Here is a 45,373-nt window from a genome sequence, read left to right as displayed (position 1 = left end):
CTCGAAGAAAGACATCATCCGCTGCCTCAAACGACTCATCGCCCGCGAGATCTACTACGTCCTCACCCGGGAGCGCATCGAGCCCGGACACCTCGCTACCGCCGCTTGACATCCATAGGAGCATCCTGACGGTAGGTTCGGGGGGTGCTCGCCATCCCCCTCGCCCTCGCGTCGGCCGTGCTCTACGGCGTCTCCGACTTCCTGTCCGGGGTGCAGTCGCGACGCCGGCACTTCCTGATCGTGGGCGCGGTGGCGCAGACCTTCTCCGCCGCCGGGCTCACCCTGGTCGCCCTCGCCCAGCGCCAACCGCTCACGCACGACGCCCTCCTCTGGGGCGCCGTCGCCGCCACCGGGCACTGCTCCGGCACCCTCATGCTGACGCGCGGCCTGGCCTCCGGGTCGATGCACGTCGCGGGTCCGCTGTCGGCCGTGTGCGCGGCCGGGCTCCCGGTCGTCCTCGGCGTCGCCCTCGGCGAGCGACCCAGCCTGCTGGCCGGCATCGGGATCCTGCTCGCCCTGCCCGCCGTGTGGGCGGTCGCCGCCGGCGAGAGCGATCCGGGCTCGGCTCCCGGCGAGACCCACCTCGTCGAGCCGGACCGGCCGGACCAGGGCCGTACGCCGACCGCGCCGGCCACCGCCGGACGGGCCGGGGTGCGCGACGGGCTGCTGGCCGGGGTGGGCTTCGCGGTGTTCTTCATCGCGCTGGCGCAGGCCGGGCCGGGATCCGGGTCCTGGCCCGTCGCCGTCTGCCAGCTGGCCTCGCTGGTGGCGATGTGGGCGATCGTGGCGCGGAAGCGCCCGGCAGGGTCGGTGCGGGAGGCGCTGCCCGCGTGGGTCGTCGGGGTGACGGGGTGCCTCGGGTCGCTCACCTACTTCCTGGCCGGCAACGCCGGCGGCGGGCAGCTGACGGTCGTCCCCGTGGTCGCGTCCCTCTACCCGGCGTTCACGGTGCTCCTCGCGATGGGGCTGCTCGGCGAGCGTGCCTCGCGCGACCAGGTCGCGGGCCTGGTCGCCTGCGCGGTGGCGGTGGCCCTGATCGCGGCGGGGTGATGCGGACGCGGTGAGGATCCGGCCGTTGGTGGCCCGCAGGGCGTCATACGCGCCAGGATGGGGACCATGTCGATCCGTGAATGGTTGATCACCCGGTCCGAGCGCGCCAACCCGCGGACCACGATCGACGACCGGCACCCCGGTGACCAGGCCTGGAGCGACGGCAACGTGGCGACGCCGTTGATCCACGGGCGGACCTACTTCGCGGACCTCTACCCACGGATCGAGGCGACCGGGCCCGGGGACCTGCTGTGGTTCACCGACTGGCGCGGCGACCCCGACGAACGCCTCGTCGCCGACGACCCCAACTCCGCGATCGTCGCGGTGCTGGCGCGTGCGGCCCGACGCGGGGTGGACGTACGGGGACTCGTGTGGCGCTCGCACTGGGACAGGCTCGCGTTCTCCGGCGCCGAGAACAGACGGTTCGGCGAGCAGCTGCAGAGCGCCGGGGCCGAGGTGTTGCTCGACATGCGGGTGCGCACCGGCGGCAGCCACCACCAGAAGTTCATCGTCATCCGGCACCGCGACGACCCTGGCCGCGACGTCGCCTATGTCGGCGGCATCGACCTGTGCCACTCGCGGCGCGACGACGACGACCACCACGGGGACCCCCAGGCGCAGGACATGGCCGATGAGTTCGGTGACAGCCCGCCCTGGCACGACGTGCAGGTGCGTCTGGAGGGACCCGCGGTCCACGACGTCGAGACGGTCTTTCGCGAGCGGTGGAACGACCCGACCCCGTTGTCCCGCAGCCCGATCCGCAAGCTGGCCGACAAGCTGCGCGGCGACGACACCGACCCGGACCCGCTGCCGGACCAGACGCCCCCGCCGCCCGCGATCCCCGGCGCGACCCACCACGTGCAGCTGTTGCGGACCTATCCCAACCTGCGGCACGGCAGGGACTACCCGTACGCCCGCGGCGGCGAGCGGAGCGTGGCGCGGGGCTACTCCAAGGCGCTGGAGCGCGCGGAGCACCTGATCTACATCGAGGACCAGTACCTCTGGTCCAAGGACGTCGCCGAGCAGTTCATCGAGACGCTGCAGACGAGCCCCGACCTGCACGTCATCGCGGTCCTGCCGCAGGTGCCCGACCAGAGCAGCCCACTGTCCCGGACGCCGCAGCTCTACGGCCGCGACCAGGCGGTGCGGCTGATCGAGGAGGCCGGCGGCGACCGGTTCGCGCTCTATGGGATCGAGAACCTCGCCGGCACACCGGTGTACGTCCACGCCAAGGTCTGCGTGATGGACGACCGTTGGGCCACGATCGGGTCCGACAACTTCAACCGGCGCTCATGGACCCACGACTCCGAGCTGTCGGCGGTGGTCTGGGACGACGAGGGGGAGGACCACAACGCCTATGCCCGCCGACTGCGGCTGCGGCTCGCGGCGGAGCACCTGGGCCGGGAGCTGCCGCCGGGTGCCACGGACGCCGAGATCGCCCGCGTGATGGCGGACTGCCTCACCGCCGAGGGGATGTTCGCCGCGTATGCCGACTGCGCCCGCCGCCTCGACGACTGGCACGACGGCGGGCGCGTCGGAGAGCGGCCTCCCGGACGGCTGCGCAGCATCCCCCCGGTGGAGCAGTCGCGGCTCACCCAGGCGTGGGCGCGCGTGGTCTACGAGGTGCTGCACGACCCGGACGGCCGGCCCAAGCCGCTGCGCCGGGCCGCCCGCTTCTAGCCCTACCGGGGGTAAGGGCATCGACCGGGCTTCGTTCGCCAAGTCGATGATCCCGCCGGGGGTAAGGGCATCGACCGGGCTTCGTTCGCCAGGTCGATGATCCCGCCGGGGGTAGGGGCATCGACCGGGCTTCGTTCGCCAGGCCGATGATCCGGCCCCCGGTAGGTCCGGCAGGGGGCTCCCAGGCTGGGCCGGGCACAATGGCTGGCGGAACGCCAGGCGGGGGACGAGAGGACACACATGGAGCACGACGACGCGCAGCCGCGCGACGCTGGCGGCGGAGCCGCAGCCGACCGCGGGCCACGGCCCGGCCGCGCCACCGTCGGGGGCAGTCGGCTGAGGGGAGCGGTGGGCTCCGTCACGCGCACCGTCCGGGCGCGGCTGGACGCGCCGCCCCCTTCGCAGTGGGGGAGCACCATGTCGTCCCCGCAGACCACACCGGTGCCCACGACCGTGCACGTCACCATGCCCGAGCCCACCCGGCCCGAGTCCGACCCGGTCCCTCGCGGGGTGCGGGTGGCGGCGGCCTGGAGCTGGCGCCTGCTGCTCATCGTGGCCGCCGTCTACCTCGTGGCCCAGGCGTTGGCGGCCGTCCCCATCGTCACGATCCCGTTCGTCGTCGCGCTGCTGCTCACGGCGGTGCTCGGCCCCGTCCAGCGGCGGCTGCACCGCGGGGGCCACGTGCCGCACTCCCTGGCGGCGTTCCTCGCGCTGCTGCTCGGCATCGCGGTGATCGGGGCGATCGGCACCTTCGTCGCCCTGCAGATCTCGGCCAACGCGCCTCGTATGTCGGAGCAGTTCACGCACTTCCTCGACGACGCGAGCCGCTGGCTGCGAGAGGGTCCGTTGCACCTGAGCGACTCCCAGGTCGCGAAGTACTTCCAGGAGCTCTCGGACACCATCTCCAAGAACCAGGGCACCCTCGTCACCGGCGCGATCACCACGCTCTCGACCCTGTCGCATGTCATCGCGGGCGGTCTGCTGCTCCTGCTCAGCACCTTCTTTCTCCTCCGCGACGGCGAGGTCATCTGGCGCTGGGTGCTCGGGCTGCTGCCGATGGGTTCGCGCCGCCGCATCGACCAGGTGGGCCGGGTCGGCTGGCACACCCTCGGCGGCTACATGCGGGGCGTGACCATCATCGCGACGCTGCACGCGACCACGATCTACGTCGTCCTGCACGTCCTCGACGTGCCGTTGGCCCTGGCCCTGTCGGTCCTGATCTTCGTCGGGTCGTTCATCCCGCTGATCGGCATGACGGTGACCGGGATCTTCTGCATCATGGTCAGCCTCATCGAGCACGGCCCTGCGGCAGCCCTGGTCGTCGCCATCACGATCGTCGTCCTCGTGCAGCTGGAGGCCCACCTCTTGCAGCCGCTGATCATGAGCCGCAACGTCGAGGTGCACCCGCTCGGGGTGGCCCTGGCCGTGCTGGCCGGCACGTCGGTGGCGGGCGTGGCCGGGGCCTTGTTCGCCGTGCCGATCGTGGCCTTCGCCAATGCGACTTTGCGGGCGGTGCACCTGCCCCTGCCGCCCACCGAGGAGGAACGCGAGGAGCAGGCCCGGGCCGCCGCGGGCCAGCTGCCGCTCGAGGGCTACCCCGAGTAGCCGAGCCGGCCCGAGACCACCCGCCGCCGCGCGGCGGACCTCAGGCGAGCGCCTCGATGCGCGCGGCGATCGCCTCGAGCGCCCGGTCCAGGCCGGCGTCGATGGTGGCGGGGTCGCCGTGCTCGGTGCTGAGGCTGATCTCGACCGTCGACTCCGTGGCGCGCTCGACGTCGCCCCCGACGTCGCCCCCGACGGTCAGCGACCCACGGTAGCTGTGCCGCTCCGACCCCCAGCGCATCGCCCGCGCCTCCTGGTCGACCTCGAGCCAGGCGGTGCCCTGCACCTCCAGCTCGCGCGTGCCGTCGGGGGTCACGACGGCGGTGACCGTCACGGTGCCGTCGTCGTGCGGCTCCACGCGACGCATCCGCGGCATGAAGTCCGGCAGGTGCCGCGGGTCCCGCAGGTACCCGAAGGTCACGTCGGCGGGCGCGTGGACGGTGACGGTGCGGCGGTGCTCGGACATGGCGGCTCCTCCTGAGGCTGGTGCCTCCAGTCCTACCACCCAGCCGCTCCGCGCCGACCACCGGCCCCGGGTCAGCCGCGCAGGGTCTGCAGCAGCGTCACGGCGGCGACGACCACGAGGAGTATGCCGAACGCCAGCTGCAGCCGGGGTGGGGGCACGTGGCGACCGACCCGAGCGCCGATCAGGCCGCCCACGACCATCGAGACCGTCAGCGCGGTGGTCAGCGGCCAGTCCAGCCGCGCCAGGGTGGGCCACCGCCACACCAGCGACGTGAGGCAGTTGCCGGCGATGACGAGCAGGGACGTGCCCACCGCCACGCGCATCGGCACGCGCAGCAGCGTCAGCGCCGGCACGATCGCGAACCCCCCTCCGACGCCGAAGAACCCGGTCAGCAGGCTCACCCCGGTCGCGGCGCCCACGAGCGGGCCCCACCGGGTGCGGTGAGCCACCCGGTGCGACCCGGCCGCGCCGCCGGCCAGACCGTCGACCGGCACGTCGGGCTGCCCCCGGTGCACCGGAACCCCTGGGTCGGAGGCGCCCGCGTCCCGCCCCCGCCGCACCATCAGCACGGCGATGACGAGCAGCAGCCCGCCGAACATCGCGAGCAGCAGTTCCTCGTCGACCAGGTGGGACAGCCGGGTCCCGAGGGCCGAGCCGAGCACGCCGCACAGGACGAAGGCCCCCGCCATACGGGCATCGACGAGCCCCCGGCGACCGGAGGACCAGGCCGACACGAGCGAGGCGAGACCCACGACGACCAGGCACATCGTGGTGGCCGGGACCGCGTCGATCCCGAGGCCGAGGACGAGGGCGGGCACGAGCAGCACCGCGCCGCCGCCCCCGAGGGCGCCCATGACGACACCGATCAGCAACCCGGCCAGCGCCCCGACGAGCAGGGCCGCCGGGATCGCGGTCAGCACGGCCGCTAGACCTGCTTCCAGCCCTTGAGGCGGCGCTTGGCGACCTTGCCGACCGCCTTGCGGTAGTCCTTGGACGCGAGCTCGCCCTGCAGCGCCTCCTCGATGCCCTGCAGGCGGCCGTACGTGAAGGCGTTCTCGCCGTGACGCTGGGCGCGCAGGCCGAGGTCGCGCAGCGCCTCCTGGGTGATCGCGCTGTCCTGGTGCTCGCCGAGCACCTCGGCGAGGTTCTCGCTGGACTTGCCGAGCTGCTTGCCGCGCAGCCCGAGCACGACGGTGCTCGACTCCGCGGCGTAGCGCAGCCGCTTGGCGGCCTTGCGCACCTCGTGCAGCGCGGTCTCGGCGCGGGCCGGATCGTCGATCGCCGAGGCCTGACGGACGGCGCGTCGCATCCGGCGCCAGTCGCGACCGAGCAGCCGGGGCACGACCAGGCGGGCCGGGTCGTCGGCGAGGGGCGTGGTCGGGGGCGTCATGACGAGCCTGTCCAGGGCGTCGAGCAGGGCGTAGTAGCGCTCGTGCTCCAGCCCTCGCCGCAGCCGGGTCATGGCCCGGTCGTAGTCCTTGCCGAGCTCGGTGTCGATACGGTCGGCGACCGGGCCGAGCACCGCCTGGGACGGCTGCTTCTCGACGAGGGCGAGCAGCCGTTCGCGCAGCACCTCGGCGTCGCGGGCGCCGCCGAGGGTGTCGGCCAGCACCTTGAGCTCGGTGCGCAGGTGGGTGGTCAGCTCGTCGTCGAGCAGGGGGCCGTATGTCGACAGCAGCGTGCGCAGCCGCCTGGTCGCGACCCGCATCTGGTGGACGGCGTCAGGCGCGCCGGTGCGGGCACCAGCGTCCTCGGCCTTGAGCCGCTCGACGGTGGTCTGCAGGGCCGCCATCATGACCTGGCCGGCGGTGGGCTTCTTGGGGACGGTGTGCACGGCCGGCGGCGGCGGGGCGAGGGGGCCGAGGGCGCGGGCCAGCTTGGAGGGGCCTGCGGCGGGTCGGGCGCCGGCGGCCAGCAGGACGCGCTCCACCGCGTCGAGCAGCGGCACGGGCCCGTCGACGAGCTCGACCTCCCACTCGCTCCAGGCGGACGGGTCGACGCCGGGGCGCAGGGGCGTGGCGGTGACGGTGTCGGAGCACACCTCGGCCAGGAGGGTCCGCGCCTCGTCCCCGGCATACAGCTCGGTGGTCACCCGCTGGTTGGTGAGCCGCACGACCGGGGTGAGGGCTCGTCCCCGGGTGTGGGCCAGGACGTGGGGGAGCAGCTCGGCGGGGACCTCGAGGAGGGACAGGTCCGTCTCGCCGAGCGGGGCGTGCAGCTCGCGGCGCACGTCCTTGCGCGCCGGCAGCTTGAGGTGCCAGCCCTCGTCGCCGCCCCCGGTGCGGCGGCGCAGCGTGATGCGGGCCCGCGCTAGCGCCAGGTCGTCGGTGTCGAGATAGATCGCGTCGAGCTCGACCGGTGGCCGCAGCTCGACCTGGTCCACGCCCGGCAGGGTGACGAGCGAGGGCAGCGCTGCCCCCGCCTCGACGTCGTACTTGCGCTCGATCTCACGATGCTCCGTCGCACTCACGCGCCCATCATCCCCGACCCGGACCCCTGGTGCGCCACCCGCCTCCACGTGGAACGATGCCCCTTGGTCCCCTGCTCGACCGTCCGCCACCCGGAGTTCACGTGCCAGCCATCCCCCGCGCCCACCACGACCTGCCCGAGTGGCTCGACCTGAGCCCCCTCGAGCAACAGATCTACGACGTGCGCCTGGAGGCGTTGTGGGCGGATGTGCGCCGACCCGTCGCCGAGCTGTACGGCGAGGACGGCCACGGGCACGACCTCGGCCAGGTGCTCGAGCGGCTCGTGACCGTGGCCGCCCGCGCCTACGCCACGCGCTCGCAGGAGCTGCGCGTGCTCGACGAGCGCCGCCTGTCCCAGCCCGACTGGTTCCAGCGCTCCGAGCTCGTCGGCTACGTCTGCTACACCGACCGGTTCAGCGGGTCCTTCGCGACCCTGCCCGGCCGGCTGGACTACCTCGCCGAGCTCGGGGTCGGCTACCTGCACCTGATGCCGGTGCTCGAGCCCCGGGAGGGTGCCAACGACGGGGGGTATGCCGTCCGCGACTACCGCGCGACCGACCCCCGTCTCGGCTCGATGGACGAGCTCCGTGCGCTCGCCACCACCCTGCGGGGGCGCGGCGTCTCGCTCGTCGTGGACCTGGTCTGCAACCACACCGCGCGCGAGCACGAGTGGGCGCGGCGCGCCGTGACCGGCACGACGCCCGAGGACCTGGCCTACCGCGACTACTACCTCTTCTACCCCGACCGCGAGCAGCCGGACCGGTGGGAGGCCTCGCTGCCCGAGGTCTTCCCCGACTTCGCGCCCGGCAACTTCACCTGGGTCCCCGAGATCCGGCAGTGGGTCTGGACGACCTTCAACGACTACCAGTGGGACCTGAACTACGCGAACCCCCGCGTGCTCGAGGAGATGCTCGACGTCATCTGCTACCTCGGCAACGCGGGCGTCGAGGTCGTCCGCCTGGACGCGGTGGCGTTCCTGTGGAAGCGGCTCGGCACGACCTGCCAGAACCAGCCCGAGGCGCACCTGATCCTGCAGGCCTTCCGAGCGCTCACGCGGCTCGCCATGCCCGGCGTCATCCTCCTCGCCGAGGCCATCGTGTCGCCGGAGGACCTCGTCCCGTACCTCGGCCAGGGCGCCGCCACGGCCAAGGAGTGCGAGCTCGCCTACCACAACGTCTACATGGTCGCCCTGTGGTCGGCCCTCGCCGAGGGCGACGCCCGGCTGCTCACGCACACGCTGCGGGCCATGCCCCAGATCCCGCCGAGCGTGGCCTGGCTGACCTACGCCCGCCTGCACGACGACATCGGGTGGGCGGTCACCGACGACAACGCCGCCGCCGTGGGTCTCGACGGCTTCTGGCACCGGTCCTTCCTGTCCGACTTCTACTCCGGCGCGCACCCCGGCTCGTGGGCGGTGGGCGAGGTCTTTCAGGAGAACCCGGTCACCCGCGACCGCCGGATCTCGGGCACGCTCGCGTCGTTGTGCGGGCTGGAGCGAGCCCAGGCGGAGGGCGACGAGACGGCGGTCGATCTCGCCATACGACGCATCCTGCTGATGCAGGGGCTCGTGCTGGTCCTCGGCGGCGTCCCCCTGATCTACATGGGCGACGAGATCGGGCTGCTCAACGACCACTCCTACCTCGCGGATCCCGCTCTCGCCGAGGACAACCGGTGGATCCATCGGCCGCCGATGGACTGGGTCGCGGCCGAGCGGCGGCACGACCCGGCGACCGTGGAGGGGCGGGTCTTCGGCGGGCTGCAGCGGCTCGTCCGGGCGCGCCAGGCGCTGCCGCAGCTGCACGCCCAGACCTCGACCGAGCCGCTCTCGCTCGGCAACGACGCGGTGTTCGCGCTGCTGCGGACCGGCCCGCGGGGGCACGTGCTGGCGCTCGCCAACCTCACGGCGGCCCCCCAGCACCTGTCGCTGCACGGCTTCGACCGGTTCGGGCCGCTGTCGGGGCTGCGCGACGCGATCACCGGCGACGACCTGTGGTGGGAGTTCACGCTCGAGCCCTACCAGCAGCGCTGGGTGGTGCCGACGCCCTGACCCGCGCGCTCGGTGCGTCGAGCCCGCACTTTTGTCACGTGGCGGGGCCCTGGGCGTGGCGGACGTGCCTCGAGCCCGCACTTTTGTCACGTGGCGGGGTCCTGGGTGTGGCGAACGTGCGTCGAGCCCGCACCTTTGTCACGTGGTGGGGTCCGGGGCGCGGGAACCACGTGGCCGGGATCGCGGGGGTCCGCGTCCTGGGAGGGGATGGCGAGGGCGACCGTCTGCGCGCGGTGTCGGAGCGGTTCGCCCGAGGCTCGACGCTGCGGCTGGACCCCTTGCTCGAAGGGCTCACGACGAGCAGCAGGTGACCGTGCGCGCCTACGGGGTGGGCGTCGCCGAGCTCTGCGGGGTGGTCGCCCTGACGTCCTGCAGCGTGACGGGGGCGTCGGCCCGGCATACGCGCCCTGGCGAGGGGAGAGGTGACTGGATCGCGCGGCCGTTGATCGCGCGCACGTCGTCATAGACCGGCCGGCCCTCGAGCAGGTCGCGGTAGCTGTAGCGCGTCAGCGTCTGCAGGCGGCAGTCCCCGCCGAAGCTCAGCACGTCGAAGGCATAGGGCTGACCCGCCAGCTCACCCCCGTCGCCGCCCTCGACGTAGTGCGACACGACGCCGCCGCCGGTGAAGGTCCCGATCTGGACCCGGTTGCCCTGCAAGGCGGTCGAGTGCATGTGGCCGTGCAGCCGGATCCCGGCGTCGCCCGAGGCCTCCGCCGCCGCGGGCTCGTGGGTGACGAGGACGTCCAGACCCCGCTCGGCATCGGCGGCAGCCGCCGCAGACGCCGAGGGGGCCACCGCCTCGGCCGACGGGACCGACGCGGCGCTGCCGGCGGCGACCGAGGTCGTCGGCACCGGCGTGCCCCCGCTCGGGGATGCTGTCGCTCCTCGCGTCGAGGACTCCTGGGCGGTGGTCGCCCGCCCCGCGCGCAGCTCGCGCATCGCCTCGGCGAAGGCCTCGGCCGCGGGCACCTGCGTCGCTGGCCCGCCACCGGTGTCGCCGAACCATCGCGGGTCGTTGAAGCCGCCGATCCGCAGCCCGCCGACGGTCGCGAGGGTGTAGGTGTGGCGGCGCGGCTCGAGCACGACGACGCCCGGGACCTGCGTCATCCGCTCGACCAGCGCGTCGTCGGTGGGGGAGCTCGCGTCGTGGTTGCCCCTCACAAAGAGGTAGGGCACACCGAGCGACGCGATGCCGGTGAACAGCCCGGCCGCCTCGGCCTCCTGCACGCGCCCGAAGTTGATCAGGTCGCCGGTGTCGACGACGGCGGTGATGCCCTCGGTCTCGACGATCTGCTTCATCAGGCGATAGGCGTTGGCGCCGTGGATGTCGGAGACGAGGAGGAGCTTCACCGAGGCGGGGGTGGCCAGCTCCGCGGGCACGAACTTGTCCTGCAGCGCGGCCGAGAGCGCCAGCATGTTCTTGACATAGGGCTGGGCCTGCGCCGACCGCGCCTCGACGCCGGCGAGGATCGCGGTGTTGGAACGCACGTAGCCGAGCAGCCCGTCGGCACCGACGGACTCCAGCCGGTCCGGGCGGAAGGTCGACCAGGCGGCACCGGCGGTGCCGGTCAGTGCGAGCAGGAGGGACAGGGCCGGTATGGCGACCGCCCGCCGCCACGGCCGCAACGGATCGTCCCGCGAGCGCCAGTGCCGCATGGCGAACGCCACGAGGAGGCAGGTGAGCAGCGCGCCGCCGGCGAACTTGCCGCCCACCTGGGTGATGGTGGTGCTGACGGCGTCGTCGATCTCGGCGGGCGTGGGCTTGAGCGCGGACACCGACAGGTCACGGGTGGCGAGGACGGAGGTGATGCGGTCCTGGACCCGGGCCACCGCGCTGACGCCGGGAGCCGGCAGCACGCCGTCGAAGCGCAGGTCCAGGTCGCCGAAGAGGGTCGGCGCGTGCAGGGTCGACAGCTGGTCGGGCTCCGCAGAGAGGCGGACCGTGGCGGCATACGACTGCGTGCCGACCTGGGTCGGCCAGACGCTGGTGACCGCGATCCCGACGAGGCCCGACGCGAGGGTCAGGGCGAGGAGACCCACCAAGGTGACCACGCTCCGGCATGCCACCGTGACCCAGCGTGGCCAGGGCCGCCGACTCAGGCGGGCAAAGCGGACACCTCGGGACGACTCTGGGGACTCGGTCCTCGTCGCGGGGCTCACCGGGCCAGACTAGAGGCGTCGAAAGGGGAATTCATGAAGACCGAGGCTGACGTCCTCGTCGTCGGTGGGGGCATCGTGGGGCTCGCGACGGCCCGTGCCCTGCAGCTGCGCAAGCCCGGTGCCCACGTGGTGGTCATCGACAAGGAAGACGACATCGCGCGGCACCAGACCGGCAACAACTCCGGCGTGATCCACGCGGGGGTCTACTACACGCCGGGGTCCTACAAGGCGCGGCTGTGCTTCGACGGGCGCGTGCGCCTGGTGGAGTACCTGCAGGACAAGGGGATCCCGCACCGGATCGACGGTAAGCTCGTCGTGGCGACCAACGCCGACGAGGTGGACAAGATGAAGGAGATCCAGCGGCGTTGCCAGGCCAACAACGTGCCGACGCAGTGGATGAGCCGCGAGGAGTTCCGCGAGGTCGAGCCGCACGCCGAGGGCGTCGCCGCGCTGCAGGTCAAGGTCACCGGCGTCGTCGACTACAAGGTCGTCTGCCAGAGCTACGCCGACGACATCCGCGCCGCCGGCGGCGAGATCCGCACCGGCACCGCGCTCGTGTCGGGGCGGCCGGGCCTGAACGACGTCACCGTCGAGACCACCCAGGGCCCGATCGTCGCCAAGCAGGTCGTGACCTGCGGCGGCCTCAACGCGGACCTCGTCGCCAAGGCCATGGGCGCCCGTCCCGAGACCCGCATCGTCGGCTTCCGCGGTGAGTACTACGAGCTCACGCCCGAGAAGTCCTACCTGTGCAACGCGCTGATCTACCCGGTGCCCGACCCGCGCTTCCCCTTCCTCGGGGTGCACGCCACCAAGGGCATCGACGGGCACGTCCACCTCGGCCCCAACGCCGTCATCGCGCTGGCCCGCGAGGGTTACTCGTGGACCCAGATCAACCCGCGCGACATGGTGCAGCTCGCGGCCTTCCCGGGGATCTGGCGGCTCGCGCAGAAGTACTGGAAGTACTCCATCGGCGAGGTCCAGCGGTCCTTCTCCAAGGAGGCCTTCGTCAAGGCGACGCAGAAGATGATGCCGGAGGTGCAGGTCGAGGACGTCGTCCGCGCCGGCGCCGGGGTCCGCGCCCAGGCGATGCGCCCGGACGGCACGCTGGTGGAGGACTTCGACTTCCTGCACGAGCACCCGCGCGTCCTGCACGTGCTCAACGCGCCCTCGCCCGCGGCCACCGCGTCGCTGGCGATCGCCGAGGTCATCGCCGACAAGCTCGCCGAGGCGGAGCGCGTCGCGATCTGAGCCGTATGACGTCACCTGTCGTCGCTACGCTGCCGCCGGGCCGGGCCTACCATCCGGCCTCGCAAGCTCGGCCTCCCGCCAGGCCCGCCACGGCCCGGCCCGGCGGCAGCCTCCGCTCCTTCCGCGTCGTCCTCGCGTCACCCGGCGCGAGCGGGACGACGGTCTGGCGGTGGGTCGCCATACTGGCCGCATGACGACCCACGCCCACATCGAGTCCTGGCTCACCGACATGGACGGGGTGCTGGTCCACGAGGAGCACGCGATCCCCGGCGCCGCCGAGTTCCTCGGCGCGCTGCAGGAGCGCGGGCTGCGCTTCCAGGTGCTGACCAACAACTCGATCTACACGCCCCGCGACCTGCGGGCGCGGCTGCTGGCCAGCGGCATCGACGTCCCCGAGGAGTGCATCTGGACGTCGGCCCTGGCGACCGCGAGCTTCCTGGCCGAGCAGCGGCCGGGCGGCTCGGCCTACGTCATCGGGGAGGCGGGGCTGACGACCGCGCTCTACGAGGCGGGCTACACGATGACCCAGCGGGACCCCGACTACGTGGTGCTGGGGGAGACGCGGACCTACTCCTTCGAGGCGATCACGCGGGCGATCCGGCTGGTGGAGAGCGGCGCGCGCTTCATCGCGACGAACCCCGACGTGAGCGGCCCGTCGGTGGAGGGCACGCTGCCCGCCACGGGGTCGGTGGCCGCGCTGATCACGGCTGCAACCGGGCGCAAGCCGTACTACGTCGGCAAGCCCAACCCGCTGATGATGCGCACCGCCCTCAACCGGATCGAGGCGCACTCCGAGCACACCGTGATGATCGGCGACCGCATGGACACCGACGTCGTGTCCGGGCTCGAGGCGGGGCTGCGCACGATCCTCGTGCAGACCGGGTCTACCCGCCCGCACCAGGTCGAGCTGTTCCCCTACCGCCCGACGCGGGTCGTCGACTCGATCGCCGACGTGGTGCCGCTGGTCGCCGAGCGCGCGCCCCGCGTCGGTCGCGACGAGGGCTCGGCCTCGGCGATGAGCCGGGTCGAGGACGGCACTGGCTGACCCTGGGCCTTGGCTCGCTCGGCCATCCAGCGGGCTGCGTCGCGCTGGGTGCGCGTCACTGCGATGTACTCCGTCATGGCGCCTCCTCCACTCATCAGGGTAGTCCCCGCCGCCGAGGTCGTCACGGGGTGCCGGGGTGGTCAGTCTGCGGGGCCTGCGGGGTCGAGCCCTCTTGCGGAGGTCGCAGCACCACGACGACTCCCTCGCCCCGTTCCTCGGCGTCCTCGACCTTGGACGTCGTGTCGCGCACGATCGCCGCCATCGCGGCCGTGATGAAGGACTTCTCGGTGTCCGTGAGCAGGGACGAGTCCCAGAGCGCCACCAGCTCCTGGTAGCCCAGCTGGGCCTTGCGCTCGTCGTCCGAGACCGCCAGCTCCGCCGCCCACTTGAGGTGCCGCATCGACTCCTCCCGCCGTGACCGCCGCTCGAGCTCCACGTCGGGAGGGGCCAGGGCTGACGGCATACTGGCCGCATGAGCCACTCGTTCGACCCCGAGGTCGAGGCCCGCGGTCTGTGCCAGTTCGTCGACTCGTCCCCGTCCTCCTTCCACGCGGTGCAGTCGGCCGGCGCCCTGCTCGACGCCGCCGGGTTCATCGAGCTGACCGAGGGCGACGCCTGGCCGCAGCAGGCCGGGCGCTTCTACACCATCCGTGCCGGGTCCCTGGCCGCCTGGTCCACCGAGCACGCCGACGGGGCGACCACGCCGTTCCGCGTCGTGGGGGCGCACACCGACTCGCCCAACCTGCGCATCCGCCCCAACCCCGACCTGCACCGACACGGCTGGGACCAGCTCGTCTGCGAGGTGTATGGCGGCCCCCTGCTCAACTCCTGGCTCGATCGCGACCTGGGGCTGTCCGGCCGGGTGTCCGTGCGCGGACGGGCGGGCGTCGAGACGCACCTGGTGCTCGTCGACACCCCCACCCTGCGCATCCCGCAGCTCGCGGTGCACCTCGACCGCGGGGTCAACGACGGGCTCACCCTCAACCCGCAGACCCACCTCGTCCCCGTCTGGGGGTATGGCGGAAGCGCCCCCTCCATGCGCGAGTTCCTGTCCCGCGAGGTCGGCTGCAACGTGGACGACGTCCTCGCCTGGGACCTGATGACGCACGACCTCACCCCCTCGACCCTGCTCGGGCACGACGGCTCGCTGCTCGCGGCCCCGCGCCTGGACAACCTCGGCACGAGCTACTGCGGCACGCGGGCGTTCGTCGACGCGGTGGACGGCGACGGGCCCTCGACCCCGTTCGTGCAGGTGCTGGTGCTCTTCGACCACGAGGAGATCGGGTCGATGACCGACCGCGGCGGCTTCTCCTCGATGCTGCCGCAGATCATGGAGCGCATCACCCGGTCGCTCGGCGGTGACCGCGACGACTACCAGCGGGCGCTCGCCTCGACGGTCGTCGCGTCTGGCGACATGGCCCACGCCACGCACCCCAACTATCCCGAGAAGCACGAGCCCAACCACCAGGTCGCCCTCAACGGCGGACCGGTGCTCAAGGTCAACGTCAAGGGCCGTTACGCCACGGACGCCGTGTCAGCCGGGTGGTTCCGGCTGGCGTGCGACCAGGCGGGGGTGCCGATGCAGGAGTTCGGGGCGCGGGGGGACATGCCGTGCGGCTCGACCATCGGGCCCATGACCTCGGCCCAGCTCGGCGTCTCCACCATCGACTTCGGGGCGCCGATGCTGTCGATGCACTCGGCGCGCGAGCTGATGGGCGCCGAGGATCCGGCGATGTATGCCGGCGCCCTGTCGGCCTTCCTCTCCCCCCAGCTCTGACCTACCGGGGGTAAGGGCATCGACCGGCCTTCGTTCGCCAGGTCGATGATCCTGCCGGGGGTAAGGGCATCGACCGGCCTTCGTTCGCCAGGTCGATGACTCGGCCCCCGGTAAAGGCATCGACCGGGCTTCGTTCGCCAGGTCGATGATCCCGCCCCCGGTAGGGGCATTAGCCGGGCTTCGTCCGGCCGCACCGCCGTCGCCTCGCGCCGTTGGGCGTGGCGGCGGCGGAGCGGCATACGGCCGTATGCCGTCCGGCGACGATCTCGGCGACGGAGTATGCCGACCCGCCGCCAGCATCAGATCGTCAGGAGCACCTTGCCGATGTGAGTGCCACGGTCGAGCTCCTCGTGGGCACGCGCCACCTCGCGGGCCGGGAAGCGACCGTGGATCACGGGCGCCAGCTCGCCGGCCTCGACCAACGGCCACACGTGCTCGCGGACCTCGGCCACGATGGCGGCCTTCTCGGCGCGGGGCCGGGCGCGCAGGGAGGTGGCGACGACGGTGCCGCGCTTGCGCAGCAGGGTCGCGATGTCGAGCTCGCCCTTGACGCCGCCCTGCATGCCGATGATGACGAGGCGGCCGCCGGTGGCCAGGGCGGCGACGTTGCGGGGGAGGTACTTCGCGCCCATGTTGTCGAGGATCACGTCGGCGCCGTGCCCGTCGGTGCCTGCGCGCAGCTCCTTCACGAAGTCCTGCTCCTTGTAGTCGATCAGGATCGAGGCGCCGAGCTCGCGGCAGCGCTCGAGCTTGGCGGCCGAGCCGGCGGTGACGGCGACGCGCACGCCGAGGCGGTGGGCGATCTGGATCGCCGTCGTGCCGATGCCGCTGGAGCCGCCGTGCACGAGCAGGGTGTCGCCGCGCTGCAGCCCGGCGGTCATGACGAGGTTGGACCAGACCGTGCAGGTCACCTCAGGGAGCGCGGCTGCGTCGACGAGGCTGATGCCGTCGGGCACGGGGAGCAGCTGGCCCGCGGGGACGGCGACGTGCTCGGCATACCCGCCTCCGGCGAGGAGGGCGCAGACCTCGTCACCCTCGCTCCACCCCTCGACCCGGCTGCCGACCTGCACGACGATGCCGCTGACCTCGAGCCCGGGGATCTCGGACTCGCCGGGCGGCGGCGCATAGTTGCCCTGGCGCTGCAGCAGGTCGGCGCGGTTGACGCCGGCGGCGACGACGCGGACGAGGACCTCGTCGGCGTTGATCCCCGGGGTGGGGATCTCGGAGACGGTCAGGACCTCGGGGCCGCCGAACGACGGCAGGGTGATGGCCTTCATGCCTCCACCGTATGACGGTGCGGGGTCGCCGTCAGCCGAGGTGGATGACGCGGGCCTCGAACAGGTCGACGGGGGTGTCGACGTCCAGCAGCGCTCGCGGGGAGGGGGTGGGGATGCCCTCCATGCGCAGGCTCGCGGCGGTGCGGTGCACGGACACGTCGCGGGTGCCGGGGGGGAAGGTCTGGTGCAGCGGACCGGTGAGGTAGGCGGCGAGCAAGGGCTGCAGCGATCCGGACTCGTCCACCACCGCCACGGCCTGGACGCCCGCCCGGGCGGCGGTGAGGGCCTCCACGACGTGGGGGGCGGCATCCCCGGCGAACGGCTGGTCGCCGGCCAGGACCACGGTCACGGGGGACTGCGACAGGGCCGCGCCGGTGGCGATGCCGGCGGCGGGGCCACCGAGCGGCGGGTCCTCGCGCGTCCAGGTGACGGGGCGCGTGGTCGGGCGCTCGGTGCCGACGCAGATGATGGCCCAGTCGTCGGGGAGGTCGTCCAGGATCCGGCCGAGGACGGTCGTCTCCCCGAGCTGCTCGGACGTCTTGTCGCGACCGCCCATCCGCACGGACGTGCCTCCGCACAGGATGACGGCGGTCACGTCGGGGGTGGGGTGGAGGCTGGTCATGGATGCTCCTTGCGATGTCCGCCGAGGCGGCGGGTGAGCTCCTGCGCAGCTCGTCGTGCGGCGTCCGCGAGGGGCTGGACGGATGCCTCCACGTGTCGTGGATAGGTGATCGCGACGGATGCTACCGGGTGCCCGCCGTGGTCCACCACTGCCGCCGCCACGCTGGCGAGGCCCTCGGTGACGGTGCCGTCCTCGAGCGCGAAGCCTCGCGTCCGCACGGCGGCGAGCTCCGAGCGCAGGGCCGTCAGCGACCTCGGCCCGGTGCCCCGTCGCGTCACGAACGCATCCCGGTCGGGGAAGAGCGCGCGCACCTGGGCGGCGGGCAGGGCGGCGAGCATGGCGAGGCCGCTCGCGGTGAGCTGGGAGGGGAGGCGCACCCCGACGTCGGTGACCAGCATGGGACGGCCGGGTGCGCGCTCCTCGAGGACGTAGAGCACGTCGCGGCCGTGCAGCACCGCCAGGTGCACGTTGTGGGTCGTCTCGTCCACGAGCCGCGCGAGCACCGGGCGGGACACCCGCGCCAGCCCGGCCTGCCGGGGGTAGGCGCTGCCCAGCTCGAACACCCCGACCCCGAGCCCGTAGCGACGCTCCTCGGGGAGGTGTGTCACCAGTCCCTCGTCGGCCAGGAGGGACAACAGCTTGTATGCCGTGGAGCGCGGCAGCCCGAGGTCGCGCGCCACGGCGGCGGCGGGCACGGGCTCGGGGTGCCGCGAGAGGTGGCGCAGGATCGCGACCGCCTGGCTCACGGCGGGGGAGGCGCTGCGGGGCATGCCCCCATCCTGACGCGTGTCGCCGAGGTCGTGGCGCGGACCGTCCACAGCTCCTAGACGGACCGCGGCAGGACGAGGTTGTCGATGAGGCGGGTCCGGCCGAGGCGGGCGGCCAACGACAGGAGCGCGCCGCGTGCGGGGTCGACGTCGTCCAGCTCGGCCAGGGTGTCCGGGTCGGCGACGCTGACGTACTCCACCTGCGCGGTCGGCTCGGTGGCCAGGACGGCGTGGGCGGCGCTGAGCAGCTCCGAGGCGAGGCGGTGGCCGGCGGCATACGACTCCTCGGCGGCGACGAGGGCGCGGTGCAGGACGGGGGCGACGGCGCGCTCGGCCGGGCTGAGGTAGGTGTTGCGCGAGCTCATGGCCAGGCCGTCGGGCTCGCGGCGGATCGGCTCGACGCAGACCTCCAGCCCGAGCGCGAGGTCGCGGACGAGGCGGCGGATGACGACGGTCTGCTGGGCGTCCTTCTGCCCGAAGTAGGCCCGCGTCGGCCGCACCGCGCCGAACAGGATGGTGCACACGGTCGCGACCCCGTCGAAGTGCCCTGGGCGGCGGGCGCCTTCGAGGACGTCGGTGACGCCGCCGACGCTGACACGCGTGGACGAGCCTGCGGGATAGACGTCCTCGACAGCGGGCGTCCAGACGAGGTCGACGCCCTCGGCCTCGAGCAGCGCGAGGTCGCGGTCGAGGTCGCGCGGATAGTTGTCGAGGTCCTCGCCCGGCCCGAACTGCGTGGGGTTGACGAAGATCGAGACCACCACGGAGTCGTTGGCGCTCGTGGCTGCTCGCACGAGCGACAGGTGGCCGTCGTGCAGGTAGCCCATGGTCGGGACGAACCCGACGGTCCCGAGCTCGGCACGAGCAGCGGTGAGCTCGTCGCGGGTGGTGACGACGCGCATCGGATCTCCTTGTCCTGTGGTGGTCGTGGGACCGGTCGTACGCCGGGCGCCCGCCGTCAGGCGAGATCGCCCGCCCGGCGCAGGGCCTCGGCGAGGACGTCGTCGGGCATCGTGGACGACTGTGCGGCCGTTGGGAACTCGCGAGACCGCACGTCGGTCGCGAGCCGCTCGAGCGCCTCGGCCGCCGTGTCCGCGAGTGTCGCGTAGCGCCGCGTGTGGCGTGGCACGTGCTCGTCGTACAGCCCGAGCACGTCGTGCCACACCTGCACCTCGCCGTCGCATCCCGGCCCGGCCCCGATCCCGATCGTGGGGATGTCGAGCCGCTCGGTGATCGCGGCGGCCAGCGGTGCGGGGACGAGCTCGAGGACGACCGCCCAGGCGCCGGCGTCCTGCAGCGCCAGCGCATCTCGCACGAGCTCGGCGGCCCGCGCCGCGTCCTTGCCCTGCACCCGCAGCCCGAGCTGGTGCACCGACTGCGGCGTCAGGCCGAGGTGGCCCATGACCGGGATCCCGGTCTCGACGAGCCGGCGCACGACCGGCGCCACGGCCCGGCCGCCCTCGAGCTTGACGCTGCCGCAACCGCCTTCGGCCATGAGACGTCCGGCGGAGTGGAGGGCGGTCGCGTCGTCGGCATACGTCAGGAAGGGCAGGTCGCTCACCACCAACGGACGGTCACACCCGCGGACCACCATCTGCGTGTGCCGCACCATGTCGTCCAGCATCACCGGCAGGGTGGAGTCGTGGCCGTGCACGACCATGCCGAGCGAGTCGCCGACGAGCACCATGGGGATCGACGTGCGGTCCACGATCCGCGCCGACGTGTAGTCGTAGCAGGTCACCATCGGCAGGCGCTCCCCGGCAGCGTGCTGCCGCAGCAGGTCCTGGACGGTGAGGCGTCGCTCGCCGCGGTGGACGGACATCAGCCCTGGTGCTCGGCGTCGAGGTCGACCTGCAGGCTGGCGCCCCGCAGAGCCTGGGGGTCGTCGCGCTCAGTGATGACCCGGGCGATCGAGTTGTCGGTGGGGTCGACGAGCACCACCTTGGGGTGCCAGTCGGCGGGCACGGGGACGCTGACCTGCACGTAGGCCATGACGATGACCAGGTCGCCTGGCTGCACGAGTCGCGCGGCGGCGCCGTTGAGCTGGATCTCGCCGGAGCCACGGGCGCCGGGGATCGTGTAGGTCTCGAGCCGGGCGCCGTTGTCGATGTCGACGACCTGCACGCGCTCGTAGGCATCGATGCCGGCGGCGTCCAGCAGGTCCTCGTCGATGGTGATGCTGCCGACGTAGTGGAGGTCGGCGGCGGTCACGCGAGCGCGGTGGATCTTGCCGCTGACCATGGTCTTGAGCTGCACGGGACTGTCCTCGGGGTGGGCGGGTGGAGCCCACCAAGGCTAGGCGACGAGGCTGTTGATCTGCTCCGCCCGAGCACGGACAGTGGTCACCGTCACGTGCCCGGCGGCCCGTCCAGCGCCCCCGCCAGCGCCGCGGTGACCTCCGGAGCCAGGCCGCGCTCCGCGAGCAGGGGTATGACGGCCCGCCCGCTCGCGGCGTAGAGGTCTCGCGCAGGCGGTTGCTCGGCGAGGGCCGCCGCATGCCGCCGGACGGTGCCGAGGTCGCCGCGCACGAGCGGACCCGTGAGCCCCTGGGCCGGCCCGACCTCCGCGACCCCGGCGAGCGACCCGGCGACCAGCCGGGCGAGGGCGGGCACGGTCGGGGCGTCGCCGAGGCCGCAGCGCGACAGCAGCGCCTGCGCCTGCGCGATCCCGGCGACCGCGCTGGTCACGGCCAGGGTGGCGGCCGCGTGATAGACCGCCCGGTGGTCGTCGGCGAGGGGGTGGGCCTGACCGCCCAGCCTCGCCGTCAGCGCGGTCACCGTGCGGGTGAGGGCGGGGTCGGCGGTGACGGTCCACAGGCTGCCGGGGTCGATGCGGGACCGGCGGGTCGCAAAGGCCTGCAGCGGGTGCCAGCACCCCGTCGCCCATCCCACGGCGGCCAGCGGCGTGAGCGCGTCCCGGCCCGTGGCGCCCGACACGTGGACGGCCGCGCCGCCTGCCCGGACTGGCGCGCCCGCGCCAGCGAGCCGTGCCGCCACGGCGGGGATAGCGTCGTCGCTGACCGCGAGGACCACGAGATCGGCCCCGGCGGTCGCCACCGCCAACGGGAGCGCCGACGTCCGGCAGGCCGCCGCCAGGTCATGGGCGGCGGCCTCGTCCCGACCCGCGACGCCGATCAGCTCTACGTCGAGATCCTCTGCCGCGCACGGCTGCCCACGCAGACCGGCGATCCCGTGCGCGAGGGCGGTCGCGACCCGTCCGGTGCCGACGACGGCGACCCGCAGTGGCATCGGCTCAGGCGAGCGGGGCATAGAAGTAGGTGGTGCGGAACGCGATCCGGTCCCCGTCGAGGCGGAAGAAGTCGGCGAACCGCAGCTCCAGGGCACGTCCGTCGCGCGCCGTGCCCTCGAACCGCCCCTGCACCGCCACGTCGTCGCCGTCGACGACCGCGTGCGTGAGGGTGTGCGCCCCGGACTCGATGATCCGCTCACCGGAGTAGAACGCCGTGAGCCCCGCGTGCCCGCGCATCGGCTCGTAGCCGGGCCGCTCATAGGTCGCGTCCTCGGTGAAGAGAGCGACCAGGCCCTCGACGTCGCCGGCGTCGACGAGCTGGTAGTAGCGCGTGACCGGCGCGGGGGCGGTGGTGGTCATGGCGTCGGGCCTTTCGTCATACGGCAGGGTCTGTCTGCTCCGACCGTATGCCGAACCGCCCGCCCCGGCGAGGCTGCCCCGTCGCGCCCCCGTCGGCATGTCTCGGATCCGGGACATAACTGGGGCGCCGAGGGGTGCCGGCCCACGCGCGGGGGCTCGCACAATGAGCGGCATGACTGCTGAGCGCACCCCTGTCCAGGTCGGCCGCGGGCCGCTGTCCTTCGACGACGTCGTCGCCGTGGCGCGGCACGACGCGCCGGTCGCCCTGACGCAGGACTCGGTCGACGAGATCGCCCGCAGCCGAACGGTGGTCGAGGGGTTGGCGGGCGACACCATCCCGCACTACGGCGTCTCGACGGGCTTCGGAGCGCTCGCCACCCGCCACATCCCCACCGAGCTGCGCGCCCAGCTGCAGCGCTCGCTCGTGCGCTCGCACGCCGCCGGTTCCGGCCCGGAGGTGGAGCGCGAGGTCGTGCGGGCCCTGATGCTGCTGCGCCTGTCCACCCTCGCCACCGGCCGCACCGGCGTGAAGGTCTCGACCGCCCAGGCGTATGTCGACCTCCTCAACGCGGGCATCACTCCGGTGGTGCACGAGTACGGATCCCTCGGGTGCTCAGGCGATCTCGCGCCGCTCGCCCACTGCGCACTGGCGCTGATGGGGGAGGGCCCGGTGCGGCTGCCGTCCGGCGACCTGGCCGACGCGGGCGACGCCCTCCGCGAGGCCGGCCTCACGCCGATCACGTTGGAGGAGAAGGAAGGCCTGGCCCTGATCAACGGCACGGACGGGATGCTCGGCATGCTCGTCCTCGCCATCACCGACCTGCGGGCCCTGCTGACGGTCGCGGACATCAGCGCCGCCATGAGCGTCGAGGGCCTGCTGGGCACGGACAACGTCTTCGCCGCCGACCTGCACGAGCTGAGGCCCCACCCGGGACAGGGGGATTCGGCCTACAACCTGCGAACCGTCCTGGCGGACAGCCCGATCCGTGAGAGCCACCGCACCGAGGCGTGCACCCGGGTGCAGGACGCCTACTCCCTGCGGTGCGCTCCGCAGGTCGCCGGCGGGGCGCGGGACACCGTCGCGCACGCCACCCTCGTCGCCACGCGCGAGCTCGCCGCCGCCGTCGACAACCCCGTCGTCACGCTCGACGGTCGGGTGGAGTCCAACGGCAACTTCCACGGCGCGCCCGTGGCCTATGTCCTGGACTTCCTCGCGATCGTGGCCGCCGACGTGGCCTCGATGAGCGAGCGCCGGACGGACCGCTTCCTCGACAAGGCGCGGTCGCACGGGCTCAACCCCTTCCTCGCCGACGACCCCGGCGTGGACAGCGGCCACATGATCGCGCAGTACACCCAGGCCGCCATCGTCTCGGAGATGAAGCGCCTCGCCGTCCCTGCCTCCGTCGACTCGATCCCGTCCAGCGCGATGCAGGAGGACCACGTCTCGATGGGGTGGTCGGCCGCCCGCAAGCTGCGCCGCTCCGTCGACGCCCTCACGCGGGTGCTGGCCATCGAGGTGCTGACGGCAGCCCGCGGGATCGAGCTGCGCTCGCCGCTCGAGCCAGCCCCGGCGACGGGGGCCGCCATCCAGGTGCTCCGCGACGCCGGGTGGGAGGGCCCGGGGAGGGACCGGTTCCTCGCGCCCGACATCGCGCTCGCCCACGACGCGGTCGCGTCCGGTCGCCTGCTGGCCGCGGTCGAGCAGGTGACCGGCCCGCTGCGCTGACGGCGGGAGATGACCAGTCGCCGCCAGGGGTTCGTCGGGGCGTCATACGGCGTTCAACGGGTGAGCGAGCGGCCTGCCTAGCGTCAGCAGGGTGATCACCCGAGGCGTCGTCGGCGCACTCCTGGTCCTCGTCGGGGGCTTCGTCATCACGCCGCTGCCGGCATCGGTCGGCGCGACCCTCGCCGCCCCGCTGACCCAGTGGGGCGCCACGATGCCAGGCCACGGTGTCGGTCTCGTGCTGGCCGTCCTCGGTCTGGCCCTGGTGTCCTGGGCCTGGCTCTCGCTGCTGCGCGCCTGCGTCCCCCGGCCTCCGGGCGCCCTGGCCCTCGTGCGCCGCGCCACCTGGTCGTGGACGCTGCCGCTGCTGATCGCGCCGCCGTTGTTCAGCCGGGATGGCTTCAGCTATGTCGCTCAGGGTGAGCTGACGAGGCGGCTGCTGTCGCCATACAGCTATGCCCCGGTGACCCTCTCGGGGCCCTGGAGCGAGCGTGTGGACCCCCGGTGGATGGACACGCCCACGCCCTATGGGCCCGTGCCTCTGGTGTGGGGCGCGACGGCCACCACCCTGACGCGCGACCCTTGGCTGGCCATCGTCCTCGAGCGCTGCGCTGCCCTGCTCGGGCTGGCGCTGCTGCTCTGGGCCCTGCCGGAGCTCGCCCGGTGGTGCCGCCGAGACGCTGCGACCGTCACGGCGCTGGTCACCGCGAGCCCGCTCATGGTCGCGCACGGCGTCGGCGGGCTGCACAACGACGTGCTGCTGGCCGGGCTGGGGGCCGCGGCCCTCGTCGTGGCCGGGCGCGGCAGCTGGGGCTGGGCGGGCGTCCTCGGAGGTCTCGCCGCGGGCGTCAAGGTGCCGGGCGGCCTGGTCTGCGTCGGCGTGGTCCTGGTCAGCCTCGGCGTGGGGGCGACGGTGCCGCGTCGGGTCGAGCGGGCGCTGGCGGTCGGTGGGTTGGGCGTGATCACGCTGCTGGTCTGCGGACTGCCCTACCGCCTCGGCGTCGGCTGGGTCGGCGCGCTCGCCGTGCCCGGCGAGGTGCTCACGCCGTTCTCGCTGTCGACGACGGCCGGGCGCGCGGTCGGCTGGGTGGTCAACCACGCCGGCCACCCCGAGCTCTGGGCCCCGGCCCTGACCACGGCCCGCACCCTCGGTATGGCGGCGGCCGTGCTCGTCGGCGTGGTCTGCGCGTTGCGGGCCCGCAGCGGTGATCGCCCCGCGGCGCTGCGGTCGGTCGCCGTCACGATGCTGGCGGTGCTCCTGCTGGGGCCGGTGGTGCATGCGTGGTATGCCCTGTGGGTGGTGCCCTTCGTCGCCGCCCTGCCCCTCGGGGTCCGGCAGCTGCGGGTCCTGCTGGCGATCAGCGTGGTCGGCGGGGTGAGCGCCCCGCTCGACTCCTCGCTCGAGGGGCGTCCCGTCGCCATCGTGCTGACGGGGGCGATGGTGCTGGCGGTGGCGGTGCCGCTGCTCCTGCGGACGCGTGGGGTGCCGGATGCGTCGGAGCGTGACTCCGCCCCGGCGCCCGGCCCCGCCGTCCTCACCGGCACCCGTCGTTGAGAGGCGACAGATCGGGGCTTTGAGGGCCGCAGAACCCCCGTCTGTCGCCTCTCAACGCGAGGGGTGGCGGCGACCCGAGGCGGTGGCGAGGGTGCGGTGCAGCCCGAGCATCCGCTCGACGGTGCGGCTCCAGGGGTAGCCCTCGGCGCGGGCCCGGGCGTCGCGGCGGCGCTCGGTCGGCGGACGGGCCACGACCTGCAGCACGGCGTCCGCCAAGGACTCAGGATCCGGTCGCCCCCAGGCGCCGGACGTCTCGTCCACCAGCTCGCGGGCCCCGCCACGGTCCGCGGTGACGACGGGCGTCCCGCAGGCCAGCGCCTCCAGCACCGCGAGCCCGAAGGTCTCGCCCGCGCACACGCTGAGCGCCACGTCCGCCTCCCCGAGACGGCGGGCCAGGGCCGGGCGGCCCGCCACGTGACCGTGGAAGGTGACGGGGGCCCCGGCCGCCAGGCGTTCGAGCTCGTGGCGGTGGGGCCCTTCGCCATACACGTCCAGACGCACGGGTATGCCGCGCCGGTGAAGGCTGACCGCGGTGCGTACCGCGAGGTGGGGGTCCTTCTCGCGGGACAGGCGACCGGAGTGGGCGAGGCGGATCGTCCCGTCCGTGGCGGGCGGCGATGGTGGGTCGAGCGGGCGGAAGGTCACGAGGTCCACCCCGAGCGGCACCTGGTGCAGCCGGTGAGGCGCCAGGGACGCGAGCCCCGAGAACTCGCCGGCGGCGAAGTCCGACGTCGTCACGACGTGGTCGAACGCGCGGGACAGCGCACCGTTGAACAACCGGATGGGGCGCCGCAGGCCGCGTTGCACGCCGATCCGCATGCTCAGCATCGTGTCCAGCCGCTCGTGGGAGAGCAGGACGGTGGGGACCCGGCGGCGGCGCGCCACCAGCGTGACCGGCAGCAGGGTGGACTTGTCGGAGATCTCGATCGAGGTCGGTGCGAAGTCCACGAGGGCGCGCAGCACCGGCCGAGGGTCGAGGATCATCCGATAGCCGCCGCTGACCTCGCGGGAAGCCACCGTCACGACGTCGCCGAGCTCGGTGGGGATGCGGTCGTCGGTGGACCCGGGGATGATCAGGAGCCGTCGTGCGCCGGCGTCGACATACCCTCGCGCGAGCTGGTCGATCGCGACCTTCATCCCGCCGGACGTGGGCCCCACGAAGTTGGCCAGCTGCGCGATCCGGAGGTCCACGGGTCCAACCTAGCGGGGCCGCGACCGCCGGGACGGCGACGCTGAGCGCGACCACCGCTCGGAGCGGGTTCACCGGCTCGCGGGTTCACCGGCGCGATGCGGCCGGTCGCGACGGTTCGTCGGCGGGGACGTGGGTAAGGTGCGTCACATGGCGGATGTGATTCAGGGTGAGGTGCTGTCGTTCGACGCGGTCAAGGGATATGGCTTCATCGCTCCCGACGACGACGGACCCGACGTGTTCCTGCACGTCAACGACATCGTGGGCGATCGCGCGCAGGTGCGCCCCGGCGTGATCGTCGAGTACGTGCCCGAGGAGGGCGCCAAGGGGCCCAAGGCGTCCCAGGTGCGAGCCCTCGGTGACGACCTGGACGTGCGGCGACCGGCCGGACGTGCGGTGGAGCGCCCGGACGGCGAGGTGGACGTGCTGTCGCCGCGCGAGTTCGAGGACGCGATCACCGAGATGCTGCTGCGCGCCGAGCCGATGCTGACGGGCTCGCAGATCCTGCACCTGCGGGGTCGGCTGGGGACGATGGCCCGCGGCTACGGCTGGGTCGAGGACTGACGCTCCCCGCGAGCGGGAGGTACCCCGGACGGCGCGAGGCCCGGAGCGAGGGTTGGGCTCGGTGTCTTGGATTCGAGACAGATGCCCGTATGCCGGGGCTGGTCGCCGTGATGTCGGCGAGGTTCGATGGGGGGACCCCGCTCCGGCGACGACGCCGGGTGGTGACCACGGCTTCGTCATACGACCCGATCGCCCGAGGAGGCAGCCATGCAAGGCTCCCGTCCCGTCCGCGCCGCACGCGGCACCACCCTCTCGGCCCGCAGCTGGCAGACCGAGGCGCCGCTGCGGATGCTGATGAACAACCTCGACCCCGAGGTCGCCGAGCGGCCCGACGACCTGGTCGTCTACGGCGGGACGGGGCGGGCGGCGCGCGACTGGCGCAGCTTCGACGCGATGGTGCGCACGCTGCAGGACCTGCGCGAGGACGAGACGATGCTGGTGCAGTCGGGCCGCCCCGTCGGCGTCATGCAGACCCATGAGTGGGCGCCGCGCGTGCTCATCGCCAACTCGAACCTCGTCGGTGACTGGGCCAACTGGCCGGAGTTCCGGCGGCTGGAGCACCTCGGGCTGACGATGTACGGCCAGATGACGGCCGGCTCGTGGATCTACATCGGGACGCAGGGGATCCTGCAGGGCACCTACGAGACCTTCGCCGCGGTGGCCGAGAAGCGTTTCGGTGGAACGCTGTCCGGCACCCTGACCCTCACCGGCGGGTGCGGCGGCATGGGCGGGGCGCAGCCTCTGGCCGTCACCCTCAACGGCGGGGTGTGCCTGGTCGTCGACGTCGACAAGACCCGGCTGGACCGCCGCGTCGAGCACCGCTACCTGGACGAGGTGCACGAATCCCTCGACGCCGCAGTCGAGTCCGCGCTGCGGGCCAAGGACGAGCGGCGGGCGCTCTCGGTGGGGCTCGTCGGCAACGCCGCCGAGGTCTTCCCCGAGCTGCTGCGGCGTGACGTCCCCATCGACATCGTCACCGACCAGACGTCCGCGCACGACCCCTTGTCCTACCTGCCGATCGGCGTCGAGGTGGACGAGTGGGCGCAGTACGCCGAGAAGAAGCCCGACGAGTTCACCGACCGGGCCAGGGAGTCCATGGCCATGCACGTGCGCGCCATGGTGGACTTCCAGGACAAGGGCGCCGAGGTCTTCGACTACGGCAACTCGATCCGCGACGAGGCGCGGCAGGGCGGCTACGAACGCGCCTTCGAGTTCCCGGGATTCGTGCCGGCCTACATCCGGCCGTTGTTCTGCGAGGGCAAGGGCCCGTTCCGCTGGGCGGCCCTGTCGGGCGACCCCGAGGACATCCACCGCACGGACCAGGCCGTGCTCGACCTGTTCCCCGACGACGAGCGACTTCACACGTGGATCAACGGGGCTCGCGACAAGGTCGCGTTCCAGGGACTGCCGTCGCGCATCTGCTGGCTGGGGTACGCCGAGCGGGACCGGGCAGGGCTGCGGTTCAACGAGATGGTGGCGAGCGGCGAGCTGTCCGCCCCCATCGTCATCGGGCGTGACCACCTGGACTGCGGGTCGGTCGCCTCGCCCTATCGCGAGACCGAGGCCATGGCCGACGGGTCCGACGCGATCGCGGACTGGCCGCTGCTCAATGCGCTGGTCAACACCGCGTCCGGCGCCTCCTGGGTGTCGATCCACCACGGCGGCGGCGTGGGCATCGGGCGGTCGATCCACGCCGGGCAGGTGTCCGTGGCCGACGGATCCCCGCTCGCCGCACAGAAGCTCGCCCGCGTGCTCACCAACGACCCCGGCATGGGAGTCATCCGGCACGTCGACGCCGGCTATGACATCGCCGAGCAGGTGGCGCAGGACAAGGGAGTTCGCATCCCCATGCGTGAGGGCTGAGTCACGACTGGGCACGTCCGGCGTGCGGCGCGCCCACCTTCGCGCATCATCTACCCCGAAGGGGCCCTCGACGCCTGACCCCGACGAATGTGACCAAGCTGCTGGTGATCCGCACTTTCGCGCCGCCGGGATGCCTCTGGTGAAGCAAAAGTGCTGGGAGGGGGCACGTGTCCCCCGCTGAGGGTCGTGGGATGGGGCAAACATGCGGTTCATCCGCCGGTTGTCCACAGGAGTGTGTGATGATCAGGGCCTGACGCACGCTCCTGTGGATGCTCGAGAGATACTCCGGGCTGACGGCGGCAAGCTCGCCCTATGGCTATCAAGAGGCCGCTTCCGCCAGAGCTCATGCGTACGCCCTGGTTCACCAGTCGTCGAGCGCGAGAGCTGGGGGTCTCGCGCCGGACCATCGAGGCGATGCCCCACCCACACCGCGGAGTCGTCGGCCATCGCATGCCCGAGAACGTCAGAGAGGACGTCGCTGCGATCTCGTTGGTCCTGCCGCCAGGCTCGGCCGCCGCAGGCTCGCTCGCCGCGTGGTTGCACGGACTGGCGCTTCCCTGGTCGTGGAGGCCGGGCGAGCTGCTCGACATCGGCAGGTGGGGTGGCCAACCCTGTCGCCTTGCCACGGTGCGCCCTCACTACCTGGGGGCGGACGTCACCACTGTGCGCCTCCCAGGGGTGTCCATACCCGTCGTTGCGCGCCCATTCGTCTTTCGTCAGCTGGCGCCGGTGCTGAGCCGTCGCGACCTCGTCGTCCTCGGCGACACCATCGTGGGGTGGCGCTCCGGCGTCGATGTGACGGACGTGGCCGCGACCCTGACATCGGCCAGCCCGGGCGTGGTTGCGGCGCGGGCAGCCTTGAGGGATGTCCGCCCGGGGGTCAACTCGGCGATGGAGTCCAGGCTCCGGCAGGACTTCGTGCGTGAGGGGTTCCCCGAGCCGGAGCTCAACGCCGCCATCCATGACGAGCGTGGTGGCCTGATCGGATACGTCGACTTCCTCTGGCGGAGCCGCCGTCTGGTGGTCGAGTACAACGGCGCGCACCACTTCGCGACGCCCCAGCAGCGGGTCGAGGACGAGGCGAGGCGCAATCGCCTGGAGCGGCTCGGTTACCGGGTGATCGTGGTCAACCGGATCGACTACTTCCAGCACCATGCGGACACCCTGGCGGGCATCCGGAGGGCGCTCGCCGAGCAGGGAGAGCGCCTCCTCGTGTGACCAATGTGCGTCGGGGCAGCAGGTTTGCCACGTTCCGGGGGTGTGGGTGTGGCAAGGACGCGTGCAGACAGCAGTTTGGTCACGCAGGGGGGTCAGAGCCAGCCGCGGGACTGGGCCTCGCGCGCCGCCTCCACGGCCGTCGACGTGCCGGTCTTGGCGATCGCGGACGACAGGTGGTTGCGGATCGTCCCCGGCGAGAGGAACAGCCGCGCCGCGATGTCCGGAGCGCGGTGGCCCTCCATCGCGAGCAGCAGGGTCTCGCGCTCGCGGGCCGTGAGGGGGGAGGCGCCGCCATAGAGCGACTCGGTCGCCAGGGCAGGGTCGACCACCCGCAGCCCGGCGTGCACGCGCCGCACGGCCTCGGCCAGCTCGCTCGCCGGCGCGTCCTTGACCACGAAGCCGCTGGCCCCCGCCTCGAGCGCGCGCCGCACGTAGCCAGGCCGTCCGAAGGTCGTCACGATGAGCGAGCGCACGCCGGGGGCCTCGCGGGCCAGCAGCCTCGCCACCTCCAGGCCGTCGAGGCCGGGCATCTCGATGTCGAGCAGGCACACGTCGGGGGAGCTCGCGCGGACCGCGTCGAGCACCTCGTCCCCGCGACCGACCTGCGCCACGACCTGGAGGTCGGTCTCCAGGTCCAGCAGGGCCGCGAGGGCGCCGCGCACCATGGCCTGGTCGTCGGCGAGCAGCAGTTGGATGGTCATAGCCGCACCTGCAGCCGGGCGCCCCGCCCGTCGGTCCCGGGGCCGATCGTCAGCGATCCGCCGGCGCCGGCGACGCGCTCGCGCAGGCCGCGGATGCCGTTGCCCTCCTTGCCGCCTCGCAGTCCGCGCCCGTCGTCCTCGACGACCAGGCCTGCGGGCGAGAGCCGTATGACGCACTGCCCGGCCCCGGAGTGCCGCACGACATTGGTGACGGCCTCGCGCAGCACCCAGGCGAGGACCGTGCGGTGACGCGGGTCGACCACGGTGAGGTCGTCCGGCAGGTCGGCGGCGATGCCGGCACCGGTGAGCGCCATCCGGGCGCCCTCGACCTCGTCGCCCAGCGCCGCGACCCGCAGCCCCCCCACGGTCTCGCGGATCTCGGCGAGCGCGGTGCGGGTCAGCGAGCGGATCTCGATCAGCTCGGCGCGGGCCCGCTCGACGTCGACGTCCAGCAGCCGCTCGGCGAGCTCGGTCTTGACGGCGACCACGGTCAGGGAGTGCCCCAGGACGTCGTGCACGTCGCGGGCGACCCGCTCGCGCTCGGAGGCGATGCGCAAGGCGTCCTTGGTGCGGGTGTAATCAAACTCCTTGTTGTTGGCGACCCGGGTCACCGCCGTGGAGATGAAGACGATCACCAGGATGATCGTGAGGAACCCGAAGCTGCCGAACACCCCGGCCCACCAAGGGAGCCCGACGGCGAGGGCGAGCAGCACCGCGGAGATGCCGAAGGCGTGACGCATCGGGAACGTGAACATCGCGAAGCTCAGCAGGAAGGGCGCCATCCCGACGGCCTCGACGCCCAGCACCGGCACCGTGACGAGGCAGAGAGCGATCAGCAGGGCGTACCAGCGCACGGCGGCGGGGTTGACGCGCCGGCCCTCGCCGAAGGCCCAGAGCCGGTTCATCGCCCAGACGTACACGAACGCGAAGCTCGCGATCGCGGCCAGCGCGACGACCTTGAGCCAGGTCGGGGCCGACTCCCGCAGGACCTCGATCACCGGGAAGCCGAGGAAGGCGAGCCAGACGGCGGCCATCACCCACCCGTAGCGGCTCCACGGGTCCTGCAGGGTCGAGTGGGCTCCGCTCACTGCCGTCCCCGGCTGCGGCGCACCAGCCAGGTCGCCAGCATCGCAAGGATCAACAGCCATGCGGCGACGTTAGCAAGCGGCACCCACAGGGGTTCCTCGATCAGGCCGTCGGGGGTCATGATGCGGCCTTCGGTCAGGGGATAGCGCACCAGCTGGATCAGGCCGTAGAGGGGGGTGAACTTGGCGATGGTCAGCAGCGTCCCGGACAGCGGCATGAAGATGTTGCCGAGGAAGGCGAGGATCACGAGGGAGCCACCGGCGGCGCCACCTGCGGACTCGCTGCGCATCCACAGGCCGAAGACCATGCCGTAGATCGCGAAGGCGGCGGCCCCGACCACGGTGATGATCGGGGCGAGCACCCAGACCTGCCAGTCGGCCCGGGCCCCGGTGAGCCAGCCGATCAGATAGATCAGGACGAGCGGCTGCAGGCAGATCGTGATGGCGGTGGCGGTCTTGACCCCGACATAGGTCCCGTCGCGCATCGGGGTGAGGCCGAGCTGCCGCCCCCAGCCGAAGGCTCGCTCGATGGCCGCGTAGCCGCCGATGCCGGTGGTGGCGGTCACCGCGCCGTACGCCGCCATGGACACCATGAGATAGGCCGCGACGTTGCCGTTGCCGGCCGTCTCGTCCTTGTACTCCGCGGCGGCGCCGAAGATGAGGTACATGAACAGGGGGATCCCGACGGTGAAGATCAGGCCCACCCAGTCACGAAAGATGCGGGCGATCTCGAGGCGGTAGTAGGTGGTGTTCATCGCGCGGTCTCCGTCGTCGCGGCGGCCTGCTCGGCCTGCTCGGTGATCTCGAGGAAGGTCTGGTCGAGGGAGCCGCGCGAGATCTCCAGCTCGCAGGCCCCCAGGTCGGTCATCAGGGTGCGGGCGACCGTGTCGGAGTCGGTGCAGCGCACCAGGACCCGTATGCCGCCCGCCGGCGTCCCCGTGTGGTCGACGTCGTCGACGCCCGCCACCCGCTGCAGCACGTCCGTCACGCGGGCGAGCTCGCCCGCCCCGATCTGCGCGCTGACGAGCCGCCCGGTCGCCTGGGCCCGCAGCTCGGCGGTGGTGCCGTCGGCGACGACCCGCCCGCCGGCGACCAGGACGATGCGTCGGGCGAAGTCCTCGGCCTCCTCCAGGTAGTGCGTGGCGAACACGACGGTCCGGCCGGCATCCGCGTCGGCGTGCATGGTGGCCCAGAAGTCACGCCGGGCGGTGACGTCCATCCCGGACGTGGGCTCGTCGAGGACCAGCAGGTCGGGCGAGGGCAGCAGCGCCAGCGCGAAGCGCAGCCGTTGCTGCTCGCCGCCGGAGCACTTGGAGACCCGGCGTCCGCCCAGCCCGGTGAGGCCCGCCCGCGCCAGCACGTCGTCGACGTCCTCGTGCCGGGGGAATAAGGCGGCCACCAGCCGCACCGTCTCGCGGACGGTGAGGTCGGGCAGAAGCCCGCCGCTCTGCAGCACCGCCGACACGCGCCCGGCGGCGACCGCGCGACGGGGCTCCTCGCCATACGTGCGGGCCGTCCCGCTGGTCGGCGAGGTGAGCCCGAGGATCATGTCCAAGGTCGTGGTCTTGCCGGCGCCGTTGGGCCCGAGGAAGGCCACCACCTCGCCCGGCTCGATCGTCAGGTCGAGGCCGTCGACCGCGGTCACGGTGCGGGCCTCGCGCGAGCCCTGCCGGCCCCTGGTCCCCTTGCCCGTGCCCCTGAAGGTCTTGCGCAGGTCCCGCAGCTCCACCGCGGGTGCCGTCGTCGTCGTCATGGCACCAGCCTGCTGACCTGCGCCGACGCCGGCGTGCGGGACCTGTCACGAGTCCCGGGTGACAGGTGTCATAGGTTGGCCGTATGTCGACGCCGACCGCCTCCCAGACCGCCGCCCACGGCCCCGCCCACGCGGAGCTGGACCGCCTCTGGGCCGAGCTCGCGCCGGTGGGGCGCGACGGCGTGACGGGCGGCTACCGCAGGTTCGCGTGGACGCGGGAGGACGCGACGCTGCGGGAGTGGTTCGCGGGGGAGTGCGCGCGGCGGGGGCTCGAGGTCGTCGAGGACCGCGCCGGCAACCAGTGGGCGTGGTGGGGCGACGTCGACGCGGCCCGGGCCCGCGGCGTGCAGGGGGTCGCGATCGGCTCCCACCTCGACTCGGTGCCGGACGGCGGCGCGTACGACGGCCCCCTCGGCGTGGTCACCGCGCTCGCGACCGTCGACGCGCTGCGGGCGGCGGGGCACGAGCCGACCGTGCCGATCGGGGTCGTGAACTTCGTGGACGAGGAGGGCGCGCGCTTCGGGGTGGCGTGCATCGGCTCGCGCGTCATGACGGGGGCCATGGCGCCGGAGCGGGCGCTCGGCCTGCGCGACCACGACGGCGTGACCCTGGCCGAGGCGCTGCGGGCGGCTGGCCGCGACCCCGACGCGATCGGGAGGGACGACGAGGCCCTGGCTCGCGTCGGCACCTTCGTCGAGCTGCACGTCGAGCAGGGGCGTGGCCTCGCCGACCTGGACCGCCCCGTCGCCGTCGGCACCGCCATCTGGCCCCACGGCCGCTGGCGGCTCGACCTCGTCGGGCAGGCCAACCACGCCGGCACCACCCGGCTCGAGGACCGAGACGACCCGATGCTGCGCCTCGCGTCGGCGATCCTCACCGCCCGCACCGCCGCCACCGCGCACGGCTGCGTCGCCACGATCGGCAAGACCCGGGTCGTCCCGGGGGGCGTCAACGCCATCCCGTCCGCCGTCACCGCGTGGCTGGACGCGCGGGGCCCGGTGGAGGCGGACGTGCGGGAGGTCGTCGAGGCGGTGGCCCGCGACAGCGGCACACGGCCTGCGGCGGAGCCGCTCTGCGAGTCGTGGACCCCGGAGACGACCTTCGACGCGGACCTGGCCGCCCGGCTGTCCGCGCTGCTCGACGACGCGCCCCTGCTCGGCACCGGGGCGGGCCACGACGCGGGCATCCTGGCCAACGCCGGCATCCCGACCGCGATGCTCTACGTCCGCAACCCGACCGGCGTGTCGCACGCCCCTGACGAGCACGCCGACGTGGCTGACTGCCACGCCGGGCTCGACGCGCTGGCCACCGTGGTCGCCGACCTGGGGCGACGGACCGCGGGGCCGGCCGGGGGATAGGGTGGGGGACGTCGCCGACGCCGAGGCCGACGACTGGGTCGATGCGAGGGGGCCACGGGCATGACCACCTTCTGGTCGGAGCACGCGCTGCTGCCGTCCGGGATCACCAGCGGCGTGCGCACCACGGTGACCGACGACCGGATCACCGCCATCGACGTCCGCACCCACCCGCGGCCGCACGACACCAAGCTCCACGGGGTGACCCTCCCCGGGATGGCCAACGTCCACAGCCACGCCTTCCACCGCGGCCTGCGGGGGCGCACGCACGCGAACGGCGGCGACTTCTGGTCCTGGCGCGAGCGCATGTACTCCCTGATGAGCCACCTGCAGCCGGACACCTACCTCGACCTCGCGCGCGCGACCTTCGCGGAGATGGTGCTCGCCGGGTTCACCTGCGTCGGCGAGTTCCACTACGTCCACCACCAGGTGGACGGCACCCCCTATCCCGACCCCAACGCCATGGGGCACGCCCTGCAGCAGGCCGCCGCGGAGGCCGGGATCCGCCTCACCCTGCTCGACACCTGCTACCTCACGGGCGGGCTCGACGGGTCGGGCTACCTGCCGCTCGACCCCTACCAGCGGCGGTTCGGCGACGGGACCGCCGAGGGCTGGGCCGCCCGCGTGAGCCAGCTGCGCGAAGGCCCGATGTCGCGCGTCGGCGCCGCGATCCACTCCGTGCGGGCCGTGCCCCGCGACCAGCTCGGCGTCGTGGCCGAGGCCGCGCGCTCCGGGCTCGGGGTGCACCCGTCGCCGGTGCCACTGCACGTTCACCTGTCCGAGCAGCTCGCCGAGAACGCCGCCACCCTCGCCCGCTACGGCCGCACCCCGACCCAGCTGCTCCACGAGCAGGGCGTGCTCGGGCCCACCACCACGGCCGTCCACGCCACCCACCTGACCGACGAGGACGTGCGGCTGCTCGGCGAGAGCGGGACCGGCGCGTGCTTCTGCCCCCTCACGGAGCGCGACCTCGCCGACGGCATCGGGCGGGCCCGCGACCTGCACCGCGCCGGCGCCCGGCTGTCGATCGGCACCGACCAGCACGTGTCCATCGACCCCTGGGGCGAGCTGCGCTCCCTCGAGATGCACGAACGCCTCGTGACCAACGAGCGGGGACGCTTCGACCCCGCCGAGCTCGTCGACGTCGGCACCCGGCAGGGCTACGTCTCGCTCGGCTGGGACGACGGCGGTCGCCTCGAGGTCGGGTCGCTGGCCGACCTGTGCAACGTCCGCCTCGACAGCGTCCGCACCGTCGGCGCCAAGCCCGCCCAGGTGGTCTTCGCCGCCACCGCGGGCGACGTCGACACCGTCGTCGTGGGCGGCAAGCCCGTCGTCGAGGGTGGCCGCCACCGCATCGGCTCGGTCGCCCTCATGCTCCGCACCGCCCTCGACGCCCTCCTGGAGGAGCCGTGACCTCCGTCCTCGTCACCGACATCGGCCAGCTCGTCACCTGCTCGCCCGAGCTCGGGGACGGATCACCCCTCGGAGTCCTGCAGGACGCCGCCGTCGTGCTCGAGCAGGTCCCTGCGGCGGGCGCGTCGGCATACCGGATGATCGAGGGCGAGCCGGTGCCCGACCGCGGCCACGTCGCCTGGGTGGGATGCGCGGCGGACGCGCCCGCCGCCGACGAGGCGATCTCCGTCGAGGGGCGTTGCGTCGTGCCGGGATTCGTCGACTCGCACGCGCACCTGATCTTTGCCGGCGACCGCGGCGAGGAGTTCGCGGCGCGGATGACCGGGCAGCCCTACGACGGTGGCGGGATCGCCGTGTCCGTGGCCGCCACACGCGCCGCGTCCGACGAGGAGCTGCTCGACCTGCTGATCGATCGGGTCCTCGAGATGCGCGCGCAGGGCACGACCACCGTCGAGGTCAAGTCGGGCTACGGCCTGACCGTGGAGGACGAGGCGCGGGCGCTGCGGCTCGCGTGCGAGGCGGGCATCGAGGAGACGACCTTCCTCGGGGCGCACGTCGTGCCCCCCGAGCTTCGTTCCCGCCGAGCGGAGTACGTCTCCCTGGTGACCGGACCGATGCTGTCGGCGTGCGCGCCCTATGCGGTGTGGGGCGACGTGTTCTGCGAGCCGGCGTCGGCGCACGCCTTCGACGGGGACGAGGCGCGCGCGGTGCTGCTGGCCTGCCGCGAGGCCGGGCTCGAGCTGCGGGTCCACGGCAACCAGCTCGGGCACGGGCCGGGCGTGCAGCTGGCGTGCGAGCTCGAGGCGGCGTCGGTCGACCACTGCACCTACCTGTCGGCGGCGGACGTGGACGCGCTGGTCGGGGCGGCCGGGACGACGACCGCGACCCTCCTGCCCGGCGTCGAGTTCTCCACCCGGTCGCCCTATCCCGATGCCCGCGCCCTGATCGACGCCGGCGTCTCGGTGGCGCTCGCGACCGACTGCAACCCCGGCACCTGCTACTCCTCGTCGATCCCCTTCGTGGTGGCCCTGGCCGTCCGCGAGATGGGTATGACGCCCGCCGAGGCCCTCCTCGCGGTGACCCTCGGCGGGGCTCGCGCGCTGCGGCGGACGGACGTCGGCCACCTGGCGGTGGGGGCACGCGCGGACCTGACGGTGCTCGACGCCCCGTCGTACGTGCACCTGAGCTATCGCGCGGGCGTCCCGATCGCCACAGCCCTCGACCTGACCCCACCCTCCCCGCCCGCCTGACCTGGCTCCGCCCCGCCCCCAGCTCACTCGACCCCATCCCCAGCCACTCGACCCCACCCCCAGCCGTGAGTGGGCGGATCTGGTCGTCCGCGCGGCCCGAGGGGAGCCATGTTCGCCCTCTCATCGTGGCGCTCGGGGCGGCCGCGACCAGGTCACGGGCGCCAGCCCGCGGCGCGGAGGCCACGACTCGCGATACCGATCACCTCAGGGCGATCGCCTCGGAGGTGCTTGTTGGAGACCCGGTCGTATCCGAATCCTGACGCACGGATCAGGCGTTCCCGGTCGAGGTCGCGGTCGAGCTGCTCGCCGCGCTCGCGGTGGTGCCGGCCGTCGTAGTCGAGGGCGTAGTTCCACCGGCGCCAGTACATGTCCACGTTCGCGACCCACCCGGACTCGCTGACCAGGTTGACGTTGAGCTCTGGCTCCGGCAGTCCCGCACCCACCAGCACCAGACGCGTCCGCGTCTCCGCAGGGGAGGCGCTCCCGGCGCGAATCTCCTTGAGCGCCGCAACTGCCCGAGCAGCTCCTCGGTCCCCGGGCCGGAGCGCGGCCGAGAGCTCGTCGATGCTGCGGGTGCTGCGGGGTCCGAGCAGCCAATCCCCCGCGATGATGAGGTCGTCCAGAGGGAGCTCGGTGGCGAGATCCCGCCAGGTGTCGACCGCGTCGGTCACGGGCAGGCCGTTGACCAGAGTGGTCGCGCGCCGCTCAAGGCCCCGTCTGCCCTCGACTCGCTTTCGCCGAACCCGCCCCGACATCGTCCTCGTCATGACGTGGAGCACATCGTCCGGCGCCCAGTCCGCGACGCCGGGCATGCGATGGATCTGTGCTGCCGTGGTTCCGCAGAGTGCCACCGGATGTTGCGTCAGCGTAGCCAACAGCTGGACCGCCGCCTCCTCCACGCAGGTGGGCTCGTCACGAGCTCGCGAGCCGTGGTGGGGGTTGTGGAGCTCGGGGTTGCGCAGCTGGCCTCGCGTCGCGCCGCGCGCCATCGCGTCGATCACACGGAAGGTGGCTGGGAGGCCCTCGGGCAGGTCGCGGCGTCGCATGCAAACCACTCTAAATACATGCAAAGGCACATATCGGGCTTTATCCACAGGATTAGCGACTCAGAGTCAGCATCCCGTGAGTGGGCGAGCAGGGCTGTCCGTGGTCGGGGTGGGGACCAGGTGTGCCCTCTTGTGGGGGTGGGTCGGGAGGGGGAGGGTGGGGCGGAGGATCAGACCGAGGTATGACGACGCGGCCCGCCCTCTCGCCTAGCGTGGGTGCGTGCGCCGGCTGACCTCCCTCCACCGCTGGCTCGGCGAGCACGTCATGCTGGTCGACGCCTGCTGGGCGGGGTTCGTGACCCTGCTGTGCCTCGTGGTGTCCGCGGGCGTCCTCAGCGAGCTCACCGTCGGGTGGGTGGGCTGGCTCGCGTGGACCCTCCTCGGCACCAGCCTGCCCCTCGTGTGGCGCCGCACCAGGCCCGACCCGGCCATGGCGGCGGTCGCCCTCGGCTGCGTGTTCCAGCTCGTGATCGCTGACAACGTCGTGCCCCAGAACCTCGCGGCGCTCATGATGCTCTACGCGGTCGCGGCCCACGGGCACCCGCGGTGGCGCTACTGGTGGCTCGCGGCCGCGCTGGTCGGCGGGGTGGTGGGAGCCTGGGACTGGACCTACAACTGGGTCCGGCCTGCCGGCGCGCAGCGCGTGGAGTACGCCGTCATCAGCTGGGTGTTCGTCGCCGCCATGAGCGTCGCGTGCTTCGTGCCCGGGGCCCTGGCGAGGCAGCGGCGCGACCTGGTGCAGAGCCTGCGCGACCGGGCGGACTCCCTGGAGCGCGAACGCGACTCGATGGCGCGCCTCGCCGCGCAGGAGGAGCGGGCCCGGATCGCGCGCGAGATGCATGACGTCGTCGCGCACTCGCTCAGCGTGATCGTGGTCCAGGCGGACGGAGCGTCGTATGCCGTGGAGCACGGTGACGTCGACGCCTCGCGCATGGTCGCCGCCCGGACGCTCGCCACGATCGGCGACACCGCCCGGGGCGCGCTCGGCGAGACCCGGCGCCTCGTGGGGGTGCTGCGCGAGGAGGGGGAGGCGGCGGCCTACACCCCGCAGGCCACGCTCGAGCAGGTAGAGGAGCTGGTGGCGCACGTCAACGACGCGGGCTTGCCGGCGACCCTGACGCAGGTCGGCGACGAGCGGGTGCACGAGGCGCTCGGGCCGGCGCAGCAGATGGCGGCCTACCGCGTGGTGCAGGAGGCGCTGACCAACGCCCTCAAGCACGCGGGACCGGCGGCGACCGTGCGGGTCGAGCTCGCTCACCACCCGGACCGGGTCGAGCTGGCCGTGCGCGACACGGGTCGGGGTCCAGGTGGCGGGTCGGACGGGCGCGGCCACGGGCTGATCGGGATGCGCGAGCGGATGGCCTCGATCGGCGGGACCTTCACGGCCCGGGAGCGGGTCGGGGGTGGCTTCGAGGTGCTTGCTAGCCTGCCGACGCGGGACCCGGAGGCGCCGACGGCGCCCACCGTGCCGGTCCCGGTCACGACGGGACGACCACGGGAGCGCGAGTGAGCGACGAGCAGATCAGGCTGCTGCTGGCAGACGACCAGGAGCTGGTGCGGATGGGCTTCCGGATGGTTCTGGACGCCCAGCCCGACATGCAGGTCGTGGGTGAGGTGGGCGACGGCGCGGCGGCGGTCGAGCTGGCCGCGCAGGCCGACGTGGTGCTCATGGACATCCGGATGCCACGTATGGACGGCGTCGAGGCGACTCGACGGATCGTGGCCTCGGGCGCCGCGGCCAAGGTCCTCGTGCTCACGACCTTCGACCTCGACGAGTACGTCCACACCGCGCTCAAGGCCGGTGCCGGCGGCTTCCTCCTCAAGGACGCGGGCCCGGCGGAGCTGCTGGCCGCCATACGCGCTGTGCACCAAGGAGACTCGGTCGTCGCCCCGAGCGCGACCCGGCGCCTGCTCGAGAGGTTCCTGCCCGGGCTGCCCGACGAGCACGAGCCCCTGCGGAGCGCCGAGGAGCAGCTCGCCCCGCTGACCGAGCGGGAGCGCGAGGTGCTGCTCGCGGTGGGGCGGGGGCGCTCCAACCAGGAGATCGCGGCGGAGCTCTACGTGGCCGAGGCCACCGTCAAGACCCACGTCGGGCGGATCCTCGCCAAGCTCCACCTGCGAGACCGGGTGCAGATGGTCGTCCTCGCCTACGACACAGGGCTCGTGCGACCGCAGTCGTAGGCCCGCTGCGCCCGTGGTCCTCGGGTCGCCCCCGGGGTCGAGACCGCAGGTCGATCCGGGCGACACCGGCCGCTCCCTAGCGTCGACATCGACCGCGCACCAGCGATGTCCGACGACCAGACGGAGCGACCGATGCCCACCAGCAACCCGACCACCGTGACCCGCGCGGCCGTGCGCGCGCGTGACCTCACCAAGACCTATGGGAGCGGCGACACCCGCGTCGTCGCCCTGGACCACGTGGACGTGGAGCTCGCCGAGGGGGAGCTCACCGCGATCATGGGCCCGTCGGGGTCCGGCAAGTCGACGCTGATGCACTGCGCGGCGGGCCTCGACGACGTAACGAGCGGGCAGGTCTGGGTCGGCGACACCGACCTCACCACGCTGGACGACACGCGGCTGACGCTGCTGCGGCGCGAGCAGGTGGGGTTCGTCTTCCAGGCCTTCAACCTGCTCCCGACGCTGACCGCCGAGGCCAACATCACCCTGCCCCTGCGCCTCGCGGGCCGCACCCCCGACCGCGAATGGTTCGAGCATGTGGTGCGGGTGCTGGGCCTGACAGATCGTCTGGGGCACAAGCCGACCGAGCTCTCCGGCGGGCAGCAGCAGCGCGTGGCGGTGGCCCGCGCCCTCGTCATGCGGCCGCGCGTGATCTTTGCCGACGAGCCGACGGGCGCCCTCGACAGCGTGACCGGGCACGAGCTGCTGGACTTCCTGCGGCGCTGCGTGCGTGAGCTGGGCCAGACGGTCGTGATGGTGACCCACGACCCCGGGGCCGCGACGTATGCCGACCGCGTGCTGCTCCTCGCGGACGGTCGCATGGCGGGGGAGCTGCGGCACCCCACCGCCGACGACGTGCTGGCCGCCCTGCGCGGGCTGGGGGCGTGATCGCCGTGCGCACCTCGATCTCCCTGGCGGCCAGCATGGTCCACGGTCAGGCCCGGCGCTTCGTCAGCGTCCTGGTCGCCATCACGATGGGCATCGCCTTCGTCGCGGCCACGTTCATGGTGGGCGACACCTTCCGCGAGTCCCTGGCGCGCGACGCCGCCGGCTCGGTGGGCCGCGCGAGCGTGGTCGTCACCACGCCGGACGGGTCCTCGGGCGTGGGGGGCGCGCCTCGCGGCGGCCCGACCGTCGTACCCCCCGGGCTCGCCGCGCAGGTGACGCGCGCCCACCCGGGTGCCTCCGTGCGCACGGTGGCCGGCGGGGCCGTCCAGCAGGACCTCGGGGGTCGCGAGGCCCCTCTCGTGCTGCGGTCCGTGCCGCAGCTGTCCGGGACGACGACGCTCACGGCCGGTCGCCTGCCCGCCCGCCGCGGGGAGATCGCCGTCGTGGACTGGGTCGCCTCGGCGCGCAAGCTCGCCGTCGGCAGCACGACCCGCCTGCTGCAGCGCGGCACCGGCACCGAGCAGCGGCCGCAGGAGGCCCGTCCGACCGAGGCCACGGTCGTCGGCATCGTCAAGGCCGGGCGTGATGTGGTCCCGCTGCAGGGGACGCCCGCGGCCTTCGCCCTGGACGAGGACATCTGGGCGTGGACGGGCAGCAGGGGCTACGAGGAGCTCGACCTCACCCCGGCCCCGGGCGGGTCGGCCATGGACGACGAGCAGCTGCGCGCCTCCGTCGCCGGGCTCCCGGCGGCCACGGGCCTGACGGTCCGCACCGGCGAGCAGGAGAAGGACCACCGGGTGAGCGTGATGGTGCAGGGGGTCACGCAACTCACCTCGATGCTGCTCGTCTTCGCGCTCGTCGCCGTCTTCGTCTCGGCGCTGGTCATCGCCAACACCTTTGCGATCCTCGTCGCCCAGCGCACCCGCCAGCTCGCGCTCCTGCGCTGCATCGGCGCCGAACGCCGGCAGGTGCGGGGATCCGTGGTGGCGGAGGCGCTGCTCGTCGGCGCGCTCGGGTCGGTGGCCGGGCTCGCGCTCGGCGCGGGGCTCGCCGCCACGCTCGTCCAGCTCTCGCACGGCACCGACCTGGACCTCGGCAGCCTCGTCGTCACCCCGCTCGCCGTCGTGGCCCCGCTCCTGACCGGCATCGTCGTGACCCTCCTGGCGAGCCTCGCCCCAGCCCGCGCCGCGACCCGGGTCAGGCCCCTCGCGGCGCTGCGCCCCGAGACCGCGGCCCGGGTGCGCCATGTCCGCGCCCTGCGGGTCGCGGTGGGGTCGGTCCTCGCGGCCGGCGGCGGTGCGCTACTCGGGCACGGCGCCCTGCAGCACCAGCTGGCGACGGGCATCCCGGGCGGGCTGCTGTCCTTCCTCGGCGTGCTGATGGTGGCCCCCGTGGTCGTGCCCGGCCTGGCCCGCGTGGCCGGTGCGCTCCCCGCCCGCCTCGGTGGGGCGCCCGGCGAGCTCGCCGTCGACAACGCCGGACGCAACCCCGCCCGGGCCGCCGCCACCGCGAGCGCCCTGCTCGTCGGCGTCACGCTGATCACGATGATGAGCGTCGGCTCGGCGACCGGGGTCCGCTCGGCCACCGACGCCCTCGACAAGCAGACGCCCGTCGACGCCCTCGTCCAGGCACCCCAGGCGCCCCGAGGTATCGAGGCGCACGACCTCGACACCCTGCGGCGCAGCAGCGTCGTCGAGGCGGCCACCCTCGTGCTCGACGCCCCCGCCACCCTGACGCACGGCGGGCGTCCGGTGGGCGTCGCCGCAGGCGGAGGGTCCGGTGGAGGGTCGGGTGGCGGTCAGGCCACCGTCACCGGCGCCGACGACGCGGCGGTGCAGGTCTCCCGTCGGCCGCAGCTCTTCGCCGGGCTGGACGACCACACCGTGCTCCTCCCGGCGAGCTCGGGCCTGCGCACCGGCGACACCGTCACCCTCGCCCACGGCGCCGCGCGCCTGGACCTGCGCGCCGACGTCAGCGCGGACCACCCCGACGCCCCGGTCGTCACGGCGGCCTCCGTGCGGCGCCTCGACCCGCAGGCCAAGGGGTCCGCCTGGATCAGGTTCGCCGAGGTCAAGGACGCGGCCACCGCGACCGAGCAGCTGGCCCAGGACGCCACCACGATCCGCGGGGCCCAGGTCCAGCGAGTCGCCACCCAGCGCGCCGAGATGGAGCGGATCATGGACGTCGTCCTGCTCGTCGTCACCGGTCTGCTCGGCATCGCCGTGCTCATCGCCCTGGTCGGCATCGGCAACACGCTCGGGCTCTCGGTCCTCGAGCGCACCCAGGAGTCCGGCCTGCTGCGCGCCCTCGGCCTCACCCGCCGCCAGCTGCGGAGCATGCTCTGCCTCGAGGCGCTGACCCTGGCGGGCGTCGGGACGCTCGTAGGGCTCGCGCTGGGGGTGGCCTACGGGCTCGGCGGGGCCTACGCGACCTTTGGCAGCGAGATGACCATCACGCCCGAGATCCCCTGGGCTCGACTGGGTCTCGTCGCCGCCGTGGCGCTCGCCGCGGGCTGGCTGGCGTCCGTCATACCGGCTCGGCGGGCAGCCCGGGTGAGCCCGGCCGCGGCCCTGGCCACCGACTGACACGCGGCTCCCAGGGCGCGGGCCTACGCTGGCAGGGAGGAGGCACGAGATGGGTCGGGTCGAGCGTGAGGTCTATGCCGCGGCCACGTCACCGCGCCACGTGCGCGCGCTGACCGTCGGCGGGGGCACGCTGCTCGCCGCCCTGCCGCTGCCCGCGTCCCTGCGCGCCGGTCTCGGCCTCGCCGGCTACCTCGCCGGGCTCGCCCTCCCGGCCGACCGGCAGGCCGCTGCCGAGCCGGACCACCTGCGGCACCTGCGTCGTCAGGTCGATCGGCTGGGTGACTGGCTCGACGACCGCCGCGGCGCCCTCGGGTGGGACGTGGAGACCTGGCTCGACCGCGTGCTCGTCCGGGCCGGCGGTGTGCTGGCCGACCCGGCGCTGGTCGCCGAGCCGGAGCGGCTGGCGAGCCTGTCCCGGCTCCTGCTGGTCACGCTGCCCGAGGTGCTGCGCGAGGGCGAGGACACGGCGTTCGAGCCGGACCCGTCGCGGCGTCGCCTGCGGCTGGCCCTGCGCCTGGACCACCTGGACCGAGAGCTGACGGCCCTGCGCTCCGCGGCCTGACCGCGCCGCTTCCCGGCACTGGTCCCCCTCCCCGGCAGTCGTGCCCCGGCGGTCGTGCCCCCGGTGGTCGCGCCCCCGGCACTCCCGACCCCGAGCAGCAGCACGTCGCCCCGACCGATGGACCGGTCGGGGCGACGCGCAGGAACGGGCGGGGTGATTCAGGCCTTGCTGGTCCGGGCGTCGATCTGCGCCTGCAGGTCGACGTCACCGATGTCGTCGCTCTGACGCTTGACGGCCGCGACGAAGCCCTTGGCGGCCTGACGCTGCGCCACCAGGCGCGCGATGCCGATCACGAGACCGGAGAACGCCGCGAAGGCCAGCGCTTCCTTCCAGTCCACGTCGGGGTTGGTGGGGTCGGAGGGGGCCTCCTTGCCCGTGGCCTTCTGCCAGCCCGAGTTGACGATCTTGTTGGCCACCATGCCGGCCAGCATGGCGGCGCCGGTGCCGATGAGCTTCCACACGTTAGGTCCCATGCGTTGAGTCTCACACGATCTTCGCGGTAGCGTCACGTTTCACACGACAGGGGAGCGCAGATCGCGCTGAGAGTGCGGGCGACCGCAGACCCTCCGCACCTGATCCGGTTAGCACCGGCGCTAGGGAGTCGGATTCTCGAGGCGACCCGAGGGG

At 73.3% G+C, this 45,373-nt stretch carries 40 protein-coding genes and 1 riboswitch; of the genes, 20 read left to right on the top strand and 20 right to left on the bottom strand.

What is annotated here, in order from left to right; all coding sequences use genetic code 11:
* The first annotated feature begins 144 nt into the window (after positions 1–144).
* The 3 genes from GGG17_RS05605 (at position 145) to GGG17_RS05595 (ending at position 4,335) form a co-directional block, all read left to right on the top strand.
* Complete coding sequence (locus tag GGG17_RS05605) at positions 145–1,050, top strand: DMT family transporter (protein WP_154592778.1); 906 nt, start codon at positions 145–147, stop codon at positions 1,048–1,050.
* A gap of 66 nt (positions 1,051–1,116) precedes the next feature.
* Positions 1,117–2,730: a phospholipase D family protein gene (locus GGG17_RS05600; protein ID WP_154592777.1), complete on the top strand. Its 1,614-nt coding sequence runs from the start codon at positions 1,117–1,119 to the stop codon at positions 2,728–2,730.
* 417 nt (positions 2,731–3,147) lie between these two features.
* A complete protein-coding gene (locus GGG17_RS05595; RefSeq protein ID WP_195849124.1) occupies positions 3,148–4,335 on the top strand; it encodes an AI-2E family transporter in 1,188 nt (395 codons plus the stop codon).
* Positions 4,336–4,375: 40 nt separating this feature from the next.
* Here GGG17_RS05595 and GGG17_RS05590 read toward each other — a convergent pair whose 3' ends face one another.
* The 3 genes from GGG17_RS05590 to GGG17_RS05580 form a co-directional block, all read right to left on the bottom strand.
* Positions 4,376–4,798, bottom strand: coding sequence for an SRPBCC family protein (locus GGG17_RS05590; RefSeq protein WP_154592775.1), 423 nt, complete (start codon positions 4,796–4,798; stop codon positions 4,376–4,378).
* Positions 4,799–4,869: 71 nt separating this feature from the next.
* Positions 4,870–5,718: a sulfite exporter TauE/SafE family protein gene (locus GGG17_RS05585; RefSeq protein WP_154592774.1), complete on the bottom strand. Its 849-nt coding sequence runs from the start codon at positions 5,716–5,718 to the stop codon at positions 4,870–4,872.
* 5 nt (positions 5,719–5,723) lie between these two features.
* Complete coding sequence (locus GGG17_RS05580; RefSeq protein ID WP_154592773.1) at positions 5,724–7,268, bottom strand: CYTH and CHAD domain-containing protein; 1,545 nt, start codon at positions 7,266–7,268, stop codon at positions 5,724–5,726.
* Positions 7,269–7,369: 101 nt separating this feature from the next.
* Here GGG17_RS05580 and GGG17_RS05575 point away from each other — a divergent pair, with 101 nt between their 5' ends.
* Positions 7,370–9,313: an amylosucrase gene (locus GGG17_RS05575; protein ID WP_311966448.1), complete on the top strand. Its 1,944-nt coding sequence runs from the start codon at positions 7,370–7,372 to the stop codon at positions 9,311–9,313.
* A 321-nt stretch (positions 9,314–9,634) separates the two neighbouring features.
* On the opposite strand, the gene GGG17_RS05570 is transcribed toward GGG17_RS05575, so the two are convergent.
* On the bottom strand, positions 9,635–11,365 hold the full coding sequence (locus GGG17_RS05570; protein WP_154592771.1) for a metallophosphoesterase family protein: 1,731 nt from the start codon (positions 11,363–11,365) through the stop codon (positions 9,635–9,637).
* Between the two features lie 141 nt (positions 11,366–11,506).
* Between GGG17_RS05570 and lhgD the strand changes: the two genes are divergently transcribed.
* Complete coding sequence (gene lhgD / locus GGG17_RS05565) at positions 11,507–12,721, top strand: L-2-hydroxyglutarate dehydrogenase (protein ID WP_154592770.1); 1,215 nt, start codon at positions 11,507–11,509, stop codon at positions 12,719–12,721.
* A 190-nt stretch (positions 12,722–12,911) separates the two neighbouring features.
* Positions 12,912–13,766 (top strand): HAD-IIA family hydrolase, encoded by an 855-nt coding sequence (locus GGG17_RS05560; RefSeq protein ID WP_154592769.1) that lies wholly within the window; start codon positions 12,912–12,914, stop codon positions 13,764–13,766.
* A gap of 121 nt (positions 13,767–13,887) precedes the next feature.
* Here GGG17_RS05560 and GGG17_RS05555 read toward each other — a convergent pair whose 3' ends face one another.
* Positions 13,888–14,229, bottom strand: a complete 342-nt coding sequence (locus tag GGG17_RS05555; protein WP_154592768.1) for a hypothetical protein — start codon at positions 14,227–14,229, stop codon at positions 13,888–13,890.
* A gap of 9 nt (positions 14,230–14,238) precedes the next feature.
* On the opposite strand from GGG17_RS05555, the gene GGG17_RS05550 reads away from it, so the two are divergent.
* Positions 14,239–15,543 (top strand): M18 family aminopeptidase, encoded by a 1,305-nt coding sequence (locus GGG17_RS05550; RefSeq protein ID WP_154592767.1) that lies wholly within the window; start codon positions 14,239–14,241, stop codon positions 15,541–15,543.
* 299 nt (positions 15,544–15,842) lie between these two features.
* On the opposite strand, the gene GGG17_RS05545 is transcribed toward GGG17_RS05550, so the two are convergent.
* From GGG17_RS05545 to GGG17_RS05510, 8 genes are all read right to left on the bottom strand, one after another.
* A complete protein-coding gene (locus GGG17_RS05545) occupies positions 15,843–16,820 on the bottom strand; it encodes an NAD(P)H-quinone oxidoreductase (RefSeq protein WP_154592766.1) in 978 nt (325 codons plus the stop codon).
* 31 nt (positions 16,821–16,851) lie between these two features.
* Complete coding sequence (gene mobA / locus GGG17_RS05540; RefSeq protein WP_154592765.1) at positions 16,852–17,442, bottom strand: molybdenum cofactor guanylyltransferase; 591 nt, start codon at positions 17,440–17,442, stop codon at positions 16,852–16,854.
* Positions 17,439–18,212 (bottom strand): IclR family transcriptional regulator, encoded by a 774-nt coding sequence (locus GGG17_RS05535; protein ID WP_154592764.1) that lies wholly within the window; start codon positions 18,210–18,212, stop codon positions 17,439–17,441. The genes mobA and GGG17_RS05535 overlap by 4 nt, the downstream gene beginning before the upstream one ends.
* Before the next feature lie 53 nt (positions 18,213–18,265).
* Positions 18,266–19,111, bottom strand: a complete 846-nt coding sequence (panC, locus tag GGG17_RS05530; RefSeq protein WP_154592763.1) for a pantoate--beta-alanine ligase — start codon at positions 19,109–19,111, stop codon at positions 18,266–18,268.
* Between the two features lie 56 nt (positions 19,112–19,167).
* Positions 19,168–20,031, bottom strand: a complete 864-nt coding sequence (gene panB / locus GGG17_RS05525) for a 3-methyl-2-oxobutanoate hydroxymethyltransferase (protein ID WP_154592762.1) — start codon at positions 20,029–20,031, stop codon at positions 19,168–19,170.
* Positions 20,031–20,450 (bottom strand): aspartate 1-decarboxylase, encoded by a 420-nt coding sequence (gene panD, locus GGG17_RS05520; RefSeq protein ID WP_154592793.1) that lies wholly within the window; start codon positions 20,448–20,450, stop codon positions 20,031–20,033. The genes panB and panD overlap by 1 nt, the downstream gene beginning before the upstream one ends.
* A 107-nt stretch (positions 20,451–20,557) precedes the next feature.
* A complete protein-coding gene (locus GGG17_RS05515; RefSeq protein WP_195849123.1) occupies positions 20,558–21,457 on the bottom strand; it encodes a Rossmann-like and DUF2520 domain-containing protein in 900 nt (299 codons plus the stop codon).
* Positions 21,458–21,461: 4 nt separating this feature from the next.
* Positions 21,462–21,818 carry a nuclear transport factor 2 family protein gene (locus GGG17_RS05510; protein WP_154592760.1) on the bottom strand — a complete coding sequence of 119 codons (357 nt, stop codon included), beginning with the start codon at positions 21,816–21,818 and terminating at the stop codon, positions 21,462–21,464.
* 163 nt (positions 21,819–21,981) lie between these two features.
* Between GGG17_RS05510 and hutH the strand changes: the two genes are divergently transcribed.
* The gene (gene hutH / locus GGG17_RS05505) at positions 21,982–23,544 is read left to right on the top strand and encodes a histidine ammonia-lyase (protein ID WP_154592759.1); all 1,563 of its coding nucleotides are present in this window, start codon (positions 21,982–21,984) and stop codon (positions 23,542–23,544) included.
* 91 nt (positions 23,545–23,635) lie between these two features.
* Positions 23,636–25,096 carry a polyprenol phosphomannose-dependent alpha 1,6 mannosyltransferase MptB gene (mptB, locus tag GGG17_RS05500; protein ID WP_154592758.1) on the top strand — a complete coding sequence of 487 codons (1,461 nt, stop codon included), beginning with the start codon at positions 23,636–23,638 and terminating at the stop codon, positions 25,094–25,096.
* Positions 25,097–25,147: 51 nt separating this feature from the next.
* On the opposite strand, the gene GGG17_RS05495 is transcribed toward mptB, so the two are convergent.
* Positions 25,148–26,287 (bottom strand): glycosyltransferase, encoded by a 1,140-nt coding sequence (locus GGG17_RS05495; RefSeq protein WP_311966447.1) that lies wholly within the window; start codon positions 26,285–26,287, stop codon positions 25,148–25,150.
* Between the two features lie 148 nt (positions 26,288–26,435).
* Here GGG17_RS05495 and GGG17_RS05490 point away from each other — a divergent pair, with 148 nt between their 5' ends.
* The 3 genes from GGG17_RS05490 to GGG17_RS05480 all read left to right on the top strand — a co-directional run bounded on the left by GGG17_RS05490 (position 26,436) and on the right by GGG17_RS05480 (position 29,930).
* Positions 26,436–26,849: a cold-shock protein gene (locus GGG17_RS05490; protein ID WP_154592757.1), complete on the top strand. Its 414-nt coding sequence runs from the start codon at positions 26,436–26,438 to the stop codon at positions 26,847–26,849.
* Positions 26,850–27,056: 207 nt separating this feature from the next.
* A complete protein-coding gene (gene hutU, locus GGG17_RS05485) occupies positions 27,057–28,712 on the top strand; it encodes a urocanate hydratase (RefSeq protein ID WP_154592756.1) in 1,656 nt (551 codons plus the stop codon).
* Between the two features lie 450 nt (positions 28,713–29,162).
* Positions 29,163–29,930, top strand: coding sequence for an endonuclease domain-containing protein (locus tag GGG17_RS05480; RefSeq protein ID WP_195849122.1), 768 nt, complete (start codon positions 29,163–29,165; stop codon positions 29,928–29,930).
* Positions 29,931–30,022: 92 nt separating this feature from the next.
* On the opposite strand, the gene GGG17_RS05475 is transcribed toward GGG17_RS05480, so the two are convergent.
* Genes GGG17_RS05475 through GGG17_RS05460 form a run of 4 tightly spaced genes read right to left on the bottom strand, consistent with a single transcriptional unit; the run spans position 30,023 to position 33,469 of the window.
* Positions 30,023–30,631: a response regulator transcription factor gene (locus tag GGG17_RS05475; RefSeq protein WP_154592754.1), complete on the bottom strand. Its 609-nt coding sequence runs from the start codon at positions 30,629–30,631 to the stop codon at positions 30,023–30,025.
* Positions 30,628–31,719, bottom strand: coding sequence for a sensor histidine kinase (locus GGG17_RS16325; protein WP_288799538.1), 1,092 nt, complete (start codon positions 31,717–31,719; stop codon positions 30,628–30,630). The genes GGG17_RS05475 and GGG17_RS16325 overlap by 4 nt, the downstream gene beginning before the upstream one ends.
* Positions 31,716–32,471, bottom strand: coding sequence for an ABC transporter permease (locus tag GGG17_RS05465; RefSeq protein ID WP_154592752.1), 756 nt, complete (start codon positions 32,469–32,471; stop codon positions 31,716–31,718). Before GGG17_RS05465 ends, GGG17_RS16325 begins: the two co-directional genes overlap by 4 nt.
* Positions 32,468–33,469, bottom strand: a complete 1,002-nt coding sequence (locus GGG17_RS05460; RefSeq protein WP_154592751.1) for an ABC transporter ATP-binding protein — start codon at positions 33,467–33,469, stop codon at positions 32,468–32,470. The genes GGG17_RS05465 and GGG17_RS05460 overlap by 4 nt, the downstream gene beginning before the upstream one ends.
* Positions 33,470–33,552: 83 nt before the next feature.
* Between GGG17_RS05460 and GGG17_RS05455 the strand changes: the two genes are divergently transcribed.
* Genes GGG17_RS05455 through hutI form a run of 3 tightly spaced genes read left to right on the top strand, consistent with a single transcriptional unit; the run spans position 33,553 to position 37,487 of the window.
* Positions 33,553–34,827, top strand: coding sequence for an allantoate amidohydrolase (locus GGG17_RS05455; protein WP_154592750.1), 1,275 nt, complete (start codon positions 33,553–33,555; stop codon positions 34,825–34,827).
* 60 nt (positions 34,828–34,887) lie between these two features.
* Positions 34,888–36,237: a formimidoylglutamate deiminase gene (locus tag GGG17_RS16320; protein WP_230082707.1), complete on the top strand. Its 1,350-nt coding sequence runs from the start codon at positions 34,888–34,890 to the stop codon at positions 36,235–36,237.
* Positions 36,234–37,487, top strand: coding sequence for an imidazolonepropionase (hutI, locus tag GGG17_RS16315; RefSeq protein ID WP_311966446.1), 1,254 nt, complete (start codon positions 36,234–36,236; stop codon positions 37,485–37,487). Before GGG17_RS16320 ends, hutI begins: the two co-directional genes overlap by 4 nt.
* Before the next feature lie 152 nt (positions 37,488–37,639).
* On the opposite strand, the gene GGG17_RS05445 is transcribed toward hutI, so the two are convergent.
* Positions 37,640–38,533, bottom strand: coding sequence for a putative endonuclease domain-containing protein (locus GGG17_RS05445; protein ID WP_154592749.1), 894 nt, complete (start codon positions 38,531–38,533; stop codon positions 37,640–37,642).
* A gap of 220 nt (positions 38,534–38,753) precedes the next feature.
* Between GGG17_RS05445 and GGG17_RS05440 the strand changes: the two genes are divergently transcribed.
* From GGG17_RS05440 to GGG17_RS05420, 5 genes are all read left to right on the top strand, one after another.
* Entirely contained in the window at positions 38,754–40,043 is a 1,290-nt protein-coding gene (locus GGG17_RS05440) for a sensor histidine kinase (RefSeq protein WP_311966445.1), read from the top strand.
* Positions 40,040–40,714 carry a response regulator gene (locus GGG17_RS05435; protein WP_311966444.1) on the top strand — a complete coding sequence of 225 codons (675 nt, stop codon included), beginning with the start codon at positions 40,040–40,042 and terminating at the stop codon, positions 40,712–40,714. Before GGG17_RS05440 ends, GGG17_RS05435 begins: the two co-directional genes overlap by 4 nt.
* Positions 40,715–40,846: 132 nt before the next feature.
* Positions 40,847–41,599 (top strand): ABC transporter ATP-binding protein, encoded by a 753-nt coding sequence (locus tag GGG17_RS05430; protein WP_154592748.1) that lies wholly within the window; start codon positions 40,847–40,849, stop codon positions 41,597–41,599.
* Positions 41,596–44,184, top strand: coding sequence for an FtsX-like permease family protein (locus tag GGG17_RS05425; RefSeq protein ID WP_154592747.1), 2,589 nt, complete (start codon positions 41,596–41,598; stop codon positions 44,182–44,184). The genes GGG17_RS05430 and GGG17_RS05425 overlap by 4 nt, the downstream gene beginning before the upstream one ends.
* A 49-nt stretch (positions 44,185–44,233) precedes the next feature.
* A complete protein-coding gene (locus GGG17_RS05420; RefSeq protein WP_154592746.1) occupies positions 44,234–44,746 on the top strand; it encodes a hypothetical protein in 513 nt (170 codons plus the stop codon).
* Positions 44,747–44,904: 158 nt separating this feature from the next.
* Here the strand turns inward: GGG17_RS05420 and GGG17_RS05415 are convergent, their stop codons facing one another.
* Positions 44,905–45,219: a DUF4235 domain-containing protein gene (locus tag GGG17_RS05415; RefSeq protein ID WP_154592745.1), complete on the bottom strand. Its 315-nt coding sequence runs from the start codon at positions 45,217–45,219 to the stop codon at positions 44,905–44,907.
* Between the two features lie 38 nt (positions 45,220–45,257).
* Positions 45,258–45,363: riboswitch (TPP riboswitch) on the top strand.
* Positions 45,364–45,373 lie beyond the last annotated feature (10 nt).

Origin of the sequence: Arsenicicoccus cauae, assembly GCF_009707125.1 — a bacterium.
Taxonomy (GTDB): Bacteria; Actinomycetota; Actinomycetes; order Actinomycetales; family Dermatophilaceae; genus Arsenicicoccus; species Arsenicicoccus cauae.
This window is presented reverse-complemented; position numbering and strand designations above follow the sequence as displayed.

Excerpts from the sequence above, each read along its gene's own strand:
- GGG17_RS05600 (WP_154592777.1), top strand. The coding sequence starts at position 1,117 with ATGTCGATCCGTGAATGGTTGATCACCCGGTCCGAGCGCGCCAACCCG.
- GGG17_RS05595 (WP_195849124.1), top strand. The coding sequence starts at position 3,148 with ATGTCGTCCCCGCAGACCACACCGGTGCCCACGACCGTGCACGTCACC.
- GGG17_RS05590 (WP_154592775.1), bottom strand. The coding sequence starts at position 4,798 with ATGTCCGAGCACCGCCGCACCGTCACCGTCCACGCGCCCGCCGACGTG.
- lhgD (WP_154592770.1), top strand. The coding sequence starts at position 11,507 with ATGAAGACCGAGGCTGACGTCCTCGTCGTCGGTGGGGGCATCGTGGGG.
- GGG17_RS05560 (WP_154592769.1), top strand. The coding sequence starts at position 12,912 with ATGACGACCCACGCCCACATCGAGTCCTGGCTCACCGACATGGACGGG.
- GGG17_RS05555 (WP_154592768.1), bottom strand. The coding sequence starts at position 14,229 with ATGCCGTCAGCCCTGGCCCCTCCCGACGTGGAGCTCGAGCGGCGGTCA.
- GGG17_RS05550 (WP_154592767.1), top strand. The coding sequence starts at position 14,239 with ATGAGCCACTCGTTCGACCCCGAGGTCGAGGCCCGCGGTCTGTGCCAG.
- GGG17_RS05545 (WP_154592766.1), bottom strand. The coding sequence starts at position 16,820 with ATGAAGGCCATCACCCTGCCGTCGTTCGGCGGCCCCGAGGTCCTGACC.
- mobA (WP_154592765.1), bottom strand. The coding sequence starts at position 17,442 with ATGACCAGCCTCCACCCCACCCCCGACGTGACCGCCGTCATCCTGTGC.
- GGG17_RS05535 (WP_154592764.1), bottom strand. The coding sequence starts at position 18,212 with ATGCCCCGCAGCGCCTCCCCCGCCGTGAGCCAGGCGGTCGCGATCCTG.
- panC (WP_154592763.1), bottom strand. The coding sequence starts at position 19,111 with ATGCGCGTCGTCACCACCCGCGACGAGCTCACCGCTGCTCGTGCCGAG.
- panB (WP_154592762.1), bottom strand. The coding sequence starts at position 20,031 with ATGTCCGTCCACCGCGGCGAGCGACGCCTCACCGTCCAGGACCTGCTG.
- panD (WP_154592793.1), bottom strand. The coding sequence starts at position 20,450 with ATGGTCAGCGGCAAGATCCACCGCGCTCGCGTGACCGCCGCCGACCTC.
- GGG17_RS05515 (WP_195849123.1), bottom strand. The coding sequence starts at position 21,457 with ATGCCACTGCGGGTCGCCGTCGTCGGCACCGGACGGGTCGCGACCGCC.
- GGG17_RS05510 (WP_154592760.1), bottom strand. The coding sequence starts at position 21,818 with ATGACCACCACCGCCCCCGCGCCGGTCACGCGCTACTACCAGCTCGTC.
- hutH (WP_154592759.1), top strand. The coding sequence starts at position 21,982 with ATGAGCGGCATGACTGCTGAGCGCACCCCTGTCCAGGTCGGCCGCGGG.
- GGG17_RS05490 (WP_154592757.1), top strand. The coding sequence starts at position 26,436 with ATGGCGGATGTGATTCAGGGTGAGGTGCTGTCGTTCGACGCGGTCAAG.
- hutU (WP_154592756.1), top strand. The coding sequence starts at position 27,057 with ATGCAAGGCTCCCGTCCCGTCCGCGCCGCACGCGGCACCACCCTCTCG.
- GGG17_RS05480 (WP_195849122.1), top strand. The coding sequence starts at position 29,163 with ATGCCCGAGAACGTCAGAGAGGACGTCGCTGCGATCTCGTTGGTCCTG.
- GGG17_RS05475 (WP_154592754.1), bottom strand. The coding sequence starts at position 30,631 with ATGACCATCCAACTGCTGCTCGCCGACGACCAGGCCATGGTGCGCGGC.
- GGG17_RS05465 (WP_154592752.1), bottom strand. The coding sequence starts at position 32,471 with ATGAACACCACCTACTACCGCCTCGAGATCGCCCGCATCTTTCGTGAC.
- GGG17_RS05460 (WP_154592751.1), bottom strand. The coding sequence starts at position 33,469 with ATGACGACGACGACGGCACCCGCGGTGGAGCTGCGGGACCTGCGCAAG.
- GGG17_RS05455 (WP_154592750.1), top strand. The coding sequence starts at position 33,553 with ATGTCGACGCCGACCGCCTCCCAGACCGCCGCCCACGGCCCCGCCCAC.
- GGG17_RS16320 (WP_230082707.1), top strand. The coding sequence starts at position 34,888 with ATGACCACCTTCTGGTCGGAGCACGCGCTGCTGCCGTCCGGGATCACC.
- GGG17_RS05445 (WP_154592749.1), bottom strand. The coding sequence starts at position 38,533 with ATGCGACGCCGCGACCTGCCCGAGGGCCTCCCAGCCACCTTCCGTGTG.
- GGG17_RS05430 (WP_154592748.1), top strand. The coding sequence starts at position 40,847 with ATGCCCACCAGCAACCCGACCACCGTGACCCGCGCGGCCGTGCGCGCG.
- GGG17_RS05420 (WP_154592746.1), top strand. The coding sequence starts at position 44,234 with ATGGGTCGGGTCGAGCGTGAGGTCTATGCCGCGGCCACGTCACCGCGC.
- GGG17_RS05415 (WP_154592745.1), bottom strand. The coding sequence starts at position 45,219 with ATGGGACCTAACGTGTGGAAGCTCATCGGCACCGGCGCCGCCATGCTG.